The sequence below is a fragment of the Novosphingobium panipatense genome, from assembly GCF_900182875.1.
GTDB lineage: Bacteria > Pseudomonadota > Alphaproteobacteria > Sphingomonadales > Sphingomonadaceae > Novosphingobium > Novosphingobium panipatense.
Window position 1 is genome coordinate 1 of sequence record NZ_FXUI01000009.1, and the last position, 57,671, is coordinate 57,671.

General features: G+C 63.1%; 44 protein-coding genes and 7 pseudogenes (1 of these 51 running past the window's edge). 27 read left to right on the top strand and 24 right to left on the bottom strand.

Translation table 11 applies throughout. The features are described from left to right. Window positions 1-103 precede the first annotated feature (103 nt). The 4 genes from QOL62_RS13510 to QOL62_RS13525 all read right to left on the bottom strand — a co-directional run bounded on the left by QOL62_RS13510 (window position 104) and on the right by QOL62_RS13525 (window position 3,161). Window positions 104-928 carry an IS5 family transposase gene (locus QOL62_RS13510; protein ID WP_080726996.1) on the bottom strand — a complete coding sequence of 275 codons (825 nt, stop codon included), beginning with the start codon at window positions 926-928 and terminating at the stop codon, window positions 104-106. A gap of 182 nt (window positions 929-1,110) precedes the next feature. Then, window positions 1,111-2,388, bottom strand: a complete 1,278-nt coding sequence (locus QOL62_RS13515; protein ID WP_037508604.1) for a Fic/DOC family protein — start codon at window positions 2,386-2,388, stop codon at window positions 1,111-1,113. A gap of 2 nt (window positions 2,389-2,390) precedes the next feature. Further along, window positions 2,391-2,648 (bottom strand): hypothetical protein, encoded by a 258-nt coding sequence (locus QOL62_RS13520; RefSeq protein ID WP_037508602.1) that lies wholly within the window; start codon window positions 2,646-2,648, stop codon window positions 2,391-2,393. Between the two features lie 126 nt (window positions 2,649-2,774). After that, window positions 2,775-3,161: a DUF3768 domain-containing protein gene (locus tag QOL62_RS13525; RefSeq protein ID WP_037508600.1), complete on the bottom strand. Its 387-nt coding sequence runs from the start codon at window positions 3,159-3,161 to the stop codon at window positions 2,775-2,777. Between the two features lie 369 nt (window positions 3,162-3,530). On the opposite strand from QOL62_RS13525, the pseudogene QOL62_RS13530 reads away from it, so the two are divergent. Continuing rightward, a pseudogene (locus QOL62_RS13530) lies at window positions 3,531-3,764 on the top strand (ISAs1 family transposase); the annotation flags it as partial. A 42-nt stretch (window positions 3,765-3,806) separates the two neighbouring features. Here QOL62_RS13530 and QOL62_RS13535 read toward each other — a convergent pair. After that, a pseudogene (locus QOL62_RS13535) lies at window positions 3,807-5,028 on the bottom strand (IS256 family transposase). A 68-nt stretch (window positions 5,029-5,096) separates the two neighbouring features. Here QOL62_RS13535 and QOL62_RS13540 point away from each other — a divergent pair. The 3 genes and pseudogenes from QOL62_RS13540 to QOL62_RS13550 form a co-directional block, all read left to right on the top strand. Then, window positions 5,097-6,518: pseudogene (locus tag QOL62_RS13540) on the top strand (transposase); the annotation flags it as partial. Window positions 6,519-6,660: 142 nt separating this feature from the next. Beyond that, window positions 6,661-7,455 (top strand): hypothetical protein, encoded by a 795-nt coding sequence (locus tag QOL62_RS13545; protein WP_080727004.1) that lies wholly within the window; start codon window positions 6,661-6,663, stop codon window positions 7,453-7,455. Next, the gene (locus tag QOL62_RS13550) at window positions 7,452-8,162 is read left to right on the top strand and encodes a recombinase family protein (RefSeq protein WP_240700498.1); all 711 of its coding nucleotides are present in this window, start codon (window positions 7,452-7,454) and stop codon (window positions 8,160-8,162) included. Before QOL62_RS13545 ends, QOL62_RS13550 begins: the two co-directional genes overlap by 4 nt. Before the next feature lie 38 nt (window positions 8,163-8,200). Here the strand turns inward: QOL62_RS13550 and QOL62_RS13555 are convergent, their stop codons facing one another. From QOL62_RS13555 to QOL62_RS13600, 10 genes are all read right to left on the bottom strand, one after another. After that, window positions 8,201-8,632, bottom strand: a complete 432-nt coding sequence (locus QOL62_RS13555) for a BphX family protein (protein WP_025551201.1) — start codon at window positions 8,630-8,632, stop codon at window positions 8,201-8,203. A gap of 26 nt (window positions 8,633-8,658) precedes the next feature. Beyond that, window positions 8,659-8,946, bottom strand: coding sequence for a DUF1330 domain-containing protein (locus QOL62_RS13560; RefSeq protein WP_013834075.1), 288 nt, complete (start codon window positions 8,944-8,946; stop codon window positions 8,659-8,661). A 54-nt stretch (window positions 8,947-9,000) separates the two neighbouring features. Next, window positions 9,001-10,323, bottom strand: a complete 1,323-nt coding sequence (locus tag QOL62_RS13565) for an LLM class flavin-dependent oxidoreductase (protein ID WP_170978351.1) — start codon at window positions 10,321-10,323, stop codon at window positions 9,001-9,003. Window positions 10,324-10,361: 38 nt separating this feature from the next. Beyond that, window positions 10,362-11,429: a tartrate dehydrogenase gene (locus tag QOL62_RS13570; protein WP_283406668.1), complete on the bottom strand. Its 1,068-nt coding sequence runs from the start codon at window positions 11,427-11,429 to the stop codon at window positions 10,362-10,364. 22 nt (window positions 11,430-11,451) lie between these two features. Next, a complete protein-coding gene (locus QOL62_RS13575; RefSeq protein WP_037508591.1) occupies window positions 11,452-12,459 on the bottom strand; it encodes a ketopantoate reductase family protein in 1,008 nt (335 codons plus the stop codon). Window positions 12,460-12,479: 20 nt separating this feature from the next. Next, window positions 12,480-13,442, bottom strand: coding sequence for a dihydrodipicolinate synthase family protein (locus QOL62_RS13580; RefSeq protein WP_037508588.1), 963 nt, complete (start codon window positions 13,440-13,442; stop codon window positions 12,480-12,482). Window positions 13,443-13,493: 51 nt separating this feature from the next. Further along, window positions 13,494-16,160, bottom strand: a complete 2,667-nt coding sequence (gene ppdK, locus QOL62_RS13585) for a pyruvate, phosphate dikinase (RefSeq protein WP_037508587.1) — start codon at window positions 16,158-16,160, stop codon at window positions 13,494-13,496. Between the two features lie 106 nt (window positions 16,161-16,266). Beyond that, window positions 16,267-17,364 (bottom strand): NAD(P)-dependent alcohol dehydrogenase, encoded by a 1,098-nt coding sequence (locus QOL62_RS13590; protein ID WP_037508586.1) that lies wholly within the window; start codon window positions 17,362-17,364, stop codon window positions 16,267-16,269. Window positions 17,365-17,399: 35 nt separating this feature from the next. After that, window positions 17,400-17,924, bottom strand: a complete 525-nt coding sequence (locus tag QOL62_RS13595) for an aromatic-ring-hydroxylating dioxygenase subunit beta (RefSeq protein WP_283406669.1) — start codon at window positions 17,922-17,924, stop codon at window positions 17,400-17,402. A gap of 44 nt (window positions 17,925-17,968) precedes the next feature. Beyond that, window positions 17,969-19,216 (bottom strand): aromatic ring-hydroxylating oxygenase subunit alpha, encoded by a 1,248-nt coding sequence (locus QOL62_RS13600; protein ID WP_283406670.1) that lies wholly within the window; start codon window positions 19,214-19,216, stop codon window positions 17,969-17,971. Between the two features lie 246 nt (window positions 19,217-19,462). On the opposite strand from QOL62_RS13600, the gene QOL62_RS13605 reads away from it, so the two are divergent. The 4 genes and pseudogenes from QOL62_RS13605 to QOL62_RS13620 all read left to right on the top strand — a co-directional run bounded on the left by QOL62_RS13605 (window position 19,463) and on the right by QOL62_RS13620 (window position 24,802). Then, on the top strand, window positions 19,463-20,422 hold the full coding sequence (locus QOL62_RS13605; RefSeq protein ID WP_052076587.1) for a DMT family transporter: 960 nt from the start codon (window positions 19,463-19,465) through the stop codon (window positions 20,420-20,422). Next, the gene (locus tag QOL62_RS13610; RefSeq protein WP_052076586.1) at window positions 20,419-22,350 is read left to right on the top strand and encodes an AMP-binding protein; all 1,932 of its coding nucleotides are present in this window, start codon (window positions 20,419-20,421) and stop codon (window positions 22,348-22,350) included. Before QOL62_RS13605 ends, QOL62_RS13610 begins: the two co-directional genes overlap by 4 nt. A 218-nt stretch (window positions 22,351-22,568) precedes the next feature. Continuing rightward, a pseudogene (locus QOL62_RS13615) lies at window positions 22,569-23,678 on the top strand (IS110 family RNA-guided transposase). A gap of 128 nt (window positions 23,679-23,806) precedes the next feature. Next, complete coding sequence (locus tag QOL62_RS13620) at window positions 23,807-24,802, top strand: IS481 family transposase (protein ID WP_188083124.1); 996 nt, start codon at window positions 23,807-23,809, stop codon at window positions 24,800-24,802. Window positions 24,803-25,054: 252 nt separating this feature from the next. Here QOL62_RS13620 and QOL62_RS13625 read toward each other — a convergent pair whose 3' ends face one another. Next, entirely contained in the window at window positions 25,055-26,062 is a 1,008-nt protein-coding gene (locus QOL62_RS13625; RefSeq protein ID WP_283406671.1) for an IS110 family RNA-guided transposase, read from the bottom strand. A 96-nt stretch (window positions 26,063-26,158) separates the two neighbouring features. Beyond that, window positions 26,159-26,880, bottom strand: a pseudogene (locus tag QOL62_RS13630) (IS5 family transposase); the annotation flags it as partial. A gap of 83 nt (window positions 26,881-26,963) precedes the next feature. Between QOL62_RS13630 and QOL62_RS13635 the strand changes: the two are divergent. Continuing rightward, the gene (locus QOL62_RS13635; protein WP_137405232.1) at window positions 26,964-27,206 is read left to right on the top strand and encodes a hypothetical protein; all 243 of its coding nucleotides are present in this window, start codon (window positions 26,964-26,966) and stop codon (window positions 27,204-27,206) included. A gap of 741 nt (window positions 27,207-27,947) precedes the next feature. Then, window positions 27,948-28,163: pseudogene (locus tag QOL62_RS13640) on the top strand (transposase); the annotation flags it as partial. A gap of 58 nt (window positions 28,164-28,221) precedes the next feature. Here QOL62_RS13640 and QOL62_RS13645 read toward each other — a convergent pair. After that, window positions 28,222-28,524: pseudogene (locus QOL62_RS13645) on the bottom strand (transposase); the annotation flags it as partial. Between the two features lie 165 nt (window positions 28,525-28,689). Here QOL62_RS13645 and QOL62_RS13650 point away from each other — a divergent pair. From QOL62_RS13650 to QOL62_RS13675, 6 genes are all read left to right on the top strand, one after another. Then, complete coding sequence (locus QOL62_RS13650; RefSeq protein ID WP_052076585.1) at window positions 28,690-29,139, top strand: IS110 family transposase; 450 nt, start codon at window positions 28,690-28,692, stop codon at window positions 29,137-29,139. Between the two features lie 349 nt (window positions 29,140-29,488). Next, complete coding sequence (locus tag QOL62_RS13655; protein WP_223178292.1) at window positions 29,489-29,827, top strand: CopG family transcriptional regulator; 339 nt, start codon at window positions 29,489-29,491, stop codon at window positions 29,825-29,827. Next, window positions 29,824-31,917, top strand: coding sequence for a type IV secretion system DNA-binding domain-containing protein (locus QOL62_RS13660; RefSeq protein ID WP_283406672.1), 2,094 nt, complete (start codon window positions 29,824-29,826; stop codon window positions 31,915-31,917). Before QOL62_RS13655 ends, QOL62_RS13660 begins: the two co-directional genes overlap by 4 nt. Further along, on the top strand, window positions 31,914-34,868 hold the full coding sequence (gene mobF, locus QOL62_RS13665; RefSeq protein WP_037508570.1) for a MobF family relaxase: 2,955 nt from the start codon (window positions 31,914-31,916) through the stop codon (window positions 34,866-34,868). The genes QOL62_RS13660 and mobF overlap by 4 nt, the downstream gene beginning before the upstream one ends. 116 nt (window positions 34,869-34,984) lie before the next feature. Then, window positions 34,985-35,467: a restriction endonuclease gene (locus QOL62_RS13670; protein WP_283406673.1), complete on the top strand. Its 483-nt coding sequence runs from the start codon at window positions 34,985-34,987 to the stop codon at window positions 35,465-35,467. 68 nt (window positions 35,468-35,535) lie between these two features. Beyond that, window positions 35,536-35,991, top strand: coding sequence for a lytic transglycosylase domain-containing protein (locus QOL62_RS13675; protein WP_230588527.1), 456 nt, complete (start codon window positions 35,536-35,538; stop codon window positions 35,989-35,991). 19 nt (window positions 35,992-36,010) lie between these two features. Here QOL62_RS13675 and QOL62_RS13680 read toward each other — a convergent pair whose 3' ends face one another. Beyond that, window positions 36,011-36,325, bottom strand: coding sequence for a DUF4198 domain-containing protein (locus QOL62_RS13680; protein ID WP_080726995.1), 315 nt, complete (start codon window positions 36,323-36,325; stop codon window positions 36,011-36,013). 630 nt (window positions 36,326-36,955) lie between these two features. After that, window positions 36,956-38,275 carry a M20/M25/M40 family metallo-hydrolase gene (locus QOL62_RS13685; protein WP_283406674.1) on the bottom strand — a complete coding sequence of 440 codons (1,320 nt, stop codon included), beginning with the start codon at window positions 38,273-38,275 and terminating at the stop codon, window positions 36,956-36,958. A gap of 323 nt (window positions 38,276-38,598) precedes the next feature. Between QOL62_RS13685 and QOL62_RS13690 the strand changes: the two genes are divergently transcribed. From QOL62_RS13690 to QOL62_RS13705, 4 genes are all read left to right on the top strand, one after another. Continuing rightward, complete coding sequence (locus QOL62_RS13690; RefSeq protein ID WP_103729608.1) at window positions 38,599-39,624, top strand: zinc-dependent alcohol dehydrogenase; 1,026 nt, start codon at window positions 38,599-38,601, stop codon at window positions 39,622-39,624. Window positions 39,625-39,640: 16 nt separating this feature from the next. Further along, complete coding sequence (locus tag QOL62_RS13695) at window positions 39,641-42,358, top strand: HAD-IC family P-type ATPase (protein ID WP_283406675.1); 2,718 nt, start codon at window positions 39,641-39,643, stop codon at window positions 42,356-42,358. A 25-nt stretch (window positions 42,359-42,383) separates the two neighbouring features. Then, entirely contained in the window at window positions 42,384-43,208 is an 825-nt protein-coding gene (locus tag QOL62_RS13700; protein ID WP_283406676.1) for a universal stress protein, read from the top strand. A gap of 187 nt (window positions 43,209-43,395) precedes the next feature. Further along, window positions 43,396-44,397: an SDR family oxidoreductase gene (locus QOL62_RS13705; RefSeq protein ID WP_283406677.1), complete on the top strand. Its 1,002-nt coding sequence runs from the start codon at window positions 43,396-43,398 to the stop codon at window positions 44,395-44,397. A 42-nt stretch (window positions 44,398-44,439) separates the two neighbouring features. On the opposite strand, the gene QOL62_RS13710 is transcribed toward QOL62_RS13705, so the two are convergent. Continuing rightward, window positions 44,440-44,973 carry a VOC family protein gene (locus QOL62_RS13710; RefSeq protein ID WP_283406678.1) on the bottom strand — a complete coding sequence of 178 codons (534 nt, stop codon included), beginning with the start codon at window positions 44,971-44,973 and terminating at the stop codon, window positions 44,440-44,442. A 344-nt stretch (window positions 44,974-45,317) separates the two neighbouring features. On the opposite strand from QOL62_RS13710, the gene QOL62_RS13715 reads away from it, so the two are divergent. Together QOL62_RS13715 and QOL62_RS13720 are read left to right on the top strand one after the other, a co-directional pair. Continuing rightward, complete coding sequence (locus QOL62_RS13715; protein WP_283406679.1) at window positions 45,318-47,735, top strand: TonB-dependent receptor; 2,418 nt, start codon at window positions 45,318-45,320, stop codon at window positions 47,733-47,735. 145 nt (window positions 47,736-47,880) lie between these two features. Then, window positions 47,881-49,479 (top strand): ABC-F family ATP-binding cassette domain-containing protein, encoded by a 1,599-nt coding sequence (locus tag QOL62_RS13720; protein ID WP_283406680.1) that lies wholly within the window; start codon window positions 47,881-47,883, stop codon window positions 49,477-49,479. A 65-nt stretch (window positions 49,480-49,544) separates the two neighbouring features. Here QOL62_RS13720 and QOL62_RS13725 read toward each other — a convergent pair whose 3' ends face one another. Then, on the bottom strand, window positions 49,545-49,796 hold the full coding sequence (locus QOL62_RS13725; RefSeq protein WP_146049665.1) for a hypothetical protein: 252 nt from the start codon (window positions 49,794-49,796) through the stop codon (window positions 49,545-49,547). Between the two features lie 201 nt (window positions 49,797-49,997). On the opposite strand from QOL62_RS13725, the gene QOL62_RS13730 reads away from it, so the two are divergent. The 3 genes from QOL62_RS13730 (at window position 49,998) to QOL62_RS13740 (ending at window position 53,399) form a co-directional block, all read left to right on the top strand. Next, window positions 49,998-50,726, top strand: coding sequence for an extensin-like domain-containing protein (locus QOL62_RS13730; protein WP_283406681.1), 729 nt, complete (start codon window positions 49,998-50,000; stop codon window positions 50,724-50,726). 157 nt (window positions 50,727-50,883) lie between these two features. After that, window positions 50,884-53,121, top strand: a complete 2,238-nt coding sequence (gene katG / locus QOL62_RS13735) for a catalase/peroxidase HPI (protein WP_283406682.1) — start codon at window positions 50,884-50,886, stop codon at window positions 53,119-53,121. A 116-nt stretch (window positions 53,122-53,237) separates the two neighbouring features. Next, window positions 53,238-53,399 (top strand): hypothetical protein, encoded by a 162-nt coding sequence (locus QOL62_RS13740; RefSeq protein ID WP_158250669.1) that lies wholly within the window; start codon window positions 53,238-53,240, stop codon window positions 53,397-53,399. Between the two features lie 123 nt (window positions 53,400-53,522). On the opposite strand, the gene QOL62_RS13745 is transcribed toward QOL62_RS13740, so the two are convergent. After that, a complete protein-coding gene (locus tag QOL62_RS13745) occupies window positions 53,523-54,194 on the bottom strand; it encodes a spermidine synthase family protein (protein WP_283406683.1) in 672 nt (223 codons plus the stop codon). 292 nt (window positions 54,195-54,486) lie between these two features. On the opposite strand from QOL62_RS13745, the gene QOL62_RS13750 reads away from it, so the two are divergent. After that, a complete protein-coding gene (locus QOL62_RS13750) occupies window positions 54,487-56,130 on the top strand; it encodes a Na+/H+ antiporter (RefSeq protein WP_283406684.1) in 1,644 nt (547 codons plus the stop codon). Here the strand turns inward: QOL62_RS13750 and QOL62_RS13755 are convergent. Further along, window positions 56,127-57,026 carry a Rossmann-like and DUF2520 domain-containing protein gene (locus QOL62_RS13755; RefSeq protein ID WP_283406685.1) on the bottom strand — a complete coding sequence of 300 codons (900 nt, stop codon included), beginning with the start codon at window positions 57,024-57,026 and terminating at the stop codon, window positions 56,127-56,129. The two genes, QOL62_RS13750 and QOL62_RS13755, sit on opposite strands and share 4 nt — an antisense overlap. Before the next feature lie 194 nt (window positions 57,027-57,220). Between QOL62_RS13755 and QOL62_RS13760 the strand changes: the two genes are divergently transcribed. Continuing rightward, window positions 57,221-57,671: the 5' portion of a pirin family protein gene (locus QOL62_RS13760; RefSeq protein WP_283406686.1), read on the top strand. Its footprint extends 446 nt past the window's final position; the window shows 451 of its 897 coding nt (coding positions 1-451); its start codon is at window positions 57,221-57,223; the stop codon falls past the right edge of the window.

Consider the following 57,671-nt stretch of genomic DNA (forward strand, 5'->3'; position numbering starts at 1 on the left):
TCATGGTTGTGGCCGATCACACGGACCACGTTCTACCATTTGCGAGGAGCAGCCACTCCACCGACTCGTCGTGGAGCCCCAATCACCCCATCTGTTTGGAAAATCAGGGGTGAGCGTTTCGGCGTAGGAGATTGCCGCCCATGGCGACGAGGATCATGGCCTTCGAGACGTCAATGCGCTTCTCGTAATCGCGGACCAATCGGCGCCATCGGATCATCCAGCCAAAGGTCCGCTCAACGACCCAACGCCGGGGCAGAACCTTGAAGCCCTGCTGCTGATCGCTGCGTCGAATGACCTCGACGACGAAATCCAGATAGCTTGCTTTGTCCATGAGTTTGAGGCGGTCATAGGCGCCATCGGCGAAGAGATGTTTGATCCAGGGCCAGCGTTTGCGGATGCCATCGAGGATGGTCTGGGCGCCCGCGCTGTCCGAAATGTCCGCAGTGGTCAGGTTGACCATCAGCAGCCGTCCATCGGTATCGACGGCGATATGTCGCTTGCGCCCGACAACCCTCTTGCCTGCGTCGAACCCACGCTTTTCTGCCGATGGCGCCTTGATCGACTGGCTGTCGATCACTGCTGCGCTCGGACTGGCCTCCCGCCCTTGGCGCTCGCGATCTAGCATCAGTTCGATGTCGTGGATTGTCTGGAACAGGAACCTGCGAGCCAGTTCCCGGAACCAGCCATAAACCGTCTGCCATGCCCCGAAATGGATCGGCAGCATCCGCCAGCCACAGCCCGATCGAACAAGGTAGCGCACGGCGTTGATTACCTCGCGAAAATCCACCTCGCGTGGACGGCCCCGCCGCCCCGGTCTGGGCATCAGCGGCGCCAGGCGATCCCATTCCTCATCGGTCAGATCACTGGGATAGCGCTTCGTCTTCTTGGCAATCTGGGCCATGCGCCCTCGGCTCTGATGGGTCCACATCCAGAGCCTGAATCAGACGCAGAGCCTCACGACAACCCCCGTCAACGATTTTCCAAACAGCCTCTTAGCGATATGACGCGGTTTAGGCCATACAGGCAGAACCTTCGGGCCATCGGATGGCTTCCGTTATCGGCCGCAGCAGGCAATCATGCGTCAACCACTCACCCGTCCTTACAACGCCGTCAGCGGCTCCGGTCCTTATCGCGCGGCGCCGGGGTCGCGGGCCCGATTTCGCCGTCTAGCGATCCGCCCGCTTTGATCCGATCCGCGACGAGCTGGCGCGTCGCCCCCCCAATCGCTCCGACCATGCGCGCGCTCTCGCCCCGATCGCGCGCGGTTTTCCTCGCCGCGTCGACGATCGCCTGGGCGGGCGCGAGGCGAGGATCGGCTTGGTTCTTCTCCGCCGTGTTCTTCAGGAACAGCTCGGCAAGGCGCTCCTGCCCTGGCGAGTGGCCGGGAGGAAGGATCGGCTGCTCCAGCGACCGGACGGCGCGCTGGATCTGCGCCGGCTGCTGGTTGTTGATCTGGACGCCGAGCGCCGCACCGATCTCGCGCACCCGCTCCAACGGTGTCTGCTGGGGCGAAATGACTGCATCGACCTGACGGACGCCGAGATAGGTGAGAAGGTGCGATTGGTAGATCGGCCCCTTGGCGTGACGGACATAGGCGAGTTCGGTGCGCGCGTTAGCGATGGCGGGGGAGGGGGCACCCTCCTTGATCAGCCCGCGTAGCCGGTCGGCAGCCTGTTGGCGGGCGGCCGGCAGATAGCGTTCCAGCTCCTCGCGCGCCTTGGTCAGCGTCACCCGGTAGCGTTGCCCCTCGGGCGGGGCACGCTTGGGGAGCATGGCGATCCCTGCGGGGCCGATGCGCGCCTCGGGCGCGAGGTCGCGCTTGATCGCCGCTGCGGAGAGAACCGCGGCCATGCCGCGATGATCGCCGGTCAGAAAGCCGTGGCGGGACGCTTCCATCCAACGGTCCTTGTCGATCGCGGCGATGCGGATCGGGTGGCCGGCTTCGCGGGCGAGCTGGGCGGCATGGTGGCGCATGGTGCGCCCGTTCCCTTCGCGGAAGGGATGAATAGCGTTGATCTCGTTGATATGGTTGCCGAGCCGATCGAAAAACTCGTCGCGAGGAATCCCCCGGAAGCCGCCCTGCGCTCCTACCTCCGCGAACCGCTTGTCCAGTTCGCGCGCGAGATAGGGGACGGCGGCAAAGCTCGATCCGCCTTTGGCGATGCTGACGGTGCGGTCCTGGCCCGCCCAATCGTAGAGGTCTTGGAACAGGTGCTTATGGAGCGCCCGATAGCCATCGGCGGTGGCTGGAAAGGTCAGGCGCGCGGCCTCCGCGCCCCGTGCCTGGGTCAGTCTCCGTTCGGCCTCTGTAAGCGTCTTGTCGTCGGTGATTCCGAGCCGATTCCGAAGCGTCTCGGTGCCGGGATACGTGTAGGGATCGCTCGCCAAGGTCAGGCGGCGATCTGGCGTGTTCCGGGCTGATAGAGACTGAGGATAATCGACGGCATGACGGCAGGCGGAACGCCCTCGTCGAGCATCATCGCGAACATCGCGTCTTCGTCGATGGTCGGCGTCATGTCCTCCATGGCGAGATTGGCACGCGCTTCCGCTACGTCCTCCCGCCAAAGGGCGATCTGCTCGGGGGTGCCGCGCTGGAAATCCATCTGGCGGATGCGCTCGCGCAACGTCTCAAGATCGATCTGGGCCATCGCGTCATCCTTTCTGCTCTTAACCCTACGCCTTCCAAGGCGACTCCTCAACAAATCATGTGTGAGCGAGGCGGATGCGCGCCGTGATCCGCGCTTGGTTGAGCGCGGATCGCCGGATCGGGGCCGTTAATACTCGCTCGCCAGCATGACCGTCAGAACGCGCGTGGTCTGCTGCGCATCCCACGGTGCTTCGCTACCATAGGTCAGCGTGTTGTCGTAGTAATCCACCTTCCAGAAAACCGTCTCGGAAATGGCCGTGCCATCGCTCGGCCGCTCTTGCGACCATTCACCGCTCGCTAGGCGATAGACCGCGCCGAAATCATGCTCACCATAGGGGTCGTTGTCGCCGTCAAACTTGGTAAAACCGACGATCGCCGATACGGCCTTGAAGCAATCCGCATCGGGGAGGGCAAGAAAGCCCTGCGTGACGTTGGCGCACGACGTGACGCCGGGGCTCTGACGCGCTGCGTCATTCAGGCGGCGGATGGTGTCGAGTTGTTCGGGGCTATACATCGCTGATCCTCCTTCTGGCAGGCCGCAAGGCCGCTCGGCCTCACGGCCCTGCCTGTCCGGCGAGGACGGGATGGGGAGGGGGAGCGAGAATCTACCGCTGGCGCGGGCGATCCGCTCTAGCGCGGCCGGCGCGACGCGACGGGCGCCGCGCTTGGCGGATTACACGGGCGGTCGATTGTCGTTCGGGAACGAAAGGGCGGCGCCCTTGGTGTTCCCCTGGCGCCGATCGCGCGCAGCGCGAGCGGTGAACGATACGCGGTGCGGATCTCCGCACGGCATTGTCGCGCGCAAGCGCGTCCCGTCAGGAGGGCGCGTTGCGTGCGTCGCGAGCGGCGATCACCAGCTCGACGATGCGCGGCTGATGGTCTGCTGGCACCGGAGCCGTTCGAGGCGGCCTTTACCCGGTTTTCTGCGGCTTTTGCCGGAGTGTTGAAGGGCGTGGTGGCGATTGACGGCAAGGCTTTGCGCGGCGTTTATGAGCGCGGTCGCAAGGCTGTGCCCCTCCATCTGGTCAACATATGGGCGGCCGAAGCCCGATTGGTGATTGGTCAGCGCCTGGCGCCCGGCCGCAACGAGGTGCTCGGTGCGCAGCAGGCCCTTGCACGGGACTGTCAGGAATTTCGTGTGCGGCGAGGCGGTTGACCATCAGGCCGTCATGGCCCTGATGAAACGTTCGCCGAAGAGCACGGCAAATTGCGCCTTCGCCATGTTCCACTCACGCGGCGGCATTTTCCACTCTTTTTCCGATCGGTTCAAGATCAGATAGAGGAGCTTGGTGGCGGCCTCATCATTGGGGAAATGCCCCCGGGCACGAACAGCGCGGCGGAGCTTGGAATTGAGGGCCTCTATCGAATTTGTCGTATAGACGATCCGTCTGACCTCGTCGGGAAAGGCGAAAAATGGGATGACCTCGGGCCATGCCCGGCGCCAGCTCTGGCCGATGGCGGGATAACGCTGTCCCCAGAAGCTGGCTTCGAACGCTGTCAGGGCTTCTTCGGCGGTCGCAGCATCAACGGCCCGATAGATGGCCTTCAAGGCCGTTCCGAGCGCCTTGCGATCTTTCCACGCCACGAAATCCATCGAGTTGCGCAGCAGATGGACAATACAGGTTTGGACCATCGCTTCGGGGAAGACGGCGGTGATGGCGTCTGGGAAGCCCTTCAGGCCATCGACGACGGCCAGTGATATCCTCGACGCCGCGGTTGCGCAGTTCGTTCATGACGCGCAGCCAGAATTTGGCCCCTTCATTCTGTTCCAGCCACAAACCAAGGACCACCTTGGTGCCGTCGGCCATGACGCCCAGGGCAATATGGATCGCCTTGTTGCGGACCATGCCTTCGTCGCGGATCTTGACCCGGATTGCATCGAAGAAAACCAGCGGATAGGCTGAGTCCAGCGGGCGTTGTTGCCAGGCCGTGACCTCCTCCAGCACAGCGTCCGTGATCGTGCTGATCAGGTCGGGTGAGGCCTCGATGCCGTACAGTTCGCGCAGATGCCCGGTGATCTCACGGGTACTCATGCCGCGCGCGTACATCGAGATGATCTTGTCATCAAAACCGGGGAAACGGCGCTGATATTTTGCGATCAGCTGCGGATCGAAACTGCCCGCCCGATCACGCGGCACCTCGATCTCGATCCGTCCCCCGTCGGTCGTCACCGTCTTGCGGCCATAGCCGTTCCGGCTGTAGGTCCCTTGCTCCTCCTGGCCAAGATGGTGATCCATCTCCGCATTGAGCGCCCGTTCGGCAAATGCCTTCTTCAATGTATCGAGCAGGCCGCCCTGGCTGAGCGCTGCTGCTGCGTCAGTGCCGGCCAGCAGTTGATCGAGAATGTCGTTGGGTATCGAGGGTTCTTTCCGTCGTGACATATTGGGTCTCCTTGTTGCCCATTATGCCTCGCCGCACACGAAATTCCTGACAGTCCCACGCAGGGGCGTTTGTCGCCGGACTTCGTGCACAGATGACCGAAGCGCTCGGCGCGCTGAACCGGAAGATGCCGCGCAATGCCAAGGTGCGACTTCGACAGCAGGGCAAGAACCGGATTTCGATCACACCGTTCGAGCCGCTGCCGGCAGCGCTCAATCTGGAGGCTATCAAGACAGAACTCGAACGGCGCTGGCCGATGACGGACCTGATCGACGTGCTGATGGAGACCGCCCGGCAAACCGGATTCCTCGATGAGTTCACGGCGTCGGGCGACCGGGTCGTTATCGATGCCGATACACTCCGCCGGCGTCTTGTCCTGTGCCTCTACGGTCTCGGCACCAATGCCGGCCTGAAGCGGGTCAGCACAGGAACGGAGGCCGCGAGCTATGCCGAACTATTGCACGTCCGGCGTCGCTTCATCCACAAGGAGGCGCTGCGCAGCGCAACCGCGTTGGTAACCAACGCGATCCTCGCGACGCGCGACCAGCGCATCTGGGGTGAGGCGGGGACCGCATGCGCGTCGGATTCCACGAAGGTCGGTGCGTGGGATCAGAATCTGATGGCGGAATGGCATGTCCGCTACCGCGGCCGTGGCGTCATGATCTACTGGCACATGGAGCGCCAGGCGACCTGCATCTACTCGCAGCTCAAACGCTGTTCTTCCTCCGAGGTCAGCGCGATGATCGAAGGCGTGCTGCGCCATTGCACCGACCAGGAGATCCAGCGTCATTATGTCGACAGTCATGGCCAGAGCGAGGTGGGGTTCGCCTTTTGCCACCTGCTCGGGTTCGAGCTGGCGCCGCGCCTGAAGGCGATCGCCCGCCAGAAGCTTTATGTGCCGGAAACCGCGATGCGCGAAACGCTCGGCAATCTCACGCCGATCCTGGCGCGTGAGATCAACTGGCCACTGATCGAGCGGCAGTATGACGAGATGATCAAATATACCGCGGCGCTCAAACACCGCACCGCCGACCCCGAGGCGATTCTGCGCCGCTTTGCCAGCGCGGCTGTCCAGCACCCGACCTATGCGGCGCTTGCCGAACTCGGCAAGGTCATCAAGACGATCTTCCTGTGCGGCTATATCGGTTCGGAGGATCTGCGCCGCGACATCCATGCCGGGCTCAACGTCGTCGAAAACTGGAACGGCGCGCACAGCTTCATCTTCTTCGGCAAGGGCGGTGAGATTGCCGCCAATCGCCTGGAGGATCAGGAACTGGCGGTGCTGGCGCTCCATCTGTTACAGAACTGCCTGGTCTACGTGAACACGCGGATGCTGCAGCGGGTTCTGACCGAGCCCGCCTGGATGAAGCGGATGACCGCCGAAGACCATCGCGGTCTGACGCCGGCCATCCACGCCCATATCAATCCTTATGGCCGTTTCGAGGCCAATCTGGATCGGCGCATCGACTTCGATCTGCCGCTGACAGCATAATTCGCAAAGGCCTCTGCGATGAAAAAAAGCATCTCCACCTCCCCGGCGTCCAAAGACCAGGAAGACACGGAACAGGCCCATATCGACCCCGGCCAAGCGAGCTTCCGAAGTGTTCCCCGACCGCCGTGCCATGGAAGGTTTCATGGCCGGGCTGTTCGGCCGCGTGGAGGCCGATACGAACGGCGCCGTCGATGATGCGCAGGAAATGATGTACGATGCGTGGGAAGCGAGCGGTGCCGCGCGTGTCGCTCTCGCCAGGGCCGCACTCGACATCTCTCCGCTATGCGCGGACGCCTATGTCCTGCTTGCGGAGGAAGACGCGCGATCCCAACCGGACGCACTAGCCCTTTACCGTCAAGGCGTGGAGGCAGGCGAGCGCGCGCTCGGCAATGAATTCGAGGAACTGTCTGGCCACTTCTGGGGGTTCCTGCAGACCAGACCCTATATGCGGGCGCGAGCAGGACTGGCGATGACATTATGGCGCACGGGCGAGCAGCAGGCGGCGATCGACCATTATCGCGCGATGCTGATCCTCAATCCCAATGACAATCAGGGCATCCGCTACCTGCTGGCAAGCGCCTTGCTCCAGCGCGACGATCTCGCTGGGCTGAAGGTGCTACTGCGCCAGTATGAAGGAGATGGAAGTGCCGCCTGGGCCTACACGCTGGCGCTGATAGCCTATCGCGAACAGGACCCGCGCGGTCCGGCGATTGTCCGGGAAGCCTGGGAGAGCAACTCGCATGTGCCTGCCATGTTGGCCGGCCTCAAACGCCTCGTTCCTTCTCGCGACGGCTACATCAGTATGGGCGGAGAGGATGAGGCGACCGCTTATGTCGAGGAAAACGGCGCCGCCTGGCGTGCCATCCCGGGCGCCATCGACTGGCTGGCCGAAAGAAGCACGGGGCTGAAGCCGCGACATCGCGGATGCCAGTCATGAGGAACGAACGCGCGCAAACGGTCGTTTGCGCAGCATCCAGACCGGTCCAGCAAAAACAACGCGCTATTCGTCGCACAAAGCTGTTGCCAAACGACATGCAAAAGCAACAGATAAATGCAGCATCACCCAAGCTGCTCGGCTATGCTCGCGTGTCCAAGGCCGAAGACCAGGATACCGCCCCGCAGATCGAAGCACTCGAAGCCGCGGGCTGCACCCGGTTCTACGAAGAACATGCCTCGGGCGGCCGCTGGGATCGACCGGAACTCCACCGACTGCTCGACCGTCTCGAGCCCGGTGATGTTCTCGCAGCCTGGAAACTTGACCGGCTGTCGCGGTCGCTGAAAGATCTGCTGCTTATCCTCGACCGCGTCGAAAAGGCCGGCGCCGGATTCCGCTCGCTGACCGAAAATATCGACAGCACAACGGCATCCGGTCGCATGATGATGCAAATGCTGGGCTCGTTCGCCGAGTTCGAGCGCGCCATGGTGCGCGAACGAACGCAGGCTGGCCTGCGCTCGGCGCGTGCCCAGGGGCGCAGTGGCGGCCGACAACCCAAGCTCTCGCCCCACCAACAGACCGAGGTCATCACCATGCTCACCGCTGGCAGATCGACAGCCGATATCGCCCGCCTCTTCCGCGTCCATCGCGCCACCATCAGTCGCATCGTCAACAACTTCGCCGTCAAAGACGCCGCGCGAACTCCATAACGTTCCGCGTCCGTTCTTCGCCTTGGCCGTTTTTCAATCTATGAGGTCACTGCGCCTTGTTGCGCCTTTTCCCGGTGCGCCGCAGTCCAGGTGTACCAGGCTCCGAGTACGATCACAGCATGAGCCGCCAGCGTTGTGAAGACGACCCATTCCGCCTCGCCGCTGCACAACAGGCTGTAGATGTCCCATGCCGCGCCGACCGCTTCGGTTAGCACGATCACCGGGACCAGCGCGATGTATTTCCACGGCTGCCGCGCGCCCCACAGGGCGACGATACCGATCGCGGCCAGCTGTATCCCGACGATCAGCCAGGCATCGAGCAGCAGATCGAACACCGGCTGGCCCTGGCCCAGATCGATTCCCGGATAGATCAGGGACAGGGCCCCTGCATAGACCGGCGGCCAGAGCAGGACCAGATTGCACAGGTACCAGATTCCGCTGGCGATGAAGAAGATGCGCAGGCTTTGCATGGTTCGATCTCCAAAGGCTGCGCCGGTCAGTCGGCGACCGCGAAAATGTCGGACGTTGCGCCGGCGATCCGTGCAACCTTGAACGGCGCATAGTCGGGGCAGGCCATGAACGCTTGGACATCCGCCATCGCAGGGAAGCGGATGATCACCGTATAGTGCGGCGCCGCGCCTTCGCCTTCGAAGCGTTCGAACTGGTTGGAGCGGCAGATCAGTTCGCCGCCGAACCGCGCAACCATCGGCGGAACATTGGCTTGGTAGTCCGCAACCCAGCCATCGTCGTGCGAGGTGACGGAAGCGATGAAATAGGCGGCCATGGTTGTTCCCTCCGTGTCGTTAGCGGTCTGGTCTGCGGCTTTCGGTTCGCCGCGTCAAAAGAATCGATTGCCGGGGCGCGGCAACCCGAAATGATCGCGCAGGGTCGTGCCTTGGTAGTCCTTGCGGAAAATGCCCCGGCGCTGCAATTCGGGCACGACCCGATCGACGAAATCGTCGAGCCCCTCCGGCAGATAGGGGAACATCACGACGAACCCGTCCGAACCGCGCTCCTCCAGCCATTGCTCCATCTCGTCGGCGATCGAAGCCGGAGTGCCGACGAAGGCGAGCCCGGCATAGCTGCCGGCTTTCGCGGCGAGCTGGCGGATGGTGAGGTTGTACTGTCGGGCTTGCGTGACCAGCATTTCACGAGAGGTCTTGCTGGCGTTGGTATCGGGTATTTCGGGGAGGGGGCCATCGGGGTCGAACCCCGAAACATCATGATCGAGCATGCCGCACAGCGAGTGAATCCCGCTTTCATAGTGAACCAGGCTGTCCAGGTGAGCGCGCTTGGCCTTGGCCTGCTCGACCGTGTCACCGACAACGACGAGCGCGGCGGGCAGGATCTTGAGATGATCGGGATTGCGTCCGATCGGGATCATCCGCCCTTTCACATCAGAATAAAAGCTCTTGGCGGCGGCAAGATTCGATCCAGCGGCAAAGACGACTTCGGCGGTTTCGGCGGCAAGCTGGCGTCCAGGGTCCGAGGCCCCCGCCTGGAAGATGACCGGCCAGCCCTGCGGGGGGCGGGCGATGTTGAGCGGCCCGAGGACCGAGAAATGCAGCCCTCTGTGATCGAGGACGTGCATCCGCGCGGGATTGAAATAGATGCCGCTTTCCGCATCGCAGACGAAGGCGTCTTCCGCGAAGCTGTCCCACAGGCCAGTCACGACGTCGTAGAATTCGCGGGCGCGCCCGTAGCGGCCGGAATGATCGGGCTGCACCTCGAACCCGAAATTCTTGGCGCTCTCGGGGTTGGACGTGGTGACGACGTTCCAGCCGGCCCGCCCGCCGCTGAGGTGATCGAGCGAGGCAAAGCGGCGCGCGACGTGAAAGGGTTCGTCGAAGGTGGTGGAGGCAGTGGCGACCAGCCCGATCCGTTCGGTGGCGCCAGCCAGCGCCGACAGCAGGGTGAAGGGTTCGAACGAGGTGACGGTGTGGCTGCGCCGCAGCGCCTCGACCGGCATGTTCAGGACCCCGAGATGATCAGCCATGAAAAAGGCGTCGAACTTGCCTGCTTCCAGCTTGCGCGCGAATTGCCGGATCGCGGCGAAGTTGAAATTCGCATCCGGGATTGCCCCGGGGTAGCGCCAGGCGCCGGTATGGATGCTGACCGGCCGCATGAACGCGCCGAGGTGAAGCTGACGTTGCAGGCTCATGCGTTTCGTTCCTTCAGGCTCGCGAAGACTGCCGGGGATCACCTTCCCTGCAGCTTTTCCAATATTTGGCGGGTCAGGACCGCTGTACTGCCGTTGCCGCCCAGATCGGGGGTCAGGACTGCTTGCGGATCGCGCAGGACCGCTTCGATCGCGGCCAGCACCATCGCTGCGGCTTCCGCTTCTCCCAGATGGTCGAGCATCATCGCCCCCGACCAGATCTGTCCGATCGGATTGGCAATGCCCTGGCCGGCAATGTCCGGAGCCGATCCGTGCACCGGTTCGAACATCGACGGATAGCGCCGCGACGGATTGAGATTGGCCGACGGCGCGACCGCTATCGTCCCGGTTACGCCGGGACCGAGATCGGACAGGATGTCGCCGAACAGATTGGATCCGACCACCACGTCGAACCGTTCGGGTGACATCACGAAGCGGGCGGCCAGAATGTCGATATGGTACTGGTCGGTGGCGATCCCGGGATATTCCGCGCCGATCGCCGCGAAACGCTCGTCCCAGAACGGCATCGAATGGTAGAGCCCGTTCGACTTGGTGGCCGAGGTGACATGCGGCCGGCCAAGCTTGCGCGCGAAATCGAAGGCGTAACGCAGGATCCGGTCGGTGCCGCGGCGGGTGAATACTGCCTGCTGGATGACGATTTCATCCTCGCCGGTGCCGGTGCGGCCGCCGATCTGGGAATATTCGCCTTCCGAATTTTCCCGCACCACCCAGAAGTCGATATCGCCGGTGCTCTTTTCGCGCAGCGGCGAGCGAATGCCGGGCAGCAACCGCACCGGCCGGAGATTGACATATTGATCGAATTCGCGCCGGATCGGCAGCAGCAGGCCCCACAGCGAGACGTGATCGGGCACCCCCGGGTAACCGACCGCGTCAAGGAAGATTGCGTCATGATCGGCAAGCCGGGTGAGCCCGTCATCGGGCATCATTTTCCCGGTGGCGAGATAGGTTTCGCAGCTCCAGTCGAAGTCGCGAAACTCGAGCGCAAAGCCACATCGCTGCGCTACCGCCGACAAGACCTGCACCCCGGCGGGCAGAACCTCGCGGCCGGTGCCGTCGCCGGGAATATTGGCTATGGTATAGCGGTTCAAAAGGGTTTCCCGTGCCGAAAGGTCAAAGGTAGGTGTTCAGGGTCTTGAGGATCCGGTAAGCCCCCAGGAATGTCGGTGCATCGACGCCGAGGCGTTCGGCGGCCTCGGCGAGCGGTCCCAGTATTTCGTCAACCTCCATGCGCCGTCCTGCCACCAGGTCATCGTGCATCGAGGTCCGGACCGGGCGATTCTCCGGCTTGAACCGGCCGACCATGGCCATCACCCCGGCGAGCGCGAAGCTTTCTCCGTTGATCTCGACGAGCCGTGAGACGGGCGCGAAGAAATTTTGCGGTTCGTACCCCAGCGCCTTGTAGATCGCCAGCAGGTCCTTGACGATCAGGATATACTGGGCCGCGCCTTCGCGTACCGCCACACCGTCGATGAAATCGAGCTCTTTGATGCCGCCCAGGGTGCTGGCGCTCCACGATGAAGCACTTCCGACCTGGACCAGTTTTTCCCAATGGACATGGGTGATGTCGGCAGTCGAGCGGGACCCCATCCCGGCTGAGTCCAGCGCCTCGGCCATGGTCCGGGTGCGATCGCTTTCTCCGCCTCCTAGTTCGCCGAAATAGGCGGTTACCGGGACGGCCATGTGGTTGAGCGCCCGGCCGGGTTCGAGCAGGGTTGCGCCGTCCATGATCGACCCGCCAATCACCTCGTCCTTGCCGAACGCGGCCTGCAGCCGGCCTTCCTTGCCAACCCCGTTCTGCAAGGTGAGGGCGCAGGCTGTCCGGTCAACCAGCACCGCCGCATCGGCCAGCGCCTGATCGGTGCCCTTCGCCTTGGTCAGCAGGATGTAATAGTCGATCGCGCCCTCGACCTCGGCCGGGGTCTCGACCGCGAACAGGTTGGCGCGCTGCACGAACTGCGCCCGCACCCCTTCGATTTGCAGACCACCCTGGCGGATGGCCTCGACATGGGGTTTGCGCGCAATCAGCGTTACCTTGTGTCCGCCGCGGGCCAGGAAGCCGCCGATAACGGAACCAAGTCCGCCTGCGCCGTGGATGCAGAAGTGCAGTTGCCTGGTCATTGCCGATGTCCCGCGTCCGATCAGGCGATGCCGAGCTCGATGAGCTTGGCCCTGATCTCTTCCTTCTTCTGCGGGGTCACGTCCGCGACCGGCGGCAGGATCGGGCCGGCCTTGAGGCCGATCGCCTCATACCACGCCTTGATGTTCGCCAGCGCCGAAGCATAGGTCGCGGTGCGCGCGATATCCCAGACAAACTGGTCATGGTAATATTCGCGGACGTCGTGCAGGCCTTCCCACTTGGTGCGGGCCTCTTCCCATTTGCCCTGGTGGGCGAGGTTGATGTAGTCGCGCGCGAGGTGGCGCTTCTTGCCATAGAGCATGAACGACAGTTCGCCCCAGCACACCGTCCCGCCCAGCCGGAGGTCTTCGAGGAAGAAATACTCAAACGGCTCCATGGTGTTGAAGCCTTCGGGCATCAGGCTGCGGATCTTGATCGTCTCGGCGCGATTGAGCGCACCCTGCTTGACCCCGATCACGGTCTCGAGATCGGCCAGGCGGCGCATCAGGTTCCAGCTCAGCACCGTGCCCGAAACCGGCGTGCGGTAGAGGCAGACCGCCATGTTGCTGCGATCGGTCAGATACTTGAACCAGGCGAAAATCTCGTCGTCGGTGCGAAGCTGGACGACGGGATTGATGACCTCGGCGCCGTTGAAACCCAGCTCCTCGACGAACTGCATCTTTTCGAGCGCGAGGTGGACCGACGGGTCGAGGATGATCGTCCAAAGATCGAGCCGCCCGGCGTTGGCCTCGGCGACGATCTCGTGATAGCGCATCCATTCGGACGGAGTGACGTTCCAGCATTCGGCAATGAAGCCGCCGACAACCAGGCCATCAAGGCCCATTTCGACATATTTGTCGATGTTGTAGCGGATCCCGTCGATGTCGAACTTGTGGTCCGCGGTCATCGGGGTGATCGGACACTGGTAAAACCCCCGGACTGTCTCGGTGGCCCATTTCTTGGCGTCCTTGCGATCATAGTCCATGGTTCTTCTCCTCCACCCTTTGACTTGTTAAGCTCTTGGCCGGGTTCCGCGCTAGGTAGCGGCCAGTGCCGATTGGGCAGCGGCGAGGCGCGCTATGGGAACTCGGAACGGGGAAGCGCTGACATAATCGAGGCCGACCCTGTCGCAGAACGCGATCGAGGCCGGATCGCCGCCGTGTTCGCCGCAGATCCCCAGCTTGATGTCGGGGCGGGCCTCGCGGCCCAGACGGGCGGCCATCGCAATCAGCTTGCCGACCCCTTCTACATCGATGCTGACGAATGGGTCGGTGGCAAAGATGCCCTTGTCTATGTAGCTGCCAAGAAACCGTCCGGCATCGTCCCGGCTGATGCCCAGCGTGGTCTGGGTAAGATCGTTGGTGCCGAACGAGAAGAACTCGCCAACCTTGGCGATCTCGTCCGCCACCAGCGCGGCGCGGGGCAATTCGATCATGGTCCCGACGGTGAATTCAACCGTCAATCCCTGCTCCGCGAAGACCGCTTCCGACACCCCGATCACAATCCGCTTGAGCATGTCGAGTTCGCGGGCCGTGCCGACGAGGGGGATCATGATTTCCGGCACGACCGGTTGGCCGGTCTCCCGGCTCACCGCGCAGGCCGCTTCGAAGATTGCGCGGGCCTGCATCTCGTAGATTTCCGGATAGACCACGCCCAGGCGGCAGCCGCGGTGGCCGAGCATCGGATTGGACTCGGCTAATTCCTCGGCCCGGCGTCTGAGCTGATCCACGCCGATGCCGACGGCGGCGGACAGCTCGGTGAATTCCGATTCGGAATGGGGAAGAAACTCATGGAGTGGGGGATCGAGCAGCCGCACCGTGACGGGAAGCCCCTGCATGATCTCGAAAATCCGGGCGAAATCGCTACGCTGTTCGGGCAACAACCGATCGAGCGCGACGAGCCGCTCAGCCACATTCGCGGCCAGGATCATCTGGCGCATGAAGTTGATGCGTTCGCCGTCGAAAAACATGTGTTCGGTGCGGCACAGACCGATGCCTTCCGCTCCGAACTGGCGGGCGACTTCGCAATCGGCCGGGGTTTCGGCATTGGTGCGCACATTCATGCGGCGATGCCGATCGGCCCAGGCCATCACCGTCGCAAATTCGCGGTCAAGCTCAGGCATCACGGTTGGCAGGGCGCCCTGGAAAATCTCGCCGGTGCTGCCATCGATAGTGATCAGGTCACCTTCGGCGATGTGCACGCCACCAATCTCCGCTGATCGCGCCTGGTAATCGATCGACAGGCTGGACGCCCCCGAGACGCAAGGGCGCCCCATGCCCCGCGCGACGACCGCCGCATGGCTGGTCATGCCGCCCTTGGCAGTCAGAATTCCGCGAGCGACATGCATGCCATGGATGTCGTCCGGCGAAGTTTCCTGCCGGACCAGGATGACGTTTTCCCCCAGTTCGGCGCGCACCGCAGCCGTATCGGCGTCGAACACGACCGCGCCCGATGCAGCCCCCGGCGAAGCCGGAAGCCCCGATCCCAGCAGGGTCCGTGGCGCGTCGGGATCGAGCGTGGGATGCAGAAGCTGATCGAGCGAGGCCGGATCGATCCGCCTGATCGCCGCTTCCTCGGCGATCAGGCCTTCCTCGACCATATCGACGGCGATCTTCAGCGCGGCTTTGGCCGTGCGCTTTCCGGAGCGGGTCTGCAGGATATAGAGCTTGCCGCGCTCGACCGTGAATTCGATGTCCTGCATGTCCTGATAGTGCAGCTCGAGCAGCTCGAACAGGCGGGCGAGCTCCGTGAAGACCGCGGGCAGCGCCTCTTCCATCGACGGCAGCTTGGCGCCGGCGGCCGTGCGGGCTGCGAGCGTCAGATATTGCGGCGTCCGGATCCCGGCGACCACATCCTCGCCCTGGGCGTTGACCAGCCATTCTCCGTAATAGGCCTTGTCCCCGGTTGCCGGATTGCGGGTGAAGGCGACGCCCGTCGCGCTGGTTTCGCCGAGATTGCCGAATACCATCGCCTGGACGTTGACCGCCGTTCCCCATTCGCCAGGGATGCCGTTGAGGCGGCGATAGACCTTGGCGCGATCGGATTCCCAGGATTCGAATACAGCAGCGATTGCGGAAGCAAGCTGCTCGTCGACGTCCTGCGGAAAGGGAGCGCCGCGTTCGGCCTCGACGATGCCGAAGAACTCGCCGATCAAGTCACGAAGATCGGTGGCGCTCAGGTCCACGTCCTGCGAGACGCCGCGATCTTCCTTGGCCTTTTCCAGCGCGTCCTCGAACCGCGCGTGATCGATCCCGAGCACAACGCTTGCGTACATCTGGACGAAGCGGCGATAGCTGTCCCAGGCAAACCGCTCGTCGCCAGACGAAGCAGCCAAGCCACGCACCGTTTGGTCGTTGAGGCCCAGGTTGAGGATCGTGTCCATCATGCCCGGCATCGAGACCCGGGCGCCGGAACGAACCGATACCAGCAAGGGATCGTGCCGATCGCCGAACCTCTTGCCCACCGTGCGCTCGATATGGGTCAGCGCCGACCTGACTTCGCCATCGAGGCGCGCGGACTGGCTGTGGCGATCGCGCAGGAAATGAAGGCATTCTTCGGTTGTGATGGTGAAGCCGGGTGGGACAGGCAACCCGATCCGCGCCATCTCGCCGAGATTGGCGCCTTTGCCGCCCACTACCGCCTTGTCGCGGGCGCGCGAGTCATCATGGGCAATGCCGGGGCCGAACGTGTAGACGGTTTTCATTTGCTGCTAGTTTCCCCGGGGAATGTGCCGCTCTTGCCAAACATGTCCCCGGGCATGCCGCGCCTTGCCGCCACACGGGCGGCAAGGCGGCTGGCGAACACGGTCCTTACATCCGGAGGATGGCCTTGATCGCGCTGCCAGTTTTTTCGGTGTCTTCGACAGCCTGGTTGATCTGATCGAAATCGTAGAACGAGCAGAGCTTCTCGAATGGGAACAGGCCGGCCTTCTGCATCGCGATCAGCTGCGGGATGAACACCTGCGGCGTGCTGGAGCCTTCCACTACCCCGCGCAGCTTGCGACCGAACAGGATGTTGTTCATATCAAGCGAAAATTCGGTGCCCAGCTTGGCGCCGCCCACGACTGCGGTTTCCCCCATGTTGTGGGTGCTTTCGACCGCTGAACGCAGCACCTGCGGGATCGCGGTCGTGTCCATCGCAAAATCGGTACCGCCGCCGGTCATCGCGACAATCGCTTCCTGGGCATTGGTGGTCGACGCGTCGATCACATCGGTTGCACCAAGTTCGCGCGCGACTTCGAGCCGAGCCGGGTTGCGATCGACCGCAATGATCTTGAGACAGCCCGATGACTTGGCGGCCATCACTGCGCTGAGACCGACCGAGCCGACGCCGAAGATCGCAATCGAGGCACCTGGAGCCGGCCGCAGCGAATTGAGGATTGCGCCCGCGCCTGTCTGGATACCGCAGCCCAGCGGGCCGAGCAATTCGATCTCGGCATCGTCAGCAACCTTGACGCAATTGTTCTCGCTCGCAATCGAATAGGTCGCGAATGAGGACTGACCGAAGAAGCAGGCGTTCACGTCCTCGCCGTTGCGGGTGATCGGGGTCGATCCGTCGAGCCGGCGGCCCATGAAATTGAGCGGGAAAAGGCTGGGGCAATAGGCCTGATGCCCCTTGAGGCAAGCCGGACAGGTGCCGCAATAGCTGAACGACAGAACCACCTTATCGCCCGGCTTGACAGTGGAAACCCCACGGCCGACCTTTTCGACGACGCCGGAACCTTCATGGCCGAGCACGGCCGGCAGCGGGGTCGGGTAATACTGGTCGCGGACGGTCAGGTCGGTGTGGCATATGCCCGCCGCCGCAACCTTGACGAGCACCTCACCATCGCGGGGGTCTTCGATCGATACGTTATCGAGGACGAATTCTCCGCCTTGGCGTTCAATGATCGCGGCGTAGGCTTCCATGCATATTCTCCCGGGTTTTTGGCAATCGCGCGTTATTAGCAAAAGAAATACAGGTTCTTGTCTTGCGTGACTCTCGCATCGAGGATGAGCTTACGCCGGAAGACCTTGAAGCCGTTACCATCCCGACGCAGCTTGTCCTCGCGCCCCAACGTATGCACCGTCACTTCCGTCTGGCGGCGGTTGCGGTACACAAGGATGTTCGACAGAACGTCCAATTCGCCGTTACCGGCCTCGAATGCTTCAACATTCGAAACGAAGTACCGTATCTTAGACGGCGGATCCTCCATCCATACCTGGCCTGAATAAAGCCGCTCGACGCGCTGCTTGAGCTCTCCGAAATCGTCGTTGTAGATTGCCGCATCGTCAGGCGTCGGGTCGGGGCGCCGGTCCCTGGTGAGCCGTTGTTCATAGATTGGCATCCAGTAATGGATGTCTTCGGCGACCATTCCCTGGAGCCATTCCCGGTACTGCCCGGTTTGAAACATTCTGACCTCAGCGCGATAGTGCGCTTCGATATCATAGTGAACGGCCGGCGTCACCGGAACTTGTTCAGACGACATATTCTCTCCTTATTCTATGATTTTCGAACCACCGCTTGGGGCGCTCATTCGGCCGCGTTAAGCTTCTCGTTCCAGAAATTGCGGTTCGGGAAAACCGAATCCCAAGTGTCGTCATTTGCTTTCACGCTAGCCCAATCGGGTGCATCGATCATTTCCTTCCAGAACCGGTAAAAGCCCCGGTAAGAGGTTTCGCCGATGAAGCTGATCCCGACGATGCCTGGATAGACTGGATGCGGCCCTTCGTAGCCGACCCCCATCGTGGAGTTCATTCTGCCATTGCGCGTGATCACGCCTCGGTTGATGTAGGTTGCCGAAGACATGTTTTCGCCATCGTCGCTTTCCAGCGTCCCGGCGGTGCCGAAGGTGCGGATCGCTTCGCGCTGGATCATGCTCTTGGTAGCTGGATCGGCATCGCGCGGAACTATGGTATAGGTCCACACCTCGATTTCATGCGGTCCGCGTGGATGCCAGATCTTGAAGGTGTTGGTCCCGTAGAGGAACGAGCAGTTTGGGAAGATCGAGCAGTTCCAGTGCCCCAGATAGAGCCGTTCGCGCTCCGGGCCGAACTTGCGGCGCACCTCACCCCTCGTGTCCTCGAGAAATTTGGTCCAGCCCTCCCGCTTGATGTGGAGTCCGGCCGCGGCATTGTCGATCACCCCGAAGCCGTGACCGTGCCGGGTCGTGAACTGCAGGCCGAGATCGTCGAAGGGAATGTCGGCGCGATTGCCCGCCAGGCCAGCCAACTCGCCGCCGATCTGGCTGAGCGCGGCGGCATGGGTCCAGCCGACGTGATAACCATCGCCGATGAAATTCTCGGCCGGTACCTTCCAGTTGCACTGGAGCAGGCTCTTCATCGGGGGGCCAAGCAATTCCATTCCGCCGCCGGCACCCTCCCAGATGGTATCGAGGTAATAGCGGAACTCACCCAGATAGTCCTCCAGGCTGGGCGCTTCGGGATCGTGGCAACCGAAAATGAAACCCTTGTAGGTTTCAACCCGAACGGACTTCGCCGCCAATTTCTGCTTGTCGAGGCTGTTATGATAGCAGCGCGACTCGAGCGGGACATCGACCAGCGATCCATCCTGGCCGAACACCCAGCCATGGTAATTGCAGACGAACGCCTTGGCATTTCCGCTGTCGGCGTGGCAGATCTGGTTGCCGCGATGGCTGCAGGAGTTGATGAAGGCGCGGAATGTCCCGTCGCTTTGGTGCGAGAGGATGACCTTGTCTTCGGCCATATAGGTGGTGATGAAATCGCCCGGCTTGGGCACAAGCGATTCGTGACCGAGCATCAGCCAAGCGCGTGAAAAAATCCTCTCTATTTCAAGAGCGTAAACATCTTCATCCCAAAACACCTGACGGGATTGGCTGGCATTCACGGTGTCTACGAGTGTGGCGTCGCTGCTCATGGCTCTCTCCGGTTTTCACGAACTGCGGTTGTCGTCTGCAGATTCGTACACTAAGGGCAATGCGATGTACGATATGCAAAAAGCCGATGCCACGCAAGTGGGATTGAGAGTGACGGACCGTTCGTTCTGATGGGTACTGGCAATGGTTCTTCTGGATGGCGGCAGGCCCTTCGTTACGTATGGAGCTCACCAGTCTTGTTGCTTTCTCTCGCTTCGCTATTCTGGGCGCTGAACCCCATCGTGGGCCGGGCGGCGCGCGACTTGCTTTCTCCTCTGGCGCTGGCCTTTTGGCGTTGGGTGGTCGCGTTGCTATTCGTTCTGCCCTTTGCCTGGCGGCACGTCGTGGCCGATCGTCGGGTCCTGCGCGATTCCTGGCGCCTGCTGGCGGTGCTGGGCGTGTTCGGCGTGGGGGTGTTCGCCTTCATCGTTTACTGGAGCCTGCAACTCACCACAGCCACCAACAGCCTGCTGCTGCAATCGACCATGCCGATCATGACCTTGGTCATGCCGAGCATTCTGTTCGGGGAGCGGATCAGACCGCTGCTGGTTTCCAGTGCGGCGCTGTCTCTTACCGGAGTCGTCTGGATCGTGACCAGAGGGCAGCCTTTCGCGTTGCATCTTGGCGGACTCAACCATGGCGACTTGCTCGCCCTGACCGGGGTCTTCCTGTACTCGGCCTACGCGACGTTCTTGCGCAAGGTGCCCGCCATACACCACATCACTCTGCTCGCTGTGCTGTTCGCGGTCGGCATGGGAACGCTGGCTGTACCTTACCTGGTGAGCCTGGCCGATGGCGGGGTCGCCAAGCCACAAATTGAAGTGATTGGCGCGGTGCTCTATGTAGGCATCTTTCCTTCGCTGATTGCCTATGCCTTCTTCAACCGTGCGGTAATCCTGATCGGTTCAGTAAGAGTCGGCGTCTACATGAATCTCCCCACGGTGTTCGGTGTTTTCTTGGCGGTGCTGCTGTTGGGAGAGAGACTTGAAACCTATCACATGGTCGGAGCGGCCATTGTCTTGGCCGCGATATTCGTATCGCGCCGAGCAGCAGCAGGCCAGACGGAAAACAGGGGAGAGCGGAAACCATGAGTGATGAGACCGGGGCGATGGCCTACGATGGCGCAGTGCGGTGGGCTGCAAACCGCCCTGACCAATTCTGGCTCGAGGCCGCAAAGGCGATCGACTGGGTCGAAAATCCGCCGCGCGCCCACGACCAAAGCATGGGCTGGTTTCCCGAAGGCATCCTGAACACATGCCACAATTGCCTCGACCGGCATGTCCAGGCCGGACGCGGCGATGCGCTGGCGCTTGCCTATGACAGCCCGGTAACCGGAACCATCCGCCATTACACCTACCGCGAACTGCTGCATGAAACCGAACGTACGGCGGCGATGCTGGCGAGCCTCGGCGCGAAAAAAGGGGATCGGGTAATCCTCTACATGCCGATGATCCCCGAGACGGTTTTCGCGATGCTGGCTTGCGCGCGGCTCGGTGTGATCCATTCCGTTGTGTTCGGCGGGTTCGCCCCACCCGAACTGGCCAAGCGGATCGACGATGCCACCCCCAAACTGGTGCTCACCGCTTCGTGCGGAATCGAGGGCAGCCGCACCATTGCCTACAAGCCGTTGGTCGACGAAGCGCTGGTCCTTGCCGCCCACTCGGTCGAGCATGTCGTCCTGGTCCAGCGCGAACAGCTAACCGCGGACTTGATGCCCGTCCGAGACATTGACTGGCACGATCTGCGGCGGAGGACCGCCGATATGCCGGTGCCTCCATGCGTTCCTCTCGCCTCCGGCGATCCGCTCTACATCCTCTACACTTCGGGCACCACAGGAACTCCCAAGGGTGTGGTGCGCGACAATGGCGGACATGCCGTGGCCCTGTCGTGGTCGATGGCCAACATCTATGGCATCGGGGCAGGGGACACGTTCTGGGCTGCCTCGGACGTCGGTTGGGTGGTGGGGCATAGCTACATCGTCTATGCCCCGCTGCTGGTTGGGGCCACGACCGTCCTGTTCGAAGGCAAGCCTGTCGGCACACCCGATCCCGGCACGTTCTGGCGGACCATAGCGCGCCATAATGTCAAGAGTTTCTTCACTGCGCCGACCGCCATCCGGGCGATCCGCAAGGAAGATCCCGATGCCCGGTTCCTGAAGGAGATTGGCACCGGAGCGTGCCGCGCGGTGTTTCTGGCCGGAGAACGCGCGGACCCGGAAACGATCGCGTGGCTGGAGCGGTTAAGCGGTTTGCCGGTGATCGATCACTGGTGGCAGACCGAGCTTGGCTGGCCGGCCATCGCTTCATGCTTCGCGATGGGGGACCTGCGCCGCAAGCCTGGCAGCGCTGGCTTTCCGGTGCCCGGTTACCAGTTCGCCATCCTCGATGACGATGGACTTGCTCTGCCCGACGGGGCAAGCGGCAATGTCGTTATCGAAACCCCGCTGCCGCCCGGCACCTTCCGTTCGCTGTGGAACAACAACGCCACGTTTGTCCGAAATTTCGAGACGTTCCCTGGGTACTACGAAACCGGTGATGCAGGCTTTCGCGACAGTGAGGGCTTCATGCACATCATGGGACGAACCGACGACATCATCAACATCGCCGGTCATCGGCTGTCGACCGGACAGATGGAAGAGATCGTGTCGCGGCAACCAGGTGTCGCTGAATGCGCCGTCGTCGGTGCGGACGATAACCTCAAAGGTATGGTACCGATTGCTTTCGTCACCCCGCAAGCCGGCTATGCGACGGACAAGAGCCTTGTCGAGCGCTCAGTCCTTTCCGTGCGCAGCGAACTGGGGGCTATCGCGGCGCTGAAGGCAGTTCTGGTCGTTGAGCAATTGCCCAAGACCCGTTCTGGCAAGATCTTGCGTAGCCTGCTCCGTAAGATCGTGAACCGCGAACCCTTCGATATCCCCGCGACAATTGACGAGCCGGAAACGCCAGCCAAGCTTGCGGCGGTTTTTGCGGAAGAAGCGGGACTTAACGACCCTCATTCGCTGAAGCGGGTAAGTGATTGATCCGCATCATGAGCGTTTTGACCGATTAGAGGCAGCGTCAGAACGCTCTCGTAATGGTGTACGATCGGGTTTTGTTATGATCGTAGCCATCCGGTGAGGCTTGCGATTACCCATAAGTATTTGAGACGCTATGTTCGCGGTTGGTAGCTCGTCCCCGGCATGCAGTATCGAGGGTTGACCAAAGATCAGGTCCTATCCTCATGCATGGGAGACGAGCCATGGAATATTCTACGACATATGTAGCGATGGACACGCACAAAAAGACGATAGCGGTATCGGTCGCGGAGGCAGGTCGGCGCGGGGAGGTCCGCTACATCGGTGAGATATCCAGTGATCCTACAGCAGTGGCGAAGATGGTTGCCAAGCTGGCGGCACGTCATGCCCGTTTGTCATTCTGCTACGAGGCGGGGCCGTGCGGCTACGGCCTTCATCGCCAGATCACGCAGCTCGGCCACGAGTGCGTTGTCGTTGCTCCTTCACTCATTCCGACACGTCCCGGCGATCGGGTAAAGACCGATCGTCGCGACGCCACCGCTATTGCCGCGCTGTTTCGTTCCGCCGAACTGACCGCAGTGTAGGTGCTGGACGAAGCTCATGAGGCCATGCGGGACTTGTGCCGGGCCCGCCAGATGGCGATGCAGGGATTGCGCCGGACCCGCCAGCAGGTGCTGGGCTTTTTGCTGCGCCAAAGCCGGATATACAGCGCCGGCAATCACTGGACCGGAAAGCATCGCCGATGGCTGGCAGCCCAAGGCTTCGAACATCCTGCCCGCCAGATTGCTTTCGAGGAGATGGTCCAGGTCGTTGATGAAGCCGAGGCCCGCCGGGATCGGCTTGCCCGGCAGATGGAGGCATTGGTGCCGTCGTGGTCATTGGCGCCGGTCGTGACTGTTATCCAGGCCTTGCGTGGGATTGCCCTGATCGCGGCGATCACCATCGTGGCCGAGATTGGCGATTTCCACCGTTTCGCCAACCCCCGCCAGTTGATGGCCTACCTCGGCCTGGTGCCTTGCGAGCATTCTTCCGGCGCCAAAACCGCGCGTGGAAACATCACCAAGGCCGGGAATACTCGTGCGCGACGCATGCTGGTCGAGAGTGCCTGGACTTACAGACTCCCGGCGCGGATCGGAGAGACCATACTCAAACGCAATCAGGGGCTCGACCAGTCGATCCGCGATATCGCCTGGAAGGCGCAGGTCAGGCTCTGTGCTCGTCATCGCCGTATGACCCGCGCCGGCAAATCGGCAAACGTCGTCAACGTCGCCATCGCCCGCGAACTGGCCGCCTTCGTATGGGCCATAGCGACTAGCCTCAAACAACCAGTCTAATTAACCCGCAGCAGCAAAAGGAGCATCTGCACTAGCTGTCTGGTTGCGACACATCATTGGGACATGGTAAGTAGCGCCATCGCGGATCACGCGTGGCGCTTTGCCGCTTTTGCTGATGAGGTTTCGTGATGGTGCAAATACATCCACAAGCCCGGACCACTCCTGCTGTGAGGGCGGAAATTGCCCGTTCCACCGAGCGGACCAGTGTCGTGGCCAAGCGCTATGGCATCAGCGACGAGACGGTCCGCAAGTGGCGCAGACGCGGCGAGCAGGCGGTCCAGGATCGCTCAAGCCGTCCCACGCGCCTGGCTTGGCGCATGAACGAGGAAGAGCGTGCCATTATCTGCGCTGTGCGCAAGGCGACAGGCTTCGCCCTAGATGATCTCACCTTCGTGCTCCGGCACTTCCTGCCACACCTCAACCGCAACAGCATCTATCGGGTGCTCAAGGCCGAGGGGCTTAATCGACGACCGCCCAAGCCCGCGGCGCAGCCACGCAAAGGGCAAGGCCGCTTCCAGGATTATGACCTGGGCTTTGTCCACATCGACGTGAAACATCTGCCAAAGCTGCGCACTGCGGACGGCGAGATCCGCAAGCGCTTCCTTTATGTGGCCATCGATCGCTGCTCGCGGTTCGTCCATCTCGACGTCTACGACGCCGAAAATGCCGCCAACGCCATCACCTTCCTCAAGGCCGCCAGGAGAGCGTTCCCGTTCCGCATCACCCATGTCCTGACCGACCGGGGATCTTGCTTCACCGCTGACGATTTTGAACAAGCCTGCGCGAAGATGAGGATCAATCATCGCACGACGCGGCCCTATACACCCCAGACCAACGGCATGGTCGAACGCTTCAATGGCCGCATCGCCAGCGAGGTGCTCGGCATCAACGTCGCCGGCCATGCCGATCTCGAAATCCTGCTAACCGGCTTCAACCGTGCCTACAACCGGCGACGACAGCGCGTGCTCCAAGGCAGTTCACCACGCCAGATGGTAGAGAAACGCATCGGCTTGATGCCCTCGCTAGCCAATCCTCTTTACAACCCTAAGGCGCCGGACGATCTTATGGCTAAGGTCGACGACATCTTGTATTATGCCAATGATGTGTCGCAACCAGACAGCTAGGCCGTAGATCTGTAATTGCAGAGCGAGGCGGTGTGATCCCTTGAGGGTTTCATGGATCTGTCCGCACTAACCGGGCCGAGGCCTGGCCGTGCTGTATCGGGTCTCACAGAGCCGAACGTTGCATTGACTCGATGCGGGCTTGTTTACCCACTACGCAGCTTCGCAGATCGCTCGTCCCTGCGTTCCCTCGCGGAACACCGCCCTCGGATCAACTTTGACGCTTCACCGCTGGCAAACAGGTTCTACTCTACCTCATGCTTGGAACAAAGTGCCATCACGCAGCATGGCATGCATGATTACCGCGAGCCGGCGAGCAAGCGCGACACGGGCCTTCTTCAGGTCGCGGCGCTTGGCGATATTCAGAGCCCATGTTTTCAAGGCAAAGGTCTCGCGGCTGCGGGTGAGGATCGAGTTGGCCGCCTCGTAGAGCAGCTTGCGGACGGTCCCGTCGCCTTGCTTGGTGATCCGGCCTGTCCAGTCGAGTTCTCCCGATTGGTGGCGTCTGGGCACCAGGCCGAAGTAGGCGCCGGCATTGCGCGATTGTCGGAAGCGACCCGCTTCATCCACCGCGGCCGCGAATGCGGCGGATGTCTGCACGCCGACGCCGGGGATAGTCATGAGGATCTCGCAGGCCTGTGACTGGCTGGCGATAACACGCAGGCGACGGTCCATTTCCTTGATCTGCTCGACCAGTTCGGCGCGCACCGACAGCAAAGAGGCGATGGCATCGCCAAGGCCGGGGATATGCGCGGCCTGCTTGATCCGTTGGAGGAATGCCTTTCCCTGGCCAGCGCCGGGGGGATAGCCGAACGTGGCGCAAAGACCGCGGATCATGTTATCGAGACGGACACGGGCCTCGACCAGGTGGCCACGCGCGGAAATCACACTGCGGACGCCATGCGCTGCAGGAGATTTGACGTGCACCTCCTTGTAGAACCCCGTTCGAGCCAGTTGCGCGAGCCCGGCGGCATCGTGCGGGTCGGTCTTGTTCGCCTTCATTGCCTTCAGGCTCTGGTGCGCCTGCCGGGCGTCGATGCACACCACCAGGACGCCGAGTTCGCGCAGTCCAAGGCAGATCGCCGGCGACATGCGGCCGGTCTCGATCACCGCGCGTTCGATCGGGCCATTGCGTTCGAGCATCTCAGCCAGGGCCTCTGGCGAACTCTCGACCTTCTCCGACACGAGCTTCCGACCATTTTCATCAACGATGCAGACCTGCGTGGTTTCCATCGACAGGTCCAATCCGGCATAGTGCTTCATGGCTGCTTCCTTCCTTCAGGATTCGACAACCAGAAGTGTGCGCCTCCACCGGGGTCCGAGGAAGCAGCCGCAATTACACGATGACTCATAAGCACGGAGCCAGAGGCGCATTGAAGCGAGTTGCACCATGGCGAGGAAGTTGTCGGCGAGTTTATCATAGCGGGTTGCGACGCGACGGAAGTGCTTCAGCTTCGAGAAGAACCGTTCGATCAGGTTGCGCTCGCGGTAGAGGCGCTTGCTGAAGCAGGGTTTCCATTTTCGATTGGATTTGGCCGGAATATTAGGCGTAGCTCCTTGCTCTTCGATCAGTGCGCGAATGCGGTCGGCATCGTAGGCTTTATCAGCGAGCACGATGGTGCGCGGCCCGAGATGGTCGAGCAGCGTGTCCGCGACCTGCCCGTCATGCGCCTGTCCCGCCGTTAGGCCAAGCCGGATCGGGAGCCCTTGCGCATCGACGACCGCGTGGATTTTGGTCGTAAGCCCGCCTCGGGAGCGACCGAGGCAATGATCTCGATCCCCCTTTTTGCCGTCGCGGCCTGCTGGTGGGCCCGAACAGAGGTGCTGTCGTGCGCAGCGGTGATGGCATCCATCATCCGGTCCCAGACGCCAGCCTTTCGCCATCGCACGAAGCGGTTATAGCAGATGGTGCGCCGCCCATAGCGCTCGGGAAGATCGCGCCACGGAGCACCGGATCGCAGCACCCAGAAAATGCCGTTCAGGACGCGTCGGTCGTCAACACGCGGAACGCCTCTGGGCTTGTTGGGCAGCAGCGGCTCGATCACGCGCCACTCAAAATCGGTTAGGTCATATCGGCTCATGCCGCCGCTGAATCACAAGTCGAAGCGAGACAAAACCCATTATGTGCTATCCGGCGTGTATCCAGGTCAAAGGCAGTGTTGAAATGAGCGAGTGGCGAGATGTTCACGTTGGCTTTGAGGGCGACGGTGTGAAAATCAGCGGCATTGCAGTCTGGCAGCAAAATTGGCGACGCACTGGGGAAGAAGCCATTCAACTCCCTCATCCAAGCTACCAGCATCAGCGCCATCGGTTCGATATTTACGAGGTCGGGCCTACAGATAGCCTAATCCGCTTCGCGGCTGGCGAACTCTCCAACGGTGTATGGGGCTTCTACATCCCAGCCTGAATCGCGTTTATGGGTTCACGACCTAACACACACTCTGCGCTGCTCATCAATGGAAGCGGCGGCACGGTAGGGCATTCCTCGATGTGATTCTGTGGCCGGTCAAAACCGACGCCCGACTTGAGACAGAGGCAGGCCCGAGACGAATACGCGGTCTTGCGGTATCCAACCCGCGCATCACAGTCTGATCAACCGTCGTCCAACGCCGCCGCTTCCTACCATGCGCAGCGCTACAAACCCTCGCCGCCATTGCGAGCGGAAATCGTGTCCCGAGGGGTTCTCTAATCGCCAAGGTCAAGTGTTGATTTCTCAGCGATCCATCCTGCGTGCCGGGCTCTTGGGTTCTCTCCGCGGTCACCGCGTCGGGTGCCGCATGTTTGCGTTCCAGTTCGGGGGATCGAAGTGGTGTGCGCGGTCATTGCCGCTAACCCGGGAGCGATCTCACCCTCGCCGCGCGTCCCGGCTGGACGCATTCCGTTGTGCTGATGATCAGTGTCGTTTCGGTTGCGATCTATGCCATCGCTGGCTCCCGGAAGGGCGTGTTAGTGCGCCACATCGCATGCAATGTTACAGCAAGTTTCCGCGCCAGAGCCACCTTGGCTTTTCGGGTTCCTGTCCTTTCGGCGATAGCTTTGGACCAGTTGCGTAAGCGTGGGCCACCAAGGTCCCGACAGACGATCGCGTTCGCCGCCTCAAATAGGCATTTCCGCGTGAACCTATCTCCGCGTTTCGAGATGCGACCGTTCCGGCTACACCCACCGTGTCGCTATCGCGAACAGCCGTCTCGTCAGCATGGTCGATGCTACCGTCACCTTCCGTTGGCGCGACTATCGGCATGGCAATGCCCAAAAGCATATGGCTTTGACCGCAGACGAGTTTATCCGCCGGTTCCTGCTCCACACTCTGCCCGACCGCTTCCATCGCATCCGTCATTACGGTTTTCTTGCCAACGGATGTCGTCGTACCCTATAGCGCGACGATCTGGATGAGAGGCCTCTCATCCTGTTTGTCGCGCGGCAACTGCCGCCAAGGCCTTCTCGGCGGTGCGGCGTGGCTCCAGGAGGCTTGGGAAGTAACTGCCTTTTCGAAGCTTCGGGATCGCCAGATCAATCCGGCCAGCTCGCGTATCCCAACCGCGCTCGCGGTAGCCGTTGCGGTGGTTCAGCCGTTCCGGGCTGCGTGATCCGCAAGGCACGCCCGTCTTAGCCTCGATCTCCAGATCCATCATGCGCTCTGCGGCGAATGCCAGCATCTCACCCACCAAATCGCTATCAGCCCCTTGCTCAATCAGCTCGACAAGGGCCATTCTGTCATCGGTCATCGTCTTCTCCAGGTTCGAGTTCGCATCCGAACCCTACCAGAAGATCGACGGTGGCCACCCTCTCAGGGAAACCTTCCTACACCACTTAACGTAATCGCCACACTCGACCTCCGCTTCGTTGCGGTAGGAGGACATTGCCGCTTCGGCGCTCGGCCGGAGTCGAACGTGGAGGACATTGCCGCTCTCGATGGCAAAATTCAGGCCGTAGCCAAACAGCATGGTACGGTACGTCTTTTGATGACAGCACCGGGAGTCGGACCGATCACCGCGATGGCGGTAACTGCAGCGTTCGACGACGCCGAACGCTTCAACCGATCTTCCAGCGCGGGCGCTTATCTCGGTCTGACGCCAAGGCGCTACGAATCTGGCGAAATCAGCCGGAACGGGCGCATCTCGAAAAGCGGTGACAGGTTCGCTCGGAAATGCCTGTACGAAGCGGCGAATGCGATCTTGTCTCGAAAGCTTGGCGGCCCTCGCCTGCGTGAGTGGGCACAGGCGATCGCCGGCCGAACCGGGCCTCGCAAAGCGAAAGTCGCGCTGGCCAGGAAGCTGGCGGTAACATTGCACGCAATGTGGTGTACCAATACGGCCTTCCGGGAGGCCGCTATGGCCTGACCTAAATCCGAAACAATACGCTGAACTCAAGCGCGACAGAACGCGTCCTCCTGGGACGCTTAGCGAGGGTGAAATCGTTCCCGCGAGTGCGGCACGGACCGCGCACACCACTTAGATTCACCCTACTTTGAACGCTAACATGCGGCGTCCAGCGCGACGACCGCGGAGAGAACCCTGGAGCCCACCACGCGCGTGACGAACCGCATAAGAGATCAGCTGTTGACAGTGGCGATTAGGGAACCTCGCGGGACACGACCCACCCTAATCAACGAATAACCACATGATTATGAGTAATGGATACTGGGACGGTTGCGCCTGAGCGAACGTTTTGATAAATCATCAGGGCTTCATGACATCTGCGAAGGTTTCCCGTTGGGAGATTTATCGCGTGCCCAAGGTTAACTTTCGCCTCGACGAGTCGCTGCACTCAACATTGATGCGACGCGCGCGTGGCGCGAACCTCTCTCTGTCAGGATTTATCCGTCAGGCGCTGGAACAGGCGGTCGACGAGCGCAAGCGCTACGTCTTCTCCTCGCAAGATGAAATCCTCGCCACCTCCATCCAGATACTCTCGATCCTGGCGACCTCCGTGGGCCAGCAGTCGCCGAAGGCCCTCGAACAAGGCATGGCCCAGGCGCGATCCATACTTCTGGAGCGCGGCCTCCTCGGGGAGGCGGATCGCCCATGAGCATTTTCCGGAACGATACGCTGGGATCGTGGACGCGGGGCGGGCAAGCGATCGTCCACAATGTCCGCATGACCACTCAGGTCTTCTACCAGACCATGCTGGCCGGGTTGATCATCTGGATCATCGGCACGCTTTGGTATGCCTTCGAAAAATCGACGGAATATGAGCGCTTCGTGCTGGTCAAGCTCGCGGAGGCGATGATCAAGGTCGACGCAGCGGGCGGCCCCAACGATCCGGTCCAGTTTCGCACGCCGACAGGCCAATCCTACTGGACGTCCGCGGACTGGTTGGCCGCTTCGACCCTGGCAAAGAAGACGCTGCACCAGTTCGAGATCTATCTTCTGCACGGCGCTCTTCTATCCGGGCTCTTCACCCTCGCCATGCTCGGATGGGCCTGGTACTACTTCACGCGGACGGGCAGGGGCCTTGGCTCCAACGAATATCTGCGCGGCGCCCGCTTCGGTACCATCAGGCAAGTGAAGCGCGCACTCTGGCGGCAAGGCAAGGGACCGTTGATCGTAGGCAATGTCCCGGTCCCGGAAGCCTTCGAACCCGAACATATCCTTCTGTGCGGGGCGCCGGGGACAGGCAAGACCAACCTCATCAACGGCATGCTCGATGGCATTCGCAAGTCGGGAAGGCGAGCGATCGTCTATGACACGGCGGGTACTTTCGTCGAGAAATTCTATCGCCAAGGCACGGACATGCTGCTCAATCCGCTCGACCAGCGCACGGCGCGCTGGTCGCCCTGGGTCGATGTGCCGCGCGACTATCATTATGATCAGATCGCCGAGTCGACGATCCCCGACAAGCATGGCGATCCATTCTGGGCCAAGGCCGCGCGAGGCACCCTAGTCGCGGTCATGCGCAAGGTCGCGCGGCAGAAGCACACCTATGTCTCGGTGCTGCTCGACCGGCTGCTACGCTCCAAACTCAAGGATCTCGCCGCTTTCGTGTCCGGGACGGATGCAGCAGCCTTTATCAGCACCGAAGGTGAAAGGACGTCGGCAGGCATTCAAGCGGAACTCGCGTCGGTCATGCGCAGCTTCGGGTATCTCGACGATACCGAAGATGGCTTTTCGATCCGCGACTGGGTGGAGAAGGGGCAGGAAGGGAGCTGGCTCTTCATCACCGTCAAGGCAGATCAGTTGCCGTCGTTGCGGCCCCTGATCACCGTCTGGCTCGATATCGCGATCAGCGCGATCATGAGCCTCACGCCCGACCGCGATCGCCGCCTCTATTGCGTGATCGACGAGCTGCCGACGCTCCAGAAGCTGCCGTCACTGTCCGACTTCCTTGCCCGGGCCCGCAAATATGGCGGCTGCGGCATATTGGGGTTCCAGTCCTATCCCCAGCTTGAAGCCACTTACGGCATTCAGGATGCCGCTGCCATCACCGGCTACTGTTCCACATGGGTAGCGTTACGGGCCAACGATACCGCGACGGCCAAACATGTGTCGGAGAATCTGGGTCAGGTCGAGCAGGTCGAGGCCAATGAGGGCATGTCCTATGGCGTCAACGACATGCGTGATGGCGTCAACCTCTCGCGGATGCAGGTGACGCGGCCGCTGGTGATGCCGACCGAAGTCACCAACCTGCCCAACCTGGTCGGATTTCTGCGCTTCGGCCGCAATCTGCCGGTTGTCCGCTTCGACAGCCGTTTCAACGAAATTCCTTCACTCGGCCCCGCCTTTCTCGAGCGTACGGAGTCCCCCATTCAGATCGATAAGGCGAAGAAGCTCGTCCGGATCGCTCACGCCGAAGCGCGCGTCCGAGAGGTGATCGAGCGGGAAGCGGCGCAAACACCGCCGCCGCCCGCGAAACCGCCGGCCAGTTCCCCAGACGAGCCGCCGAGCGGTGAACAACCGCCGCAATCTCCGCCGCAGCAACGGGACCTGTTCCAGCCGCCTGAGCCGCACGTCGATGCGCAGCGGGTTGAAGACATCCTGTTGAACGAGGAGGACGCTGACCTTCCGGTTCCGCCCCGGCTCGCCTGGACGATCCTGGCGGGCAAGCAGGGCGAAATCCGCTCCGACCTGGTGCAACATGAGCGGGACGATGGTCCGCGCGAACCGTCGCGACCGGCATGATCCAGCCGCAACGTCTCCACGGCAAGCCCGCCAATATCGCCCGATATTATACGGTTGGCGACTATTATACCAAGGGCGGCAACGAGCCGTCCGAATGGGGTGGCAAACTTGCTGCCGACCTCGGCCTTTCCGGTCCCGTCGACGCCAGGCAGTTTCGTGACCTGCTTGCCGGCAAAGTCGGCGATCAGCAACTGGGGCGACACCGCACTGACGGGCAAATTCAGCATCATCCCGGCTGGGACTTTGCCGTCAATGCCCCGAAATCCGTATCCATCATGGCGCTGGTGGCAGGGGATGAGCGAGTGCTCGCCGCGCATGAACATGCTGTCACAGCTGCCATCACCTATCTGGAGGAACAGGCACAACTTCGCCGCCGCGAGGAAGGCAAGATCGTTCATGAGACCACGGGGCGCATTCTCGTCACGCGCTTCACCGAGCATGGCAGCCGGGAACTCGACCCGCACCTCCATACCCATCTGGTCGTTCTCAACATGACCAATCGCCAGGATGGCGACCCGATGGCGAGCCTGGAAAGTCGCGTCATGTATGGTGAGCAGCGCGTCGCCGGGCAGATCTATCGCAATGCGCTCGCCTTCAGCCTCCGCGAGGCTGGTTATGAGGTCGAGTTCGATCCTCGCACTGGCTTATTCGAGATACGGGGCGTGCCCAAGGAGCTCATCGAGCGCTTCTCGCAGCGCGCAGAGGCGATCGAGGAGCATGCCCGGGAACATGGCCTGGTCGGCCAAAAGGCCCAGCGCGCCTCCTTCTATGCCACCCGCAAGGCCAAGGTGAAGATCGGCGCGCAAGAACTTACTGTACAATGGCATGAACGGACTGGCGACCAACTCGACACGCTTGATAAAATCGCTGCCGTTGCACGCGAACGGGAGGGGCAACATTCTCCCCCTACCGAACGCACGGCTTCACGCGCTGCCCTTTTCGGCCTGCGGCAACTCGAAACCGCCGAAGCCGTCAACAATCTCGGCGATATCCTGCGCACGGGGCTCGCAGCCCATGTCGGGGAAATGCGGCTGGAGGATCTGCGTCCTCGGGTCGCGATGCATGAACTCATGCGAAAACTGCTGCCGACCCACGAGCAAACGGGCGACAGGGTACTCACGCATGGACGCACCACCCGCAAGTCATGGCGGCTGGAACTGGCGCTTACCCAACATATTGCACTTGGCCTCGACGACGCCCGGCCGATCGCGTCGGGCGACCGGCTCTTGGCCGTGCTGGAAAAGACGACACTCAATGCGGAGCAGCAGCGGGCCCTGGTCGAGACCGCTATGTCACGGGATCGCGTCACCGGAATCCACGGCGTTGCCGGTTCGGGCAAATCGACACTGGTGCGGGTATTGGGCGAAGCGGCGGAACCAGGAACGACGCTGATAGCATTGGCGCCCACATCATCGGCGGCTGCGGAACTGGGGCAAAAGGCCAGTATCGAGGCGCACACGGTCGCCAGCTTTGTAGCGCGTGGCGGCCATGGCATAACGGATCGCCATGTGCTCGTGCTCGACGAGGCCGGTCAGCTTGGCAACCGTCAGGCTAGAAGGCTGCTCGAGATCAGCCGGATAACCGGAGCAAGGCTCCTGTTCCTTGGTGACGAGAAGCAGACCGGCGCCATCGAACAAGGCAAGCCCTTCTGGCTGATGCGCCGGCTGGGATTGCCGGTGGTGGAACTGACCGAGGCGGTTCGCCAGGAAACCCGTACGATCAAAGAAGCGGTCGCTCAGGCGAGGGCCGGCAATTTCGAGCAGTCGCTCAAGAATCTCGACAGCGTGACGACCGTCACCGACAATGAGGCCATGGCCGCGATGGTGGTCAACGCCTGGGTGAGGCTCAAGCCCGACTCCCGTGCGGGCACCAACATCCTCGTGCTCGACAACGCCACGCGCCTCATCGTCAACAGCAAGATCCGCGAAGCGCTCAGGAACGAGAATGGGTTGGCAGCCGAAGACAGCAGGCTCTCGATCCTTGCCCCGGCAGGCTTCACCGATATCGAAAAACATATGGGCCGCTTCTACGGAGCAGGGCAGGTGGTGCGCTTCGACCGCGACATCGCTGGTCTCGGCGTTGCCCGGCACACGGACTATCGCGTCGTAGGGCTCGGACGGGAGCCCAACGGCCGGCAGGTCGTGCGCCTTGTCGATGAACAGGGTCGCATCATCCGCTGGGATCCGCAGACGACACGGGCCCGGCACATCAATGTCTTCAACCCCGAAGAGCGTGATCTGGCCGAGGGGGATCGTATCCAGTGGCGACTGGTCAATCGCGATCTCGATCTGCGCAACGCCGAGCGCGGCACGGTCGAAAAGCTGGACGGCGACCTCGCCACCATACGATGGGACCGGGACGGCCGTGTACAGCAGGTCAACCTGACAGAGCACAAGACCTGGGACCATGGCTATGCCGAGACGGTATATTCCTCCCAGTCGAAGACCTATCCGCGGGTCTTCCTGCTGGCGCCCGTGGACTCGCCGCTGGTTAGTGCCCAGAACTTCTACACTGCCATTACGCGCGCCAAGTACGGCGTCAGGCTCTGGACGAACAACGTCAAGGAACTTGTCGCCAAGCTGGAGCGACAGTCGGGTGAGAAGACCTCCTCCACCGAGGGCCTTGGACGCATGGACCAGGACCGCGTCGGCCCGTTCACGAACCGGCAGCGCGCGCGCCTGGCAACGCTGAAGGCCGAACAGGAAAAGGACCGGGCGTCGCGTGGAGATCGCGCCCTTGAAAGGCAATTGTCTCGCCGGGATCGCGGACCGCAAGGGACAGCAGAGTATATCGCGGAAGGCGCCCGAAGCGTCGCGCAGGTCCTCTACCGGTTTCTCGAGGGTATTCTCGATCGTGCTCGCACCCGGATCGAGCCCCCGGCGACGCATGCTGAACGGCAGTCGCCATCCCCCGCACCTCAACCCGAACCCTCCCACGGTCCCGAACGATAGAGGCTCGTCCCATGCTCCTCATCCTGCTCGCTGTCGCGTTGATGCTCCTGGCCCTTGTCCTGCACCGCTTTCACGTGCCCTTGCGGCATCGCTGGCGTCGCAGGCAGGCAAGGTTCATGGTGCAGCAACTGCGCCGCCGTGATCGCCTGCAACCGCCCCAGCTCCTCTACGCCCGGCTAAGAAGCATGGATCCGCTCGCCTTTGAGGAATTGCTGCTCGAAAGTTTGGAGCGTCGTGGTTTCAGGGTCATCAGAAACCATCGCTACACTGGCGATGGCGGCATTGATGGAAAGGTGATGATCGACGGCGCTCTGTGGCTCATCCAGGCCAAGCGCTATGCAACGGCCATCCGGCCCGAACATGTCAGCGCCTTCAATGCGCTGTGCCGGGCCAGCAACTGTCGCGGCCTTTTCATCCATACCGGCCGAACAGGGCCGCAGAGCCGAGAATCCATCGGTAACAGCAGCCACGTCGAGATCCTATCCGGGCGGAGGCTGCTTGCCCTGGTGACAGGCGGCCCGATAGCAGTGGCTGAAGTACCAGGCCGTGCCGTGCTTCCCGCGAAATCTCATCGAGCCACGCCGTGGCGGGCACGGTGATGTGGCGCCTTCTCTCGAGCACGACATGGGCAGTCACTGCCTTGCTGGCAGCATCGCCGGAACGGGCCATGGCCGCGCCCGAAAAAGTGCAGGAGGAACAGCGTATAGCTACCTGCATCCGTCACGCGTCGATGGGTCATGCGTGGCTGGAGAAGACGCTTTGGGGCCTGCGAGACCAGGAAGCAGGCTGGATCGGAGCTGAAGTCCGCAATAGCAATGGCTCGCATGATCTTGGCCCCTTGCAGATCAACAGCTGGTGGGTGCCGCGCATCGCCGCGCAAGTCGGGCACTCCGAATTGCAGGTACGACATTGGCTGCGCTTCGATCCCTGCTTCAACGCCGAAGCTGCGCGATGGATCTTTCTCTCCGGCCTACGAGCGGCGAAAGATTACTGGGCGGCAATTGGCCTTTATCACAGTCCGACTACTTGGCGGCAGCGCAGATATTCAGGTTCGGTCGCACGTCGGATGAAAATTCGCTTTGGCGAGAGCGTCTTTCACGAGCCGATGCGGACACATAATTAACGCTGGAAACATTGGCCAGCTACATCGCTGCGAGCGTGAAGGAATAGCTATAGTAGTGGGCTGCGGCGCCCGAGGGTGCCATGTCGCGGTGGCGCACGAGCAGAAGATAGCGACCGGCATCCGGCGAGGTAACGGTGAACTTGCCCGACGCATTGGTGTGGAGGTCGGCCGCCACTTTCTTTCCATCATAGAACCCGGCTTCCTGGAACAACCTCACGTCGGCGTTGGCCAGCCCCTTGCCGCTGTACAGGACCTTAATCGTGAAGGGCTGCGCTGTAGTGATCGATGTCGCGTTGCAAAGCGGATCGAATTTTGAACGCTGTGCCCCGCATATTTTAAGGCAGCAGCGCCGGCATCCTCCAGCCGTTCACCCTAGCGCCATGGCCCACTCCGGTTGCGAGGCACAAACAAGGACGGTTAAGCGGACTTCTACAATTTATTCAGATTGCGACTTCTAGAGAATGGCGACGTCGGCAGTTGTAGTTCCCCGCAAACACCGCTGCCGACATTGGAGACGAACTCGAGTATCGGTCCCGGTTTAATCCCTCCCCCGCAACCATACTCACCAAAGCCCACAGCCATCAGAAGATCCTAAGGCAGCTATTCGTGCATCTTTCCAATTAGGCGCCTCGAAGAACTGTAAGCCTCTCTTAAACCCGCCCAGATTAGCATCGTCGCGCTACCGACCAATGTCCGGCGTTGAACGCAGTGACAAGCCCGAACTCCGGCCTGAACATTCTTCGGTATAGCAACGCTCTCCAGTCGATGAACAAACCGATCGCGGTGCATCAAACCGGCAGCAGGGGAGATATCAGCTGGATCACGTAAGGAGGTAACACAGCGACGGCGGGTTTGGCGCGACTGTTACGTCTTCAAGCGCACATACCCCACGCGCCGTTAAGCGACCCTTCCACGGCACCCTTTCCCCCGCAGGGTTCAGCAGATCCAAGATTGGGCGGGGAAGCTATTTGCTGCTCCCCGGGGTCGGGCGCGGGGGTACGCCGGCGAAGGTGACCAGGCTTTCCGCACCTGTGGCTGCCAGAGCAGACACACCGAACACATGATCGTCGATGTTCACGTGACTGAGATCCAGCGACGCGCTGGCGGCGGGGACGTCGCGGTGATCGGTCCAAGCGATACCATCGGCGCGCCGCCAACGGACGCGATAGGCGGCGGCTTCCGGCACCGGTTGCCAGGTGACACGCGTATCGTCGCTGAGAGCGCCGGCGATCGATACACCGACCGGTGCTGCTGGTGCGCTTGCCAGTTCGCGAAGCACCGCGACATTGAGGGTGGTCACGCGGGACAGATAGGGGAAATCCACGAAGTCGATGGTGTCACCGTACTGGCGGCCGTTCTCGGTCCGGACTGTCTGGTGTTGGCGATCATAGTTTTCCGTCGCCTCGCTGAAACGAACAGCGGGGAAGCCTGCTTCGAGGAAGGGGGTGTGATCCCCGCCGCGCTGGAACCGGTCGGGACGCCGCACCGCGACCACATCAAGCCCGATGCCCTTGTTCGCGCCGGCGATGCGGACGATGGCCTTTGCCAAAGCGCGGGAAGGCGAGTCATCTTCGCCGCCGATCGCCCGCTGCTGCTTGATGCCTGCGGCATCGGCGGCGGTTTCTATGCCTTCACTGAACACGCGGACTCGATCGTCGACGTGCTGGCCGCCGATGCCGTGTGTGTTGCCTACGATGTCGTTGTTCAGCACGGCCGCGACTTTCCAGCCCCTTGCCTTGGCGGTGTCCGCGAGGAGCTTGCCGCCCCACAGGCCCTGCTCTTCGCCCGAGAGCACCGCGTACACGATCGTCGCCGGGAACTTCTCGCGCGAGAGCAACCGGGCGGCTTCCATCACGAGCGCCACTCCGGAACCGTCATCGTTCGCGCCCGGTGCGTTCGTGGTCGCGTCCATCACGTCGTTGACCCGGCTGTCGAGATGGGCCTGGACGATGACGACACGATCCGGATCGCCGCTGCCTTTTTGTATGGCGATCACATCCTCGACGCGAACGCCCTCGGGCGCTCTTGGCCCCGACGTGAAGGTGCCGATCGTCTCGACCGCAAGACAGCCTTCACAATCGCGGCCGATCTGCTCAAAGCGGCTTGAAACCCATCGCCGCGCCGCCCCGATCCCGCGTGTCGGGTGCGTCGTTGTCGACAGGGTATGGCGTGTCCCGAAGCTGACGAGCTTCTCGATGGTGCTGCGAAGCGAAGCAGGGTCCGGTGCAGAGGCAGATACCGGCGCGGCTGCGATGAGGAGAAGAGCGAACAGCGGCTTTTTCATGCACCCTGTGTGTTGCAATCACAGTGCATCCGCAAGACTGTTCGTTCGAAATTGCATCCGTCTCGGCAGCATGCACACGGCACGCCGTGCTCCTGCCCGTGTGCGGCGGGGGGCACTCAGTTGCCGCTATGTGTATGTCGAGTATCCAATGAGTCTCGCCTGAGATCCTCCCGTCTACTGCCCCTCCCAAACAAACGGCGTTTCAGGGCCATTACTAGGGCGACAAGCCTCCAACAGCTGCGTAGTCTCCCGTAGTCGCGAGCCGCAAGGTTCCTTTGGCGGTTCATGCATCACTATTCGGACATTCCTACTCGAAGGAGCGGATCATGCAGACCATGAGGGTCGCCATCGCGCGGCAGTTCAAAGCCCCTCTTTCGATAGAAGAGGCGCCGATACCGGTCCCGGGCCCGGGCGAAGTGCTGGTCAAGATCGTCGCAAGCGGCGTCTGCCACACCGACCTTCACGCGATCGACGGCGACTGGCCGGTCAAGCCGGCCCTGCCGCTGATTCCGGGACACGAGGGCGTGGGCCACGTCGTCGCCATAGGGCCGGATGTGGAAGGGCTGAAGGAGGGCGACGCGGTTGGCGTACCATGGCTACATCATGCCTGCCGCGCCTGCGAATACTGCGAGAGCGGGTGGGAGACGCTGTGCGAGAAACAGGCGAACACCGGCTACAGCGTCAACGGCGGCTACGCGGAATATGTCATCGCCAGCGCGCCGTTCGTCGGCCATCTTCCGGCGCAGACCGATTTTGTCTCGATGGCACCGATCCTGTGCGCGGGGGTCACCGTCTACAAGGGCCTGAAGGAGACTGAGGCGCGCGCAGGCGAATGGGTGGTGATCTCCGGGGTCGGCGGGCTCGGCCATGTCGCAGTCCAGTACGCCAAGGCCATGGGACTGCAGGTGATCGGTATCGACATCGGCGCGCCGAAGCTGGAACTGGCGAAGTCACTTGGCGCCGAGATTGCGCTTGATGCCACGGACCCCGACCTCGTTCAGACGATTCAGCGCGAGACGGGTGGCGGCGCCCATGGCGTGCTGGTCACGGCGGTATCTCCGGCTGCGTTCGGACAGGCCATCGCCTGCGCGCGCCGCCGCGCCACGGTCAGCCTGGTCGGTCTGCCGCCGGGAGACTTCCCCGCGCCCATCTTCGACGTGGTGCTGAAGCGGATCACCATCCGCGGCTCGATCGTCGGCACGCGCCGCGATCTCAGCGAAGCGATCGCCTTTGCGGCCCAGGGGAAGGTCAAGGCGCAAGTCGCGGCACGCCCGCTCGAGGAGGTCAACGATGTGCTCGACGACCTGCGGGACGGCAGGATCGAGGGTCGGGTCGCTCTGACGATGTAGGGCAAAGAGGGGCAGCATGAACAGACCAGCCGATCTTCCCCCATCATTATCGTCTGAAGCTTCCGGGGACGCGCCGTGGCACGCGGTCTCTCCCACCGAGGCTCTTGCGAGGCTGGACGTCACCCCGGCCGGACTTTCCGAGGCCGAGGCGGCCCGCAGGCGCGAACGGTACGGGCCGAATGCACTGCCGCAGGAGGCACGCGTCCATCCTCTGCGGCGCTTCCTGGCGCAGTTCCACAATCCGCTGATCTACTTCCTACTGGCTGCTGCCATCGCTGCGCTCGCACTGGCCCATCCGATCGATGCCGTAGTGATTCTGGCCGTGGTGATCGTCAACGCAATCGTCGGCTTCGTGCAGGAGGGCAAGGCGGAAGAATCGCTGAACGGCATGGGGTCGCTGATCTCGCCGCGCGCGGTGGTGCAGCGCGAAGGGCGCCGGCAATCGATCGACGTGGTCGACCTGGTCCCCGGCGATGTGGTCCTGCTGGAGCCGGGTGACCGTGTGCCCGCCGACCTGCGGTTGCTGAGGGCGCGAGGCCTCGCGATCGAGGAGGCCGCGCTTACCGGCGAATCCATTGCCGCGGAAAAGCAGGAGGACGCGGTCGCCCCTGACGCGCCGCTGGGTGACCGCACGTCGCTGGCGTTCTCGGGCACGCTGGTCGCCAAGGGACAGGCCACGGGCGTCGTGATCGCCACGGGTACGGCGACCGAGATCGGCCGTATCAGCGGAATGCTGCAGGCGGTGCCGGTGCTCGTCACACCGCTGATCCGGCAAATCAACCGCTTCTCGCACCAGCTGACCTTCACGATCCTGGGTGCTTCGATCCTGCTCTTTGCGTTCGCCGTGCTGATCCGGGGGTTCGTGTGGGATGATGCGCTGATATCCGTCGTCGCGGTGGCGGCGGCGGCGATCCCGGAGGGTCTGCCTGCGGTCATCACCATCACCCTTGCCATCGGTGTCCGGCGGATGGCGGCGCGCAATGCGGTGATCCGCAAGCTTCCGGCGGTGGAGACATTGGGGGCCACTTCGGTCATCTGCACCGACAAGACCGGCACGCTCACCCGCAACGAGATGACTGTGAGGCACGTCTTCACGGCAAGTTGTGCGCTTGACGTCGCCGGCTCGGGCTACGCGCCGCAGGGTGCGATCACGGAGGAGGGTGGCCGCGACGATGCTGCCGCGCTTGCCGATGCCGCTGCGATCCTGCGCTGCGGGATGCTGTGCAACGATGCCCGCCTGTCCGAGACTAAGGGCGAATGGACGGTTGCCGGAGACCCTATGGAAGGCGCGCTTCTGGCGCTGGGGATGAAGGCGGGGCTGGACCCTGTCCATCTCGCGGGCGAGTGGCCGCGGGTGGACGAGATTCCGTTCGATGCGGCTTACCGCTACATGGCGACGCTGCATCGGGGGCCAGGCGGGGAGCATGTCGTCTTTGTGAAGGGGGCGCCGGAGGCGGTGCTGGCACTCGCCGAACCGCAGGCCGATCCGGTCCGCTGGGACAACCTGTCAGCCAAGGCGGCGCGTCTGGGCGAGCGCCTGCTCGGCTTCGGCATGGTCCGCCTGCCCAAACCGAGGGAGCGTCTGCATGCGCAGGATATCGAAGGGCTGACGATGCTGGGCCTGATGGGCTTCATTGACCCGCCGCGCGAGGAAGCGCGTCAGGCCATAGCCGAGTGCCGCAGCGCCGGCATTGCGGTGAAGATGATCACCGGCGATCACGTGGAGACGGCGCGCGCGATCGCGCGCCAGCTTGATCTTGCGGATGATCCGGTGGCGATGACGGGGGCCGAGCTTGAGCGCCTGAGCGATGCGGAACTGGAGGATGTGGTCGGCCGCGTCAGCGTCTTTGCCCGCGCCAGTCCGGAGCACAAGCTGCGCATCGTGCGGGCGCTGCAGGCGCGCGGCGCCATCGTGGCGATGACCGGAGACGGGGTGAACGACGCCCCCTCGCTCAAGCAGGCGGACGTGGGCACCGCGATGGGGCTCGCCGGCACCGAGGCGGCGCGCGAAGCCTCGCAGATGGTGCTGCTGGATGACAACTTCGCTTCCATAGTCGCGGCCGTCCATGAGGGCCGCACCGTCTACGACAACCTGCGCAAGGTCATCGCCTGGACTCTGCCGACCAACGGCGGGGAGGCCATGCTGATGGTGCTGGCGATCCTCCTGGGCTTCACCCTGCCGATGACGGCGACGCAGATCCTTTGGATCAACCTTGTCACCACGGTGACGCTCGGCCTGGTGCTCGCCTTCGAGCCGCCCGAAACCGAGGTCATGCAGCGACCGCCGCGGCGGGCCGACGCGTCGTTGCTGTCGCCTTTCCTGTTGTGGCGCGTGATCTTCGTGTCGATTCTGTTCACGGTGCTGATGCTGGCGGTCTTCTTCGTGGCGCAGGCGCGGGGAGAGGACATCGCGACCGCCCGCACACTGGTGGTCAACATGCTGGTCATCGCCGAAACCTCCTACCTGTTCAACGTGCGCTATCTCCACATGCGATCGCTCACGTGGCGCGGTGCTCTCGGCACGCCGGCGGTCCTGCTGGCGATCGGCGGGGTGCTGCTCGCGCAGTTGGCCTTCACCTACCTGCCCGTGATGCACGACATCTTCGGGACGCGGTCGATCACGTTGCTCGATGGCGCGATCATCGTCGCGCTCGGCGTGGTTCTCTTCGTGGTGCTTGAACTGGAGAAATGGGCGATGAAGCATTTCGACTGGTTCGAGGAACTGCACTCCTGATCTTGGGCCGAACAAGGATAGACACATGACCGCACCCATTGTCGTCGCCACCGACCTGACCGCGCGCAGCGACCGCCCGTTCGACCGGGCGGTGATGCTGGCCGAGCAGCGTGGGGCGCGGCTCGTCATTGTGCATGCTGTGGAAGAAAGGAACGGCGTCGACGGCCGCCAGCGGATGCAGTGGGCGCGCCAGGCGCTCGACCGGGTGGTGGAAGACCTCACCGTCCCGTTCGAGGTGGTGCTCGAGCAGGGACCGGCGCCCCAGATGCTGGCGACCGTTGTCGAGGACTGGCAGGCGGCGTTCGTCGTCGTCGGAGCGGCGCGTTACAACCACGTCTCGGACTTCTTTCTGGGGACGGCGGTGGATTATCTCGTGCGGCGGGCGACGGCGCCGGTGCTGGTGGTGAAGGAGCGTCCGCGCGTGCCTTACGACGGCATCATCGTCGGAACCGACTTCTCTGAACGGTCAGCGCGGGCGCTTGGCACCGCGGCGGTTCTGTTCGACGGGCCCATCACTCTGGTCCACGCTTTCAGCAGGCCGCTTTCCAGACGGCTCGAGGCGGATGTCTCGCTTGAGCTGGGGGAAGCGTGGTCGCGTGAAGAGATGGAGCGTTTCCTCGCCTCGCCCACGGTGGCCCCCTGGCGAGACCGGATCACACCTCACAGCGTGGAAAGCGATCCGGCAGGCGCGGTTGAGAAGTTCGCCCGGCAGTACCGCAATCCTGTCGCGGTCGTGGGATCGCACGGCTGGGGCAGCATGGCGCATGTGCTGCTGGGGAGCCGCGCGTCCGATCTCCTGACCGCCATCGCGCAGGACATCCTCATCGTGCGCGATGGGTTGACGGTCTGAGGCCCATCACGAGCGGCAGCGTCGCACGGGGCCTGTCGGAGCATGTCCGGTGACCGCGGCAGCGCCCCCGCCGCCCTCCCAAAGCTCCCCGCAGCGGAAGCATTGTCACACCTGCGTTAGTGGAGGAAGGCCACTCATCCGCCTCGGCCGTTTACTGCCGGCAATTCTCTAGCAGGTGGAGCAGGCAATGGCGGAAGAAGGAGCGTCCCGGCGCATGGTACTGGGAGGAAGTGCGGCGGCCGGCTTTGCCATGGCGGCATCGCCGGTATTCGGGCAGCAGCCCGCCGCAGGGGGCACGAGCGCTCCCGCCGGGCTGAAGGATCCGCGGACGAAGTACACCACGGAGCCTTTTCCCGAGCAGCGGCAGCCCTGGCCCGCTCTTGCCGGCAAGATGAACCCACGACCCGATCACGGGGAGACAAGCTATCGGGGTTCCGGCCGCCTTGCCGGTCGCAAGGCGCTGCTGACCGGCGCCGACAGCGGCATCGGTCGCGCAGCCGCGATCGCCTTCGCACGGGAAGGCGCGGATGTGGCGATCAACTACTACCCGACCGAGGAGCCTGACGCGCGCGAGGTGGTGGATCTCATACGGCAGGCTGGTCGCAAGGCGGTGGCCATTCCCGCCGACATCCGTACCGAAGATGCCTGCAGGAGGCTCGTCGCGCAAGCTGCGGAAGGGCTTGGCGGGCTCGACATCCTTGTCAACAACGCCGCCTACCAGCAGAGTAAAGCCGACATCAGCGAAATCTCGGATGAGCAGATGGTGCGGACGTTCGAAACCAACATCTTTGCGATGTTCCGCATCAGCAAGGCTGCCATTCCGCTGATGCCGGCGGGTTCCGTGATCATCAACACGGGTTCCGTGAACTCCTACGATCCGGGCGAGGAACTGCTGGATTACGCCAGCACGAAGGGAGCGGTGCTCATCTTCACCAAGGGACTGGCGAAGCAGCTCGCCAAGAAGGGCATCCGCGTCAACATGGTGGCGCCCGGGCCGATCTGGACGCCATTGCAGGTGGCGGGCGGGCAGTTGCCCGGCAAGCTTGGAGAGTTCGGCCAGGACACTCCCCTGGGCCGCGCGGGACAGCCTGCAGAACTGGCGCCGCTCTTCGTCATGCTGGCTTCGGATGAATCGAGCTTCAGCACCGGGACAGCCGTGGGCGCGCATGGAGGAAAGGGAAGCCCCTGAGCGCGCTCGGCGCCGGCACAGGGCTTCCGGCGCGGCTGTCCATCAGATGGTGCGGCGAGGATCGGTACCGTCCCAACGGGCCGCTTCGCGCCTGATCATGGCGAACAGTTCCACCATCGGCGGCAGGGGCGCGGTGACCTCTACCAGCGGGCTCAGTCCGTCACGCGCGAGATCGAGATAGGCGAAGCGCGACAGTGGCAGGCGACCTTCCAGCACGACGGGGACGTCGTTCTCCCGCGCGTGGGCCAGCGTGCCCTCGTAGTCATCGATCCAGGTACCGTAATGGTGTACTCCGCTGTTGCCGCCATCAAGGAAGTCCCGGTACGTCGAGGGGGCAGGGCCAGGCTGGATGAGTTCGATCATCGTGTCGCCGCTGTAGCTGATCGATACGCCGCCAAAGATCGGCTCGTTCAGCGCCACCGGCTTCTCGGCAACGGAGAGTTCCTCGAAATGCAGGGGGAGCGGGAAGTCGTAGAAGGGACCGACGCCCATCGTCCCGGTCCAGTGCGCGACCGCCTGGTCAAGATCAGGCACGACGTACGCGATCTGGAAAATCCTGCCATAGATCCTGCTCATCGCGAAAGGCTCTCCCGCTGTGCTCCTTTGCCGGCGTCATGGTGACTCGACAGTCCGGCGAGAAATAACAAACAACCATGACTGTTTGTCAACTGCCTTGGCCCATTCGGTTAGGGCACCCGGATTGACTACGCCGAGCCGCGCCCAGGTCGCTCCTCGCAAGTGTCCGAGAAGGCAAGGTGTCTTGACCTTTCTGGCAATTCCACCACGGCCCGGCGATGCTCGAACCGTCCCTGTTGACACCGCACCACCCCGGAAGAACGCTTTGGGACGACGCATCGGAGAAGGAAACCGCCCGATCAAGCCAGGCTGGCGGACCCGACGAGCGCTGTGGGAGTGAGTGCATGAGCGGACGGCGGACGGCGGCAGGCGTCGCTACGGTGTTTGTCTACCTCTCGACGGTATCGCCGGTCGTGGCGCAGCAGGGCGATGGCGGCAGCGCCGTCGATGCCGCGCGCGGCGACATCATCGTGACTGCCCGCAAAAGGAGCGAGCGCCTCCTGGATGTGCCGGTGGCGGTTTCCGCGCTGTCGCAGGAGCAGTTGCAGCGCTACGCCACGGTCACGCTGACCGCGATCAGCCAGCAGGTGCCGCAACTGGTCATCGCGGAATCGCAGAACCAGGTGGGTGGCTCCATCAATCTGCGGGGCATTGGTTCGGGGATATCGAATCCGTCCACTGAAACCGCAGTCACCCTGAACGTTGACGGGGTGCCGATCAGCTACGGCAACGCCATCCGGCTTGGCCAGATAGATTTGGAACGCGTGGAGGTGCTCAAGGGGCCGCAGGCGCTGTTCTATGGCAAGAACAGTCCGGGCGGCATCGTGTCGCTGGTTTCGCAGGACCCCGGGCCAACCTTCGAAGCGAAGGTGCGCACCGGGTACGAGTTCGCCGCCGACCAGCGTTTCGTGGAGGGCACCGTTTCAGCCCCTCTTACCGAAACGGTCGGCGCACGCGTCGTGGGCTACTATTCCAAGGAGGACGGCTGGTTCCGCAACGTCGCCGAGCCCCTGCCGGGTGTCACGGCGGGGCCGGCGGCGGACAGCTACAACGCCGAAGATGTCTTCGTGCGCGGAACCCTTGCCTTCGCTTCACCCGATGATGCGACGCGGATCGCCGGAAAGGTCGCATACGGTCGGCGGACGCGCGACGGCGTCGGTCCCACCGGAGGCTCCCAGATCGTGTTCTGTCCGGGTGGCACCAGCCGCTTGTCCGGCGCGATCGACTGCAAGCTGAACCGCGACTTCTACAGCGTCATACTGCCTGCGCGCATGGTTACCCTCGACCCGACCTTCGGGGATGGGGTACCCTTCGTCAGGTCCACCCAGTTCCTGGCCTCGCTCTCGGCGGACCAGGATCTCAATGACGAGCTGACGCTGTCCTCCGTGACGGGATACTATCGCCTTGGCGAGAAGTCGGTCGACCCGTTCACGTTCTCCAACGTACCGTACTTCGGCGCCTCCAACGATATCGTCGCGGACGCGGTGAGCCAGGAGGTGCGCGTCGCGACCGACTTCGATGGCCCTTTCAATGTGCTGTTCGGCGGCTTTTTCCAGGATGCCCACTTCAAGATTCGCCAGGCTTTCGGTGTCGACTTCGGCGGCGCAGCGACACCGTTCCTGGTAGGCTCCACCTTCTATGACGTGCACACCACGGCCTACTCCGTGTTCGGGCAGGCGCGCTACAGGCTGATCGACACGCTCGAACTGGCGGCGGGCGGACGCTATTCGTGGGAGCGCAAGACGCTCTTCGGTACCTCGTTCGGCAGCCCGATCGACGTGCTGAAGCCGCGCCGCAACTACGAGGATTTTTCGCCCGAGATCACCCTGACCTGGCGGCCGAACAGCGATCTGACGCTTTACGCCGCCTATCGCGAGGGTTTCACCTCGGGCGGGTTCAACACCGTCCCCACAACCCTCCGCTCACAGGCGAACCAGGCGTTGCCCCGGGTCGATCTTTCCTATGGCCAGATGACGGCCAGAGGAGGCGAGGGTGGCATCAAGGGGTATCTTGCCGGCCGCCAGCTCCTGTTCGACCTAGTGGGCTACTACTACAAGTACGAAGGCCTTCAGCTCTCCCGCTATGACAACGCGTCCTTCACGCAGCTCACTCAGAACGCCGGAGGTGCCGAGATCAAGGGCGTGGAGGCCAGTGTCACCTTCCGGCCGGATGCCGTAGCGGGCCTGTCGATCAACGCGGCCGCTGCGTACAACCGGTCGCGGTATACCGACTTCATCGGAGGGTGCTACGCTGGCCAATCCGTGGCGGCGGGGTGCAACCTCAACCCGCGCAACCCCGGCCTGCCATCACCCACGTACGGAACCGCAGCCAATCCCTATCAGGATCAGGATCAGACCGGACAGCGCCTGTTCCGCGCGCCCGAATTCACGCTGACAGCCGGCGTGGCCTACGACCACAGCTTTTCGGATGCGCTGGGCGCAACCATCGCCGTCGATACGAACTATTCGAGCAGCTACATCACGCAAACCGAAGCGAACCCCCTCAACCGGCAGGAGGCCTATTGGCTCCTGAACGGAACGGTCACGCTCAACGGCGGCAGCGACAAGCCGTGGGAGGTGGCGCTGATCGGACGTAACCTGACGAACAAGCTTTACGTAGTGGCGGGTTCGGTGGTCGGGGCGACTGCAAGCGGGACCGGCACGAGCACAACGGTACAGGGCGACGTTCTTGGAACCGCCAGTCCGCCACGTTCGATAACCTTGCAGCTGACGTTGAAGGACAGTCTCCTGAACCGCCGTTGACGGACCTCCCTGCCACGTGGAGCGCAGGGGTGGTGCTGTGCCTGCTCCAGCCCTATAGAGTCAGTCCCAGCATAAGGACGCAAGCCCGTGTACCATTCGAAGACCAGCGCAGCCCACCTTGTCTTCCCGGTTCATCACGGTGTCCATGTCCAGCTTTCTCACCCTTTCCGGCATTTCGGCCGCCACGCCTGACGGCCGTCCTCTTTTCCATGATCTGACCCTCTCGCTCGGTGCCGAGCGGGTTGGCCTCGTCGGGCGCAATGGTTCCGGCAAGTCGACCCTGCTGGGGATCGCAGCAGGTGACGCGGAGCCGCTTTCCGGCACGGTGCATCGTACCGGCACTGCGGGCAGACTGCTTCAACGTTGGCGGGGCGAGGACACGATCGCAGAAGCGCTTGGCGTCGCCGATCCACTTGCCATCCTGAATCGAATAGAGGCCGGAGACGGCACGGACGCCGATCTGGACGACGCGGACTGGACGCTTCCGGCCGCCATCGAAAGCGGACTTGTCCGCGTCGGATTGGCAGGGCTGGATCTGCACCGGCGGATGGAGAGCCTTTCAGGCGGCGAGCAGACCCGCATCGGCCTGGCGCGGCTTGTTCTCGAACGACCTGACCTCCTGCTGCTCGACGAACCGACGAACAATCTGGACAGCATCGGGCGCGAAGCGATCGAGCAGTTGATTGAAAGCTGGCGAGGCGGAGTGCTGGTGGCAAGCCATGACCGCGCGCTGCTCGAGCACATGGATCGCATCGTCGAACTCAATTCTACGGGGGTGCGGATTGTCGGGGGCGGCTGGTCCGCTTTCGCCGCAGCGCGTGAGGCTCAGCGCGCGCTCGCGGAAACGGAGCGGGAGCGTAGCCAGGCGGCGCTTCGCTCCACCCTGGACGCGGCCCAGGCTTCCCGTGAGGCGAAGCAGCGGCGTGACAGCAGGGGACGGGCTTTCGCAGCGCGGGGATCGGAGCCCAGGATCTTGCTGGGTGCGCAGGCGGAGCGGGCCCAGAACAGCGGCGGACAGGCCCGGCGGCTGGCCGATCGACAGGTCGAGGAGGCCACCCGAACGCTGGAACTGGCGCGCGCCCGCGTTGAGATCCTGACCCCGCTTACGATAGAGGTGCCGGCTACCGGTCTGCCGCCGCACACCGAAGTGCTCGCGCTGGAAGAGGTGGAGGCCGAAGTCGGCGACCGACAGTTTGGGCCGTGGACGTTCGCCCTCCACGGTCCGGAACGGGTCGCGATCACCGGGCCCAACGGGGCAGGCAAGTCGACGCTGCTGCGCCTTGCCATGGGCGAACTCGTGCCGAGCAAGGGTACCGTGCGGCGAGCTTCCCAGCGCGTTGCGATGCTCGACCAGCATCTTCGCCTGCTTGATCCGCAAGACACCATCCTGGGCAACCTGCGCCGCCTTCACCCGCTGCTTGACGAGGAGGCCGCCCATGCCGCCTGTGCCCGCTTCGCTTTCCGCAGTCGTGACAACCAGCGGATCGTCGGAACTCTGTCAGGCGGCGAGCGGCTGCGGGCGGCACTGGCGGTCGTTCTGTCTGCACCGCAGTCCCCCTGGTTGCTCATCCTCGACGAACCTACCAACCATATGGACATCGAATCGACCGAGGTTCTCGAAGCAGCGCTGCAGGCTTTTGACGGCGCATTGCTCGTCGTCAGTCACGATGCTCGCTTCCGCGAAGCAGTCGGGGCGATGCGAACTCTCACGATCGGCGATGATCGTGTGGCGGGCACGAGGTAACGATGCTGCACTCGTTGAGTGCGGGCACGCCCATCGCAGGGACGCTTCCGCGCTCTGTCGTGCGGTCACGATGTGGGCGTGCTTCCTTGCGGAGAGCTGTCGCGCGGCAGATCGGCCTCGTCGCCGGGGGCTTTCTGCACCGAGCCGGGATCGTGACCGGGCCGGTCCACGATGCCGATGGTCGTCGACGTAATGGCCATGGCGGCCAGGAACATGACGAGCAGTCCAGCCGCAATCCAGGCCGACTTGCGAAACCTTTTCCGCGCACCCGGCGGTGCATGACGCTCGTTCATCGGGTCATGATGTTGATCGGACAAGATTTTCACTCCGGCATTGTCGAACTTCGTATGGGGAACAACAGGCGTAACACTTTACCCGCGACGGAGTTGCGGAAGGTTGCCGCACGTCCGGCTATGGCGGATTTGCACAGCGAAGGGCGACAACTCTGCGCGACTTCGCGCATTAGGACACATGCTATCCGGCGGTATCAGGCCGTGGTTCTGTAAGGCTATGCTGTAGTGGCGATCTTTCTTCGTCTGCTGATCGTTGCGCTGATGCTGGGGGGCATCGTGCTGGGCGCGCGGGAATGGCTGCGCCGCCATCCCGAGCACGATCCCCGGGCGCCCCTGACCCTGAGTACGCCGGATGGCTGGATGACCGCTCGCAAGGTGGCTGCTCTGCGTGAAGACCGCGATCAGTGCCGGGCCTTTCTCAGGCGAAGCGGGATAGAGGAAACCGCGCTGGCCCCTGTCGGCACGGGCGAGTGCAGGAGAGATGACCGCAAGGTGCTGAGGGCCCCGGCGCGGTTCGACGTCGCGCTAAGTCCCCGCAGGGCCCAAGCCACCTGCGCCGTCGACGCTGGCCTCGCGCGGTGGCTGAACAATGGCGTTCAGCCGGCCGCGAAGGCGCTTCTGGGCCAGGCCGTCGTGCGGATCGAGCAGCTGGGCACGTACAGTTGCAGAAGGATCGGCGGGGGCGATGAAGGAAATTGGAGCGAGCACGCGACCGGCAATGCGATCGACATATCGGCGTTCGTGCTGGCGGACGGCACCCGCATCAGCGTCCTGCGCGACTGGGGTGCCGCGGCCGACGAGCCGGACGGGAAGAGCCTGTTCCTGCGTACTGTGCGAGACCGTGCGTGTGCAGCGTTCTCGACGGTCCTCTCGCCTGAATACAATGCGGCACACGCCGATCACCTCCACCTCGACCAGGCGCGACGCGGCGGCAGCTGGACCGCGTGCCGCTGAGTCTCGTCGGGTCGCCTCGGATCGTGCCCGGCACCGCCAAATGCTGGCTGCCAAACTCTTAATGCAGGTGATTGGCGGGCCCCCTGACCGCAGATTTGCCTTTACCTCGTCACGGCAATGGGTGACCCTTCAGCCGGGGATATAGGAGAGATGCGACATGGATGCGAAGACAGGTGAGATGGCCTGCCCCATGGGCAAGCCGACAACCGTGCGCTCACTGCTTGGGCGAACGAACCGCGATTGGTGGCCCGAGAGTCTCCCTCTGGAAATCCTCAACCAGGGCGGCCTTTCGGCTGACCCCATGGGCGACACGTTCGACTATGCCGAAGCGTTCAAAGCCCTGGACTACGATGCGCTCAAGGCGGACCTGAAAGCCCTGATGACGGACAGCCAGCCTTGGTGGCCGGCCGACTACGGGAACTACGGCGGTCTTTTCATCCGGATGGCCTGGCATGCCGCAGGGACCTATCGCACGGCAGACGGGCGCGGCGGAGCCAACAGTGGCCAACAGCGTTTCGCACCGCTCAACTCCTGGCCGGACAACGGCAACCTCGACAAGGCACGTCGCCTCCTCTGGCCGATCAAGCGCAAGTACGGCAAGAACATCAGCTGGGCCGACCTGTTCATCCTCACGGGGAACGTCGCGATCGAGTCGATGGGTGGTCCTGTGTTCGGCTTCGGCGGCGGTCGCCGCGATGTCTTCGAGCCGGAGCGCGACATCTACTGGGGCAGCGAAGAACAGTTCGTCGGCCATCCGGACAACAAGACGCGCATCCTTCCCGAGGAGGAACTTGAGCTCGAGAATCCGCTGGCAGCGATCCAGATGGGCCTCATCTACGTCAATCCCGAAGGCCCGGGCGGCGTGCCCGACCCCCTGCAGTCGGCGCGGGACATCAAGGTGACGTTTGAGCGCATGGCGATGAACCATGAGGAAACTGTCGCGCTCACCGCAGGCGGTCATACCTTCGGCAAGGCCCACGGCGCGGGTGATCCCAGTCTGGTGGATGCGGCGCCTGAGGCTGCGGATATCGCTCTGCAGGGGCTGGGATGGGCCAGCGCCCACGAAAGCGGCTTTGGCGCGCATACGATCACCAGCGGCATCGAAGGCGCGTGGGTGAACACGCCGACGGAGTGGTCCGAGAACTATTTTCGCCTCCTGTTCGACTACGAGTACGAGCTTGTCCGCAGCCCGGCCGGTGCGCACCAGTGGCAGCCGATCAACCAGAAGCCCGAGGACATGGCACCGGCGGCTCACGACGCATCGCTGCGGGTACCGACGATGATGACGACCGCCGACATGGCCTTGAAGGTCGACCCCGAGTTCCGGGCCATCTCGGAACGGTTTCGCAACGATCACGAAGCGTTCAAGGATGCCTTTGCACGCGCGTGGTTCAAGCTGACTCACCGCGACATGGGTCCCAAGGTCCGGTATCTCGGCCCGGAAGTGCCGGAGGAAACGCTGATCTGGCAGGATCCCGTGCCGCCGGGTCAGCAGGCTTCCCAAGCGGACGTGGCGGCGTTCAAGACGGCGATCCTCGACGCCGGCCTGACCGTCGGCCAACTGGTGAAGACGGCGTGGGCCTCGGCCTCAACCTATCGCAGGTCCGATCATCGTGGTGGTGCGAACGGTGCGCGTATCCGGCTGGCGCCGCAGCGGGACTGGATCGTCAATGAGCCGGAGGAACTGGCGGGCACGCTCGCAAAGATCGATGAACTGCGCGGCGGGCTTTCGATGGCCGATGCGATCGTGCTCGCGGGGACGACTGCGGTCGAAAAGGCCGCCGGGGACGCCGGGTTCTCCATCGAGGTGCCGTTCAAGAGCGGACGCGGCGACGCCACTGAGGAATGGACGGACGCGGACAGCTTCGCGGTGATGGAGCCGGTGGCCGACGGCTTCCGCAATTACCTGAAGACCAAGCACTCCGTGAAGACGGAGGAGCTTCTGCTCGACCGTGCGTCGCTTCTGGGGCTTTCCGTGCCGGAAATGACGGTGCTGGTGGGCGGCCTGCGCGTTCTGGGTGCCAACTACAAGGATGCGCCGGAAGGCGTTTTCACGACCCGCAAGGGGCAACTGACCAACGACTTCTTCGTCAACCTGCTGGATAACGACACCTTCTGGAAGGTGATCGATGAAAGCGCCGACGAGGAGTTCATCGGCTACGATCGCGGAGGTCAGCAGGAAAAGTGGCGGGCGACCCGCACTGACCTGATCTTCGGCGCAAACAGCCAGCTGCGCGCGGTTGCGGAAGTCTATGCCGAAGTGGGCCACGAGGAGAAGTTCGTCCGGGACTTTGTCAGTGCCTGGACCAAGGTGATGAACGCAGACCGTTTCGATCTGCCGCAGAACCCGGACAGCGTGGAGCCTATTGGCATCGCCGAACCCGCCACACGCTGATTGCCGCCCGTTGCCCGGTCACCTCTTCGTTGACCGGGTGACATCCCCGGAAGCCACCGCCGCGGAAAAGGAACTGGCAGGTGGCCCGGCGCAGACGGAAAGAGGGGTGGAAGTCCATGAGCCGACCTCCCGCGCGCAAAGGCCCCGGGCTTCTCGCCAAGGTGCTTCTTGTGCTGATCCTTTTGGTCACGGCGCTCATCGGATGGGCGGCCATCCGCTCCTTCCAAACGCCGGTGCAGCCTGAGAGCCAAGCCCTGCCGCCAGCCCCGGTGGGGTGACCCGGCACCAGCGCAGACCGCCGCCACCGCACTCTTGCAGTGTGGAGCGTTGCTACAAGTAAACGGCCGAGATCGCCGGTGGCATGCGCGGCTCAGGACGTTATCCCGCAGCGCGGCGCAATGTCAGGGCTTCTGCGCAAACCAGATCAGGTGGCGAAATCCCTTGCCATTTGGCCGGGCTCGCACTTCCTCTTCCGAAACCCGGAAGCCGGCCTCCTGGAGACGTACGGTGAAGGCCGGATCCGCGTAGGCGGACCAGATCGCGAGGATGCCGCCGGAACGCAACGCGGCCATGGCTCTGTGCAATCCTGCAACGGAGTAGAGGCCATCGTTGCTTCTGCGGGTCAGACCCTCGGGTCCGTTGTCCACGTCCAGAAGGATCGCATCATAGGCGTCCTGCGCAGAGTCGATCAGGAGCGCGACGTCTTCGCCCACGACCGTGACGCGAGGATCGTCAAGGCAGCCGTCCGTGAACGCGCGCATGGGCCCTTTCGCCCAGGTGAGGATCTCCGGGACGATCTCCGAAACAACGACATGCGCGTCCTCGTCAAGTACGGACAGGGCGGCGCGAAGCGTATACCCCATCCCGTAACCGCCGATCAGGAACTGCAGCGCCGGCCGGTCGGGCAGACGCTCGCGCGTCATGATCGCCAGCGCCTCTTCCGAGGCACTGGCTTTCGTGCTCATCAACTCGTTGTCCTCGAGGAGGATCGTGAACGCCTCGCCATGCTGCACCAACCTCAGCTCCACGCCATCGGGCACGAAGGCGGTGCCAACCAGTTTATCGTCGATCATGACAGCTGCGCTGCCGCGCTGGAGAAGTCGTGGGCGAGCCCTGCGGGCGCGAGCGGGGGAGCAGGTGGCGGAGAGAACATGCAAAGGCTCCGGACAAAAGGCGGGAGCACGTCTGCTGTCTCTCAGTCGCCAGCGCGCCCTGTCGGTGCTGCCGATGACGCAGCGATAGTCATGTTTTTGCATTGCCGCCAGCGATATACGCCATCGGGCGGACCGGATTTTCTGCCGCTGTGGCTTGTTCAGACCGCGACAGCTCCCCTAAGCTGGACCTTCAGCCACATGGAGTGCAGTTTTGGAGTCCGTTTCGATTGTCCTTTTCCTGCTGCTGGCGGTCGTCGTCAGCGGTGCCGTTGCAAGGATGCTGCCGTTTGGCATCCCGACGCCGCTGGTCCAGATCATGCTGGGCGGCGCGATCGGAATGTTCACGTCGCACCGTGTCGAACTGAATCCCGAGCTTTTCCTCTTCCTGTTCCTCCCGCCCCTGCTTTTTCTGGACGGGTGGCGCATACCGAAGGACGAACTCTTCAAAGACCTCTCTACCGTGGTGGAACTGGCGCTGGGCCTGGTGCTGCTGACGGTCGTGGGCATGGCCTTCCTGATCAACTGGATGATCCCGGCAATGCCGCTGGCGGTGGCCTTCGCCCTGGCGGCGGTTGTCTCTCCCACGGATCCGATCGCGGTTTCAGCGATTGCGGCGCGCGTGCCTATTCCCAAGCGGATGATGCACATCCTGGAGGGCGAATCGCTGCTCAACGACGCCTCTGGCCTTGTTTGCCTGCGCTTCGCGGTCGCCGCCGCGCTTACCGGCACCTTCTCGGCCGGGGCTGCCGCTCTTGATTTCCTGTGGGTCGCTGGGGCGGGGCTGGCGATCGGCGTCGGGGTGACGCTGGCGGCCACTCGCGCCAAGGCGTGGGTGTCCGGCCGATGGGGAGAGGATACGGGGTCGCAGATCCTCGTCAGCCTGCTGATCCCCTTCGGCTCCTACCTCCTTGCCGAACACGTCCACGCTTCCGGCATCCTCGCGGCAGTGAGCGCCGGCGTGACGATGGCCTATGCCGAGATCTCGCGCCAGGCGCTGGCGGCGACCCGGATGCGCCGCAACTCGGTCTGGGACATGATCCAGTTCACGCTAAACGGCATCATCTTCGTCCTGCTTGGCGAACAGATCCCCGGTATCGTCGAGAGTGCGGATCGGACAGTGGCGGCAACCGGCCACACGCAACCCTGGTGGTTGGCCGTGTATGTGCTGGCCATCGTGGCCGGGCTGGCGATCCTGCGCTTCCTATGGGTCTGGGCCTCGCTCAAGCTGACGATCCTGCGCAAGGGACGGCAGGTTGTCGGCGTCCAGACACCCGATTTCAGGCTGATCGCGGCCACTTCGGTGGCCGGGGTTCGAGGCGCCATTACCTTGGCGGGCGTACTGACGCTTCCGCTGACGCTGAGTGACGGCACGCCGTTTCCAGCCCGGGATCTGGCGATCTTCCTGGCTGCAGGGGTGATCGTGGTGTCCCTGGTGCTTGCCAGCGTCCTGCTTCCCCTCCTGCTGAAAGGCCTTGCCATGCCGCCCGAGCCTGCACGGCAGGCAGAGGAGGATGCTGCCCGGATTGCCGCCGCCGAAGCCGCTATCCGGGCAATAGAACGGCATCAGCACGAGCTGGCGGAGAGCCACGGCGAGGCGGACATCTTCGCGGAAGCCGGTGGGCAGGTGATGGACCTCTATCGTGAGCGGATCGACGGACTGAGTGACCGCAATCCCGGCGAGGTCCGGGCAAGCGATCGGTTGCTGCGCGACTTCCGGCTTGTCGGTCTCAGGGCCGAACGCGCGGCTCTGGAACAGCTCGTGCGCGGTCGCAGCGTGAGCAGCGATCTAGCCCGTAAGCTGACGCGCGAGCTTGATCTTTCGGAGGCGCGGTTCGGTTCCTCAGGGCATGCCTAATCGCGTTCGGGAGCGGAGGGCGCCTGCTCCAGCAGGGAGCGCAGCTCAGCATTGGCGCGCTTTTTTCCGTCCCGGTCGAGGGCCTCGAGCGTGGCACGCGCCATTGCGGAGTAGGGCTGCAGGAGCGACGGCGTGTCCCGCTCAATCGCGCGCAGATGGCTGGCCACGGTGCTCGCGTCTCCTCTCAGGATCGGGCCGGAAAGCGCACTCATCCCGCGGGCGAGGCTGTTCTCCAGCGCGGCCCTTGCCAGGGGGGCCAGAAAGGCGCCTGGATCCGGCGCGCCGGCAGTGGCCAGCGCCTCGCTCGCTCCTGCGATAAGAGTTACAAGGTGGTTCGCGGCATGGCACAGGGCGGCGTGGTAGAGAGGACGTTGTGCCTCACTGATCTCGACGGCCGTGGCGCCGATCGCCTGCACCAGCGCTAGACCCTGTGTGATGGCCGCCGGGCTGGATCCCGTTACGGCGAAGTGCGCGGTCGGCAGCCGCTCCAGTTCCACCACCGTGTCACCCGTGAAGGTCATCGCCGGGTGAATGGCCGCCGTCAGCGCACCGCCGCGTTGAAGCCCGGACAACGGAGCTGTCCCGCTGCTGCCGCTGACGTGGAATATGAAGGGGCGATGGTTCAGGGAAGCTGAAGCCATGGTTTCGGTTACGAGCGGGATGGCGTCGTCCGCCACGGCTATCGCGATCAGGTCGCAGGCAGAGGTGAGGGCGACGAGATCGCCTGCGGCGACGGCTCCGCCATTGCCCTGCAGGGCTTCATCCACACGCGCCGGATTTCGGCCCCACAGGAGGGGCGGCGCTGCCGAGCACGGGGCGAGGGCGGCGGCGAGCACGCGGGCCACGCGGCCGGTGCCGACGATGCCCAGTCTTGTGGCGAGAGGACTCTGCGTCATGGCAGGCGTTTAGCGTCCCGCCGCGCAACTTGCACGAGCGAGATCATCGCCAGCCGATAGCATCCAGGGGAAGGCCGGGTCAGGCAGCTCTGCTAAGTGCAGCTTTCGTCCGCTTCACGCGTTCTTGTCGCGCAGGGTCCGTGCAGCTTGGAGGGAATGCTCTATCACGGGTCGTAATTCGGGAAAGGGCCACCATGACCGTCGAGATGGTGATCGAGCAACGCCGCCGCAGTCTGGGGGGAGGACTTGATGTGGGCCGGGTCCTGCCGTTCGCCAAGCGGCGAATGATAGGCCCATTCGTGTTCTTCGATCACATGGGGCCGCTTGACGTGCAGGCTGGGGTCGATCGCAGCCTGGATGTGCGGCCGCACCCGCACATTGGCTTGTCCACCGTGACGTACCTGTTCTCCGGGGAGATCGTCCATCGCGACAGCGTTGGCTCGCACCAGCCCGTGCGTCCGAGGGAAGTGAACTGGATGACCGCAGGCAGCGGCATCACCCATAGCGAGCGCTTCGAAAAGGCGCGGGCCGAGGGAGATCACCTGCACGGCATCCAAGCCTGGGTGGCTCTTCCGGACGGCGCCGAGGAGGTCGGCCCTGCCTTTTCCCATCATGAAGGGGCCGATCTGCCGCAATGGCGCGAAG

What these genes read in the sequence shown, in the direction of transcription:
- QOL62_RS13510 (WP_080726996.1), bottom strand. Translation starts at nt 928, where the DNA reads ATGTGGACCCATCAGAGCCGAGGGCGCATGGCCCAGATTGCCAAGAAG.
- QOL62_RS13520 (WP_037508602.1), bottom strand. Translation starts at nt 2,648, where the DNA reads ATGGCCCAGATCGATCTTGAGACGTTGCGCGAGCGCATCCGCCAGATG.
- QOL62_RS13525 (WP_037508600.1), bottom strand. Translation starts at nt 3,161, where the DNA reads ATGTATAGCCCCGAACAACTCGACACCATCCGCCGCCTGAATGACGCA.
- QOL62_RS13545 (WP_080727004.1), top strand. Translation starts at nt 6,661, where the DNA reads ATGGCCGGGCTGTTCGGCCGCGTGGAGGCCGATACGAACGGCGCCGTC.
- QOL62_RS13550 (WP_240700498.1), top strand. Translation starts at nt 7,452, where the DNA reads ATGAGGAACGAACGCGCGCAAACGGTCGTTTGCGCAGCATCCAGACCG.
- QOL62_RS13555 (WP_025551201.1), bottom strand. Translation starts at nt 8,632, where the DNA reads ATGCAAAGCCTGCGCATCTTCTTCATCGCCAGCGGAATCTGGTACCTG.
- QOL62_RS13560 (WP_013834075.1), bottom strand. Translation starts at nt 8,946, where the DNA reads ATGGCCGCCTATTTCATCGCTTCCGTCACCTCGCACGACGATGGCTGG.
- QOL62_RS13565 (WP_170978351.1), bottom strand. Translation starts at nt 10,323, where the DNA reads ATGAGCCTGCAACGTCAGCTTCACCTCGGCGCGTTCATGCGGCCGGTC.
- QOL62_RS13575 (WP_037508591.1), bottom strand. Translation starts at nt 12,459, where the DNA reads ATGACCAGGCAACTGCACTTCTGCATCCACGGCGCAGGCGGACTTGGT.
- QOL62_RS13580 (WP_037508588.1), bottom strand. Translation starts at nt 13,442, where the DNA reads ATGGACTATGATCGCAAGGACGCCAAGAAATGGGCCACCGAGACAGTC.
- ppdK (WP_037508587.1), bottom strand. Translation starts at nt 16,160, where the DNA reads ATGAAAACCGTCTACACGTTCGGCCCCGGCATTGCCCATGATGACTCG.
- QOL62_RS13590 (WP_037508586.1), bottom strand. Translation starts at nt 17,364, where the DNA reads ATGGAAGCCTACGCCGCGATCATTGAACGCCAAGGCGGAGAATTCGTC.
- QOL62_RS13595 (WP_283406669.1), bottom strand. Translation starts at nt 17,924, where the DNA reads ATGTCGTCTGAACAAGTTCCGGTGACGCCGGCCGTTCACTATGATATC.
- QOL62_RS13600 (WP_283406670.1), bottom strand. Translation starts at nt 19,216, where the DNA reads ATGCTCGGTCACGAATCGCTTGTGCCCAAGCCGGGCGATTTCATCACC.
- QOL62_RS13605 (WP_052076587.1), top strand. Translation starts at nt 19,463, where the DNA reads ATGGGTACTGGCAATGGTTCTTCTGGATGGCGGCAGGCCCTTCGTTAC.
- QOL62_RS13610 (WP_052076586.1), top strand. Translation starts at nt 20,419, where the DNA reads ATGAGTGATGAGACCGGGGCGATGGCCTACGATGGCGCAGTGCGGTGG.
- QOL62_RS13620 (WP_188083124.1), top strand. Translation starts at nt 23,807, where the DNA reads ATGGTGCAAATACATCCACAAGCCCGGACCACTCCTGCTGTGAGGGCG.
- QOL62_RS13625 (WP_283406671.1), bottom strand. Translation starts at nt 26,062, where the DNA reads ATGAAGCACTATGCCGGATTGGACCTGTCGATGGAAACCACGCAGGTC.
- QOL62_RS13635 (WP_137405232.1), top strand. Translation starts at nt 26,964, where the DNA reads ATGAGCGAGTGGCGAGATGTTCACGTTGGCTTTGAGGGCGACGGTGTG.
- QOL62_RS13655 (WP_223178292.1), top strand. Translation starts at nt 29,489, where the DNA reads ATGACATCTGCGAAGGTTTCCCGTTGGGAGATTTATCGCGTGCCCAAG.
- QOL62_RS13660 (WP_283406672.1), top strand. Translation starts at nt 29,824, where the DNA reads ATGAGCATTTTCCGGAACGATACGCTGGGATCGTGGACGCGGGGCGGG.
- mobF (WP_037508570.1), top strand. Translation starts at nt 31,914, where the DNA reads ATGATCCAGCCGCAACGTCTCCACGGCAAGCCCGCCAATATCGCCCGA.
- QOL62_RS13670 (WP_283406673.1), top strand. Translation starts at nt 34,985, where the DNA reads ATGGTGCAGCAACTGCGCCGCCGTGATCGCCTGCAACCGCCCCAGCTC.
- QOL62_RS13675 (WP_230588527.1), top strand. Translation starts at nt 35,536, where the DNA reads ATGGCCGCGCCCGAAAAAGTGCAGGAGGAACAGCGTATAGCTACCTGC.
- QOL62_RS13685 (WP_283406674.1), bottom strand. Translation starts at nt 38,275, where the DNA reads ATGAAAAAGCCGCTGTTCGCTCTTCTCCTCATCGCAGCCGCGCCGGTA.
- QOL62_RS13695 (WP_283406675.1), top strand. Translation starts at nt 39,641, where the DNA reads ATGAACAGACCAGCCGATCTTCCCCCATCATTATCGTCTGAAGCTTCC.
- QOL62_RS13700 (WP_283406676.1), top strand. Translation starts at nt 42,384, where the DNA reads ATGACCGCACCCATTGTCGTCGCCACCGACCTGACCGCGCGCAGCGAC.
- QOL62_RS13705 (WP_283406677.1), top strand. Translation starts at nt 43,396, where the DNA reads ATGGCGGAAGAAGGAGCGTCCCGGCGCATGGTACTGGGAGGAAGTGCG.
- QOL62_RS13710 (WP_283406678.1), bottom strand. Translation starts at nt 44,973, where the DNA reads ATGAGCAGGATCTATGGCAGGATTTTCCAGATCGCGTACGTCGTGCCT.
- QOL62_RS13715 (WP_283406679.1), top strand. Translation starts at nt 45,318, where the DNA reads ATGAGCGGACGGCGGACGGCGGCAGGCGTCGCTACGGTGTTTGTCTAC.
- QOL62_RS13720 (WP_283406680.1), top strand. Translation starts at nt 47,881, where the DNA reads ATGTCCAGCTTTCTCACCCTTTCCGGCATTTCGGCCGCCACGCCTGAC.
- katG (WP_283406682.1), top strand. Translation starts at nt 50,884, where the DNA reads ATGGATGCGAAGACAGGTGAGATGGCCTGCCCCATGGGCAAGCCGACA.
- QOL62_RS13740 (WP_158250669.1), top strand. Translation starts at nt 53,238, where the DNA reads ATGAGCCGACCTCCCGCGCGCAAAGGCCCCGGGCTTCTCGCCAAGGTG.
- QOL62_RS13745 (WP_283406683.1), bottom strand. Translation starts at nt 54,194, where the DNA reads ATGATCGACGATAAACTGGTTGGCACCGCCTTCGTGCCCGATGGCGTG.
- QOL62_RS13755 (WP_283406685.1), bottom strand. Translation starts at nt 57,026, where the DNA reads ATGACGCAGAGTCCTCTCGCCACAAGACTGGGCATCGTCGGCACCGGC.